Below are 54567 nucleotides of genomic sequence, written 5' to 3'. Positions count from 1 at the left end.
GGTTGGGGAGTGCGGCCTCCACATCAGCCGACAGCGCGGCGGTGCCGCCCAGCAGGATCGTCTGGCTGACGCCGACCTCGTCGACGAACGCCGCGACGGCCGGGTGCACCTGATCGGTGGGGGTCACCACGGTGGGGATGCGGTCGGCGGCGGTCCACGCGCCCACCGACACGCTGTCGGCCCACCCGGCGGTCGGGTTGTCGGCCGGCCCGCCGGCCCGCGCGACGGCCACGCGCACGCCGTCGCCGGCGAACGCCCCGGCCCCGAGCACCTCCCGGGCGACGGCGACGCTGGTCTCGACGCGTGAGGGGCCAGCGAGTCGCTCGACGGTGCCGGACTGCGCGAGCTCCGCCTCGACCTCCGCAGAGATGGCCGCGCTGCCGCCCAGCAGGTAGATCGTCCCGCCGGGGGCGAGGACCCGGTCGATCTCCGTCGCCGTGGCCGCGGGCAGCGACGTCGGGCTCGTGAACAGGAGCGGTCCGTCCCCGGTGAGCGCCGCGCCGGCGAGGGAGTCGGGGAACTCGTCGTCGCGCGACAGCACCACGACCTCGGCGTCGCCGTCGCCGAACCGCGCGGCCGACACGGCCACCGCGTAGGCCGTCGGGTCGGTGAAGTCCGCCCGCTCCGTGGTCGTCGGATCGCCGTCGAACCCGCCGGGCGCGAGCGGCGCCTCGCCGGCGGGCGGCCCGGCCGCCGTCGGCGCCCACAGGATGGCGCGGGTCACCTCGAACGCGTCGGCGTCGGTCACCGAGGTGAGATTGCCCCCGGCCGGGTCGGAGGTGTACAGGGTGTCCTCGGAGTCGTAGACGTACGCGAGCCGCTGGCCGTCGGGCGACCACACCGGGAGCTCGAGCTGCTGGGCGGTGCCGAGCGGGTTCACGAACCGGATGAGCTGGCCGTCGCGGTCGTACAGGCACACGCCGCGTTGCGCGTTGGTCGGGCCGCCGGCGTACCCCGGCCCCTCGATCTCGCACTCGTAGGCGAACCGGGTCGCGTCGGGTGACGCCGAGCCGATCCGCGAGGCGAACGTCCCGTTGGCGATCTCGACGCGGGTGTGGGTGCGCGCGGCGACGTTGACCCGGTAGAGGCTCGCCACGTTCGACCCGAAGATCTCCCCGTAGCCGTAGAGCGTGCCGTCTGACGCCCACTCGAGGTCCTCGGGGAAGCCCTCGGCCTCGAGGTCGATCGCGACGACCGTCCCCTGGTGGCCGTCGGTGAGCGACCACAGGTCGATCGAGTCCTGGCCGTTCGCGTAGGCGAACAGGTCCGGGTCGGTAGGCGACCAGGTGGGCGAGCCGACGAAGCCCTCGATCAGGGTCTGGGGACCCTGCTCCCCCTCGACGTCCATGATCCCGATGCCGCCGTCGGTCTCGACCAGCAGGCGACGGCCGTCGGGTGACACCGACGCGGTGTCGAGGTCTTGGAGCCGCATCGGCCCCTCGACGGCGCGGATGGCCCCGCCGGGCTCGTAGGCCACCATCAGGCTGTCGGTCTCGACGTACACCGTCCCGTTCCCACCGGGGAGCACGGCCCCGACGGGTGGGCTCGCGAGCGAGGTGGTCAGCAGCGCGACCGCGACGAGGGCGGTGAGGCGTCGGGCGGGTCGCAGGCGGGGGAGGTCCATGGCGCCTCACCGTAAGGACTCGTCCCGTGCGGCGGGGCGGCGTGCGCCGGCCCCGTTAGCGCATCGTTGGCGGAGGCGGAGGGATTCGAACCCTCGAGGGCTGTTACACCCAACGTCATTAGCAGTGACGCGCACTAGACCGGGCTATGCGACGCCTCCAGGGACCGGCAGTGTACGTGCGCCCCCCGCGGGTGCGCAGCCCCGGGGTAGCGTCTGGCCGCATGGACACCGAGGGGATCATCGCCGCCCACCGGCGGGCCGGACGGGACCTCGTGGTCGACGGCGTGCGGACGTTCGCCCTGGACCGCGGGGAGGGGCCGGCGGTCGTGTGCCTGCACGGGGTGCCGGTGTCGTCCTACGTGTACCGGAAGGTGGTCGCGGAGCTGGCCGCCCGGGGGCTGCGCGCGATCGCGCCGGACCTGCCGGGGCTGGGGTTCGCCGAGCGGCCAGGAGATCTCGACTACACCTGGACCGGGCTCGGGCGGTGGACCGCGCGGGCGATCGAGGCGCTGGTCGACGGCCCGGTGCACCTGGTCGTCCACGACATCGGGGGGCCGGTGGGGTTCGAGGCGATCACGCACCTCGGGGCCGCGGTGCGGTCGGTGACGCTGCTCAACACGATCACCGACGTGGGCTCGTTCACCCCTCCCCCGGTCATGCGGCCGTTCACCTGGCCGCTGCTCGACCGCGCCTGGTTGGGCGGGCAGACCGACTGGCTGTTCGTGCGGCTGATGCGCGCCCAGGGCGTGGCCGACCGGTCGGCGGCGACCGACGCGGAGCTCGCCGCCCACCGGCACCTGCTCATGCGCGACGACGGCGGCCGGGCGTTCCTCCGGATCATGCGGTCCTACGAGACGACGGCGGCCAAGTCCCGCCAGCACCTCGAGGCGATCCGCGGGGTCCCGCACCGCCAGGTGATCTGGGGGGACCGCGACCCGGCGCTGGCGTGGTCGCCGTTCGGTGAGACCGCGGTCGCCGTGGCCGACGTGGGATCCGCCACGAGGCTGCCGGCCAAGCACTTCTTGCAGGAGGACCAGGCGCCGGCCATCGCCGATCGCGTCGCGGACCTCGTGGCGCGGGCGGGCTGACGACATCGGTCCGGCCGCGGGCGTGCGAGGATCGGCGGCGATGCGCATCGCCGTCTTCAGCACCAAGCCGTACGACCGCACCTACCTCACCGCCACGAACGAGCGGATGGGCTCACCGCACCAGCTGACCTTCTACGAACCGCGGCTGACCCCCCAGACCGCCGCGCTCGCCGAGGGGCACGACACCGTCTGCGTGTTCGTGAACGACGAGGTGCACGCCGAGACCCTGGCCACGGTCGCCGAGCACGGCGTGCGACTGGTCCTCACCAGGTCGGCGGGGTTCAACCACATCGACGTGCCGCGGGCACGGGAGCTGGGCATGGAGGTGGCGCGGGTGCCCGCCTACTCCCCCTACGCGGTCGCCGAGCACGCCGTCGCCCTGCTCCTCGCGCTGAACCGCAAGCTGCACCGCGCGTACTCGCGGGTGCGGGACCAGAACTTCTCGCTGGCGGGGTTGGAGGGGTTCGACGTCCACAACAAGACCCTCGGGGTCGTCGGGACCGGGACGATCGGCACGGTCTTCACGCGGCTGATGCGCGGCTTCCACTGCGAGGTGCTGGCCTACGACCCCTACCCGAACGACGAGATCGTGCGACTGCGCGGGACCTACGTGGACCTCGACGAGCTGGTGTCCCGGTCGCAGATCGTGTCGCTGCACTGCCCCCTGACCGCCGACACCCACCACCTCTTCGACGCCGACCGGTTCGCGGAGATGCCCCAGGGCGCCTTGCTGGTCAACACCTCCAGGGGAGGCTTGGTGGACGCGAGCGCGGCGGTCGACGCCCTGCGGTCGGGCCACCTCGGGGGGCTGGCGATCGACGTCTACGAGGAGGAGGCCGACCTGTTCTTCGAGGACCGCTCCGAGCAGATCATCACCGACGACACCTTCGCCCGGCTGCTGAGCTTCCCGAACGTGCTGATCACCAGCCACCAGGCCTTCTTCACCCGCGAGGCGCTCGAGAACATCGCCGACACGACGCTGGCGAACGCGTCGGCGTTCGAGACGGGTGAGGGGGAGCTGCACCGGGTCGCGTGAGGCGGCGGCTCACGCCCGCGACGCCGGTCCCGCCATCGACCCACGGGCGCATCACGAGCCCTTCACCGTCCGACTGGGTCCCGCCATCGCCCCACGGGCGCATGACGAGCCCTCCACCGCCCGACTGGGTCCCGCCATCGCCCCACGGGCTCGCGACGAGCCCCTCCATCCCCGCCGGGTGGAGGCCGTTGGTCACACGCCTCTGGGCGCCCTCTACACTGCGCGGCCCAGGAGACGTGCCCGAGCGGACGAAGGGAACGGTCTTGAAAACCGTCGGGCCGGCAACGGTCCCGTGGGTTCGAATCCCACCGTCTCCGCAAGATACCCGCAGGTCAGCGCGCACTTTTGGTCCTTCCGTCGCGGTCGGAAACGGGGGCCGGTGAGGGGTCGAGGGCGCCGGCGGTACGCATCCGGTACGCGTCAGCATCGTCCCGCCCCGTCTCGGGGGTGCACCGCCACGCCCGGTCGAGGTCGTCCATGACCGTGTCGAGGTGCCCGTCGAAGAGGTGGCCGTAGACGTCGAAGGTCGTGGTGATGGTCGAGTGGCCGAGCTGGGCCTGGATCGACTTGGGGCCGGCGCCGGCGGCGATGAGCAGCGACGCGGCGGTGTGCCGCAACTCGTGGACCGTGAGGGTGTCGTCCAGGCCCGCAGCGGCCAGGGCTGGCTTCCACACCCGGTCGCGGAAGTCCGTGGCCGACCACGTCGCCCCGTAGGGGGTGGTGAAGATGAGAGTCTCGGCGTCGTCGTCGAGGTCGGCGAGCACCGCTTGGAGCTCGTCGCAGACGAAGGCGGGCAGCTGGACGCTGCGGACCCGATGGGTCTTGGGCGGCCCCCACACCTGGCGGCTGCCGATCTCGACGACGGACTCGGTGATGTGGAGCCGGCGCCGGTCGAGGTCGCAGCCGCGCCGCCGCACCGCGAGGGCCTCGCCCCAGCGGAGGCCGCCGTAGGCGAGGGTGAGGATGAGGGGCCGCACGTCCGGGCCGACCGCGTCGGCGAGGCGACGGACCTGGTCCTGGTCCAGGAACCGCCGGCGAGCGGGGCGCAGGCGGGGCAGCTCGACGCCGCGGGCGACGTTGTGGGTGAGGATCCGGCTGGCCACCGCGGCGTCCAGCATCGCGCCGAGCATCATGTGGCACTGCCGCACCCGTGACGCGGACAGCCCCTCGGCCTCGAGCTGGGACACGAAGGTCTCGACGGCGAGGCGGTCGAGCTTGGCGAGCGGGTACCCGCCGAGGTGGGCGGTGACCTTCCGGAGCAGCGACTCGTAGGTGTAGCGGGTCTTGGGCTTGAGGGCACGCTTGGAGTCGAGCCACTTCGGTGCCCACTCCGCGACCGTGGTGCGGCCGCGCTCGGGGTCGGTCCACTCCCCCTGCAGCATGCGGGCCTCGACGCTGACGAGGTGGCGTTCGGCGTCGAGCTTGCGCTTGAAGGTCTTGGACCGCTCACGCCCGGCCGGGTCTCGGTAGCGGGCGCGCCAGCGCACCGTGGTGGCGCCGCCGTCGCCGGTGCGCACCTGCTTGTCGATGAACCCCACTGGCTACCTCCGGGTGGCGCACTCCTCGAGCCAGGCCTGGACGTCGACCCAGCGGAACCGCAGATGCCGGCCGATCCGCAGCCCCACCGGCCCGTCGCCCTGGTACCGCCAGGCGTAGATGGTCCGGAGCGGGACGGCCAGGTAGTCCGCGAGCTCGGCCGCGGTCAGCAGGCGGTCACGGTCCTCGGCACCCATGATGCCCCCACTCCTCATCCGTACTGGTACAGACCAGTTGAGCACTGTGGATGACGGGGGTCAAGCAGATGCGTCGTCGGACGCTTTGGTGGGGCCGGTGGTGAGGGCGATCCGGTCGGCGAGGTACACCGCGGTGTGCTGGACGGCGGTGCCGGCGCTGTCGTACGTGGTCTCCACCTCGAGCACGGTCGTGGTCGCGGGGAGGCGAAAAAGCCGCTGCTCGTCGCGGGTGACGAGTCGGGCCCGCGTCGTGGTGCGCGGACCGGGTGGGGAGGGTGGGAACGCCGCGTGGATGCCCCGCTCGGGGTCGTGACGGGCCGGGCCGGGTGTGCGGATGGCCGCCTGCCACGTCGCGACCGGTTCGGCGTCCGCGAACACGATGACGCCGGTGCGCACGGTGTCGTCGAAGGCCTCTGGGCCGAGTCCCATCGGACGTGCGGTGGCGGGCAGACCGGCGTCCGTGATCGCAGCCACAATGACCGCGGGCGGGCCGGACGGGCCGTCCACGGGCACGGGGATCTGCTTGGGAGTCGCACGGACGAACGCCCCTCGACCGTGCTGGATGACCACGAGCCCTTCCTCGCGGAGGTGGTTCAGCGCCTGCCGCACGGTGCCCCGCGCCAACCCGTGTTCCGCGCAGAGCTCACGCTCGCTCGGCAGCTTCGCCCCGGCGGTCAGCTGGCCCGCGACGATCTTGTCCCGCAAGAGGTCTGCGAGCTGGCCGTACGCTGATGACCCCGCGACCTTGCGCGCCTGCGACTGTTCCACGTCCTACCGCTCGCCGATCACGTCCTCGCCCGCAGGCTACTGGCACCGCTCTCAGCCCCAAGCAGGCACGCGCCGACCGGACCCAGAGCCAACGCGGCAACCGCGCCGAAGGCGCGGGCGGCAGCGACAACCGCCCCTCATCGACACACCAGTTAGCCGCGCAGAGACCTATACGAGTTGCACCACCGCTTGCACGAAGCCATTCGAAGAGCTTGAGATCCAATCGCTAGGCGCGATTGAGATATGAAAACGTCCGCAAGGCTGACCTTGAGGGAGTGACAATCATAGCCAACTGACCACAGCACAAGCCGAAACGGTCATCAACGTCAAGCGATCGATCCATCAGGCGTTTCGAAAGGGCCGGCTCCCTTAGACTATAGCTCGTATGCATCCGGAAAGGGGGTTGCCTCCCTAAGCGGTATGGTCGTTAGACTTCGGTACTCCTTGAGTGAGATGTCGTCCAACTCCTCAAACCGAAGTGGCAATAAGTTAATTTCGCAAGCTGCGGCCGAGTCGTTCCACTGCACCCAAGTGTCCTGTAGCCAACTTATCGCCTCTTCGTTCCGGGTTCTAAGCAGTACAACTACGGCTGCATCATCAAGGTCGTCATGGTCGGCACCGGCGAGACAGAACTCCTCGACGCAGCCGTCGATGGCGGCGAAAATCTCTGGTTCGTGCTTCTTCACATCCAGCAAGCTCTGGATTAGCGGAATCTGCACTCCTTGCACAAACTTGCCGGCGAAGGCCGGCTGATAGAAGGACCTACCGACCCAAGGCCCAACCGACCAGCGTTGGGACTCATCATTGAAGGCCCGGATTGGTTGCCTCTCGACAAGCCAGCCCTTCTCACACGCAATGATCAGTCGAGAATCTGCCACCCACCAACCGCCAGGCAGGTCGGGAAGAAGAATTTGGTACTTGACGCGGCCCCGTTCGATGTTCCCTCGCCGGCCCGCAGGAATACGTGGTTCTCCATTCACCTCTTCGTCGCCGTTGACGACCGGGCAGAGGTGGACATATGGGTAACGCGGCCGTCTCGCATCTTCCTCGACTAGATCGCATGTTTGGGTAAGGATGAGCCCATAGGGCGGACGCTCAGCAGCAACAATTTCTCCCTCGCCCTCGAATGACTTCGTTAGATCAAGGACGCCGTGATGTGGCAGGCCCCAATAGGCAAACGGCGGACTTTCGACAACGTCGCCCTGCCGAAAGGTCTTCAGATGCTCTAGGAGTTCAGGTGGCCACTCCTCGCGACCATTCGGGATCTGCTCGTCTATCAACCCTCAATTCCTCCGCCGATTGCCCGCCGCTATCGCGTTTGGAATGTACGATGTAGCGTCATCCACTTCGTCATACTCGTCCTCGACGAGCGACGACGGTCTGTAGCGGGACTCGAAAAGAATCCAGTGCGTTAAACGACCCACTTCCTCTGGGCCGTCTTCACGTTCCAGGATTGATAAGTAGCTGTCATCTGAGCCTGGAGCGTTCTTGGTCCAGTCATCTGGAGTCCATCCCTTCGCGTTGAGCGCTGCAACCAAATTCTTCACTTCTAGCAGTCTCCGCACGGTTGCTGGATAGGGCTCCCGCTCGTGCTTGCGCCAAGCCTGAACTGTATTGTGCGAAAGGTCGACGATGCGCGCTGTGTCACGGACATTAAGTCCTAGCCCGCGCTTGACCTCGTCAAACGCGGCGACGGCCGTTGCTGCCCGGCCACCGGGCGTGGGCCGGTGCATTTCTCCTCGCGTCGGAAGCCAGCGTGCGAGGTTCGATTGCCATGGAAGGGTGACCGACGCGATGTCCGTGTCGGTCTCAGGCCTCATGTCAACACCGGACCCCGTAGGCACAAGTGCTGTTTCTTGAAGTAAGTAGTTGAAATTGCCAATTTCTTCGTGGTGAAGTGTTCGATCAATGCGATCAATTAGCAGATCAGTATCACGAAGAAGCCTCAGAGCAGAGCTGAAGGAAGTGCTACGTGTTAGCCTCGGATGCGTCCGAGTACGTGGACGACGCATCACCTTCACGGGGCGTCCCCCCCTCGCAGGCTGACGAGGAAATCGCGGTCGAGACTTTGGTGGAAGAGCGCCACCGCAATACTGTGCATGCTATCAAGTCGTTCAAATAGATCGACCATGGTGAGGCGAGAACCTGGTTGGGCGAAGACATCATGATCTAGTAGGTACACAGGCGTCTCGTCCTCGGCCAAGAGGCTTCCGTGTCGAAGCCGAACCCTCACATCGTTTGGAGCGAGGAACTCGATGATCTGCTCGGACTTCATCACGGAGGCACCTACTTCTGGATGCCTGACGGGCCCTAGATAGGCCGAGTCTATACGTCCGACCCAATCGCCGGGCGCCTCCACTTCCTCGACCGCAATCTCGTCAATATAGCGCAATCCCACTCGCGAGAGGACCTGCGGCGACAGAATCTTCATGACGCCTGCGCAGAGTTGTTCCAGCCGCCCCCTGAAGTGCGTCCACGACTGGTATGCCCGTGTCTCGAGGGAGAAGGCCTCCGGTGAGAGAGTCGCGACCCATGAGTCTTTGCCACGGATCTGCCAACTCCTAGTGGGGGCGCCGGCGGACATGGCGACGCCACGACCTATTTGCGGGGAGACCTGCAGTGAGTGCTCCTCGACCTCCTTTAGTTCTCCGAGAAAGTCCGCGACGTACTCATGGATGTCAATGACGCGTCGGCTGTCGAGGGCGGCAGCCAGATGCTCATGCCGGATCTGCGCGACGACGAGCGTGAGCGGCGACTCCTCAAGGTGGATGCTCTCGGGCGGGCCTAGATCAAGCGGTCGTACGGTCAAGCAAACCCTCCTCCTCTTGGCGGTCTGGCCCAAGTGTGGCACAACTTAACCGTCGCCGAGGCCGAATCTTGGGTGGGCGGGGGTCAGGTGGCGTGTGTATGCGGGCAGGATGGGAGCAGACTAGTCAAGGAGCCGGGGCATGCCGGCCGCCGAGCGTGGTCCCGGACTCACAACGCAGTTGATCGTGGGACATCGAGACCAGGGCGAGTTGATCAGCGTGGGAGCGCTCCAGCGCCCGTTCGAGGTAGGCTGTGGCACAGTGGGGGACGGGGCCAGGGTCTGCCACGGCGTACACATGGCTGCGGTCGCGATGGCGGCTCAACATGACGTAGGCCAGCTCGCGGTACGTGGCGTCGTGGACCAGGACGTGGGTGGTGTCCACGGTGCGGGCCCTGCGCGCGGTGGACGGTCGTGGCGTACCCGTGCTCGACGTGGTCGGTGACGTAGGCGGCGGGCAGCCAGCGTCCGGTGCCGTCGCTGTCGGTGATGAACAGCCCCGCGGTGGTGTCGAGGGGCACGACGCCGGTGGTGCCGTTGAGCAACCCCAGCTCGACGTCGTTGCGGCGGCACACCACCTCGTCCCCGACCCGATAGCCCGTGGCACCGAACGCCACCTCCGCTCCGAACAGCCGACCGCCGGCGTCCAGGTGGGCGCGGGCGGCCTGGTTGAGCGCGGCGACCTGCTCGATGGTGGCGGCCAGCAGCAGGCTCGACCGGCCGGCGTCGCGGTCACGCCACCACCCCTCCACCGCCGCGACTGCCGCGGCGTCGAGGTCCGCCGCGATGTGGCTGCGCCCGTCGGCGAGGAACCATGGGACTGCGGCGAGGTCTCCGTTCCGGATCGCGTCGACCGCGTCGCGCTCGGCGGGGTCGTGCTGGCGGCGGTTGCTGGTGAGGTGGATGCTGTCGGTGGTTTCGGCGAGGGCGCGGAACAGCCCGCCGGCGTCGATCTCGGGCAGCTGGCGGTGGTCGCCGACCAGGACCAGCTTGGCCCCGGCGGTGGTGGTGGCGGCGATGAGCGCGGCCAGCTTGCGGGTGCCGACCATGCCGGCCTCGTCGACGATGATCACGTCGGCGTGGTCGAGCGGGCGGGTGGCCAGGTCGCCGAGCAGCCGGTCGAGGGTGGTGGCGGGGACCTGGGTGCGGTCGCTGAGCTCCTTGGTCGCCCGTGCGGCGAGGGCGGTGCCGGTGACGGTGTGGCCCTCGTGGGTCCAGCCCTGCACGGCGGCGGCGAGTGCGGTGGTCTTGCCGCTCCCCGCGCGCCCGACGACGACGAGAACGCCGTCGCGGCTGGTCAAGAGCCGACGGACCATGGCCTGCTGCTCGGTCGACAGCGACCAGTCGGCGAGGACCGCCTCGGTGGTCTCTGCTGACGTCCCGATGGCCCTCGCTGCCGCGACGTGGCCCAGTGCCTGACGCTCAATCGCAACCAGGGCGGGAGTGGAGTACCGCGCCTCGGTCGGGTCGGCGGGGAGCCGGCCCTGTCGCGGCGCCGGTCCGGAGGGAAGGACGATGCCGAGCTCGCCGGCGACCCGCCGGATCCGCCATGCCAGGACGGCGGCGGGGTCGCGGACACCGCTCAGAGGCTCGGCCAGGAGCCGGTCAGCGAGCTGGGCGGGCGTGAGCGGGCTGTCGGCCAGGATCGTCTCCAGCTGGCCGCACAGCCCCGGCGCGGAGGCGACGCCGAACCCGACGTGACCGGCGAGGGCGGTGAGGACCTGGTGGACGCCACTGACCGATGTGGTGGGCGGGCTGCCGAGGCGCAGGACCGTCCCAGGGGCGTGGTCCAGCGTCGCGTCGGCGAGCTGCTCGATGTCGGCCACCGACGCGCCGCGGGGCAGGCGGTCGCACCACGCCTGCAGGACGTCTCGGCGGGTGAAGGTCGACTGGTGGGCGGTCAGCCCGTCGGCCGCGCCGAGGGCGGCGACGACGCCGTCCACGTCGATATCGTCGAGGCCGCGGCGGACCTCGACGTGCAACAGGGCGGTGAGATCCGCCGGGCCGAACCCCACGGCGACCGACCGGCGCCGCCACCGCTGCTGCAGCGTCGCGCCGTCCACCGGGCCGTCCTTGGCCCGCCGGGTCGCGAGCGTCACGGTCTGGGCGGCCTTGGCCGAGGTGTGGCCGCTCGCGGAGAGGTGCCGCAGGATCTGCGCGCGCCGCTGGGAGAAGTGCTCGACGACCGCTCGGGGGATCCCCGCGACGTCGGCGACCCCGTTGACGACCGGCTGCCAGGCCACGCCGAGCTCGGTGGTCAGCCGATGCCGCAGCGACGCCTGGTAGAGGTACCCGGCGGTCTTGGCGTGCCGGTACACCGACCGGCTGTCGATCGTCCGCCACCGCCCGTCGGGGGTGTGGGCGAGGTTGGCGACCAGGCAGTGGCTGTGCAGCAGCGGGTCGCCAGCGCGTGAGGTGCGGTGGCGGAACACCGCCGCGACCGCCCCGGTCACCGGCGTGAGCGTCCGGTCGGCACCGACGCGGGTCCGGAGGGCATGGCGTTCCAGGTAGCCCAGCGCATCGGCCACCGCCGCGTCGTGCGCGGCGCGGACCACGTCGCTGACCTCCCGCTCGCCCAGCCCCCACACCAGCGCGACGCTCTTCGGTGCCCGGAACGTCAGGTCGAAGCCGGGCACGGTCGCCTTGCGCCCCATCGTCCGCAGCGCCGCCCCCGTCGCCGGGTGCCTGCCGGCCAGCACCGCCTCCAGGTCCGCGGCATCCACCAACCCCTCGAGCCCCAACTCCGCCGCGGCGGCGCCGACCCAGCGACCCGGCGCCTCCCCGGCGCCGAGGTAGTCGTCCTCCACCCCCGAGGCCACCACCGACAGGTAGTAGGATCCGCCGTCGGCGGCGAGCTTGCCGATGTTCAACACGGCGCCACCGCCCCCGCGCAAACGCTTGCCAGTCTGTGAAGCCATCTCCTCGAGCGGCAGCAGCGGCGGAGACGAGAGGAAGCGTCGGCTCTGGGGACGGTCAAGACGATGCGATGGTCGTCCCTCTCACGCCATGTGGCGGTGGCGCTGCAGCTGCGGGACCGTCGAGGGCTGGACCGGCGGCGCGGCTGGAAGGGTCGCGGGTGGGTCGCTCCAGGCCCGGTCCGTGGTACGCATGCGGTACGCGTGCGGCCGCGAAACGTCCAGCAGCCCCGAGACGGCTCTTCGGCGAAATCGCAGGTCAGACACCGTTTTGGTGGCACCGCATGGCACGCGATGGCATCCCCTGGGACGACGGTATTGGCCTTGAAAACCGTCGGGCCGGCAACGGTCCCGTGGGTTCGATCCCACCGTCTCCGCCAGATGCCTGCAGGTCAGCGTGCACTTGGATCCCGTTCGTCGAGGTCGGGACGGGGTCGGTGAGGGTCCGGACGCGCCGGTGGGACGCGTCAGATCGTCCCGGCCCATCTCGGGGGTGCGCCGCCACGTCGCGGCCGCCGGTATCACAAGTGGTATCGTCGCGGCCATGGCGATGACCCTGCGGCTGGACGCGGCCGAGACCGAAGCCCTGCGGCGCCGCGCCGCCCGCGAGGGACGATCGATGCAAGAGGTCGCCCGAGAAGCGGTCCGCACCTACATCGAGCGCACCAGCCGCCGCGAGCTCCTGGACGAAGTGCTCGACGAGGAGCTGCCCCGCTACGCCGAGGCGCTACGCCGTCTCGACGAATGATCTACCTCGACGTCGACGACCTGTTCCACATCGCCCGACGCGTGCTCCACGCGTTGGAGGTCCGCGACGTCGGACTGCTCGAAGCGGCCACCGCCCGGCCAGACGCCACGGCATTCGGTGAGGACGCCTACCCCTCCGTCCACGACAAAGCAGCAGCGCTGCTCCACTCGATCGTTCGCAACCACGCCCTCGTCGACGGCAACAAGCGACTCGGTCTGGCGGCGGTCATCGCCTTCTACGGCATGAACGGGTACCGACTGACCTCCACCAACGACGAGGCCTACGAGCTCGTCATGGCCGTCGCACGTGGCGACGTGGATGACACCCCGACCATTGCGCACCGACTCGCCACGTCGACGCGCGAGCACGACTGATCGCCTGCAGCTCCGGCTCAGGAGGTTCTGGTGCGTCGCCCCCTTTCGAGCGCTGGTGATCGATCCGGTGGGCTGCGTGCCCTGATCAGCCCTGCATCCGCGGATCGTGCGTGGGATCGGGGTACGGCGGGGGGCAACCGCGCTCGACGGCGTCGGGGCGCAGCTCGACGTGCCACGGCTCGTTGGCGTAGATCCGGCACAGCCCGTGCGCCGCGCCGTGGCGGGCCACCCAGTCCATCGCGTCGAACGGCCCGATGTCGACGGCATCGCCCGACACGTGGGGGGAGGTCGTCGAGGTGGCCACCCAGCGGGCCGCCTCCTCCAGCGAGCCGTGCTCGGCGACCGCCTCGGCGAGCAGCTGGTCCTGGTGCTCCGCCGACCGCCAGCCGCTGTTGACGACGATGGCGATGCCGTCCTCGGCGGCGGCGACCGTGGCATCGCGCAACGCCGCGAGCAGCGCGGGGTCGAGGCCCGCCACGCCCGGGAGGTCCTCGTCGAACGCCGTGACGCCGTCCGGCAGCACGCCGTCGGCGCGGTCGACGACCCCGTCCGACCATCCGGGCGACGCGGGTCCAGCCGACGGGCCACCGGCCAACGCGGGCATCCCCGATGCGGTCGTCCCCGTCCATGCCGTCGCGACGACGAGCGCGCCGAGGGCCACGACGAGGCCGGCGCTGACGACGAGGAGGGCGAGGGTCCGGGAGATCCGCTCGGTGCGGGCAGGTGCGGGTGCGATCCGGTGCATGGGCCCAGTGGAGGGAACCCGGTGTTGCGAGCCCGTCTGGGCTTCTCCATACGCCCGCGATACGCGCGCGCTCGTAGCCTCGGGGCCATGCGCGTGCTGGTCGTCGAGGACGAGCCCTACATGGCCGAGGCGATCCGCGACGGCCTGCGGCTCGAGGCCATCGCGGCGGACATCGCCGCCGACGGCGACACCGCTCTGGCGCTGCTCGACGTGCACGCCTACGACATCGCCGTCCTCGACCGCGACATCCCCGGCCCCTCCGGTGACGAGGTCGCCGCCCACATCGTCGCGTCCGGCAGCGGCATGCCGATCCTGATGCTCACGGCGGCCGACCGGCTCGACGACAAGGCGTCGGGGTTCGAGCTCGGCGCCGACGACTACCTCACCAAGCCCTTCGAGCTGCGCGAGCTCGTGCTCCGGCTCCGCGCCCTCGACCGCCGGCGCGCCCAGCCCCGCCCGCCCGTGCGCGAGATCGCGGGGCTCCGCCTGGACCCGTTCCGCCGCGAGGTCTACCGCGACGGCCGCTACGTGGCGCTGACCCGCAAGCAGTTCGCCGTGCTCGAGGTCCTCGTCGCCGCCGAGGGCGGGGTCATCAGCGCCGAGGAGCTCCTCGAGCGGGCGTGGGACGCGCACGCCGACCCGTTCACCAACGCCGTGCGCATCACGATCTCAGCCCTCCGCAAGCGGCTCGGCGAACCCTGGCTGATCGCCACGGTCCCCGGCGTGGGGTACCGCATCGACGCCGACCCCCACGGGGAGGGGGAGGATCGGGGCCGTGGATAGGCCGCCCGGGCTCAGCGTCCGCCTCAAGCTGACCCTCAGCTACGCCGGCGTCGTCGTGCTGACCGGGGCGGCGCTGCTCGCGACGGTGTGGGTGTTCCTGCTCCGCTACGTCCCCGACCAGGCCACGCGGGGTCCCGGCCCGTACAGCCCGACCCGGTCGGACCTGTTGGAGGCCTTCGCCCCCCGGGCGGCGCAGGCGCTGGTGCTGCTGCTCGTCGTGGGACTGGTCGGCGGCTGGTTCCTCGCCGGGCAGGTGCTCGCGCCGCTGACGCGCATCACGAGCGCCACGCGGCGGGCCGCGGGCGGCTCGCTGTCGCACCGGATCCACCTGGAGGGCGGCCAGGACGAGTTCCGCGAGCTGGCCGACGCCTTCGACGCGATGCTGTCCCGCCTCGAGGCCCACGTCGCGGAGCAGCAGCGGTTCGCCGCCAACGCCTCCCACGAGCTGCGGACGCCCCTGGCGGTCACCCAGACCCTGCTCGACGTCGCCATCCAGGACCCGGACCACGACACCGGGGAGCTGCTGGCGCGCCTCCGGGTCGTCAACGACCGGGCGATCGACCTCACGGAGGCCCTGCTCGCGCTCAGCCGCGCCGACCGCGGACCCGTCGCCCGCGAGGTCGTCGACCTGTCCCTGGTCGCGGAGGAGGCGACCGAGGCGCTCCTCCCGCTCGCGGAGTCCCACGGCGTCACCATCGAGACCGTCGGGGAGGTGGCGCACGCGGCGGGATCGCGGGCGCTGCTCCTGCAGATGACCACGAACCTCCTGCACAACGCCGTCGTGCACAACCTGCCCGACGGCGGCACCGTGCAGGTCACCACCGCCACCGGCGACGGCACCGCGACCCTGCGCGTGGAGAACACCGGCGAGCGGGTCCTGCCGCACGTGGTACCCACGCTCACCGAGCCGTTCCAGCGCGGCGGCGGACGCGCCCGTCACGGTCACGCCGGCGTCGGCCTGGGCCTCGCCATCGTCGACCGCATCGCGCGGGCGCACGAGGGCCGGCTCACCCTCTGCCCGGGCCCCGCGGGCGGGTTGACCGTCACGGTGGCCCTCCCCGAGGTCACCTTCGACCTATCTTCAACAGAACGTTGACAACTGCCCGTTGATGGGGTCCACTTCCCCGATGGGAGCGGACGACGATGCGGTGGCAGCGGCACTGGACGTCGCGCGAGATGTCCTCCGAGCGGGGGGACCGGCCGAGCTCCCGCCGCGGCCGTGGCAGCACCCCGGGCAACCCGTCCCCGACGGGGACCTCGTGCGACTCGCCGCCTGGCGGTCCCGCGACCCCGACGTGCCCGCAGACGTCGTCGCCGCAGGGCTGGCGCTCCTCGGCCCGGCTCGCGCGGAGCTCGACCAGGTGGAAGCCGCCCTGCTCTTCGCGGCGCGGGGTGCGGCGATGACGTGGCGGCAGATCGCCGAGTCGCTGGGCCTCGACTCCCCCCAGGCGGCCCAGCAGCGGATGGCACGCGTCAGCGGGCGGCTCGGCGGGTCCCCGGTCGAGCCGGCGCCGTGATCCTCCGCGGCACGCCCGCGAGCCCCGGCATCGGCAGCGGACCGGTCCGGGTCATCCGCGACCTGGACGACTTCGGCACCTTCCGACGCGGCGACGTGCTCGTCTGCGCGACGACGTCACCGGCGTGGACGCCGTTGCTGACCCGCGCCGTGGCCGTCGTGACCGAGCGGGGAGGGATCCTCTCCCACGCCGCGATCGTGGCCCGCGAGCTCGGCGTCCCCGCCGTCACCGGGGTTGCCGACGCCATGGCGGTGCTGGCGGACGACCAGCGCGTCGTCGTCGACGGCAGCCTCGGGACGGTCACCGCCGACCAGGGCCCACGCCGGTGACGGCCCCCACCCCTCCCGCGCTCCGGGTCCTGCACGCCGTGCGGACGCTCGGGTTCGCCGGAGCGGATCGCATCGCCGCGCAGGTCGACCTCCCCGAGGAGCAGGTTCTGGGCCACCTGCTCGACGACCAGGCGGCGGGACACGTCGCCCGCTCGGCGTTCGCGGGCAGCGACGGCTGGTCGCTGACCGAGGAGGGGCGGCGGCACGGCGAGCGGATGCTGGCCGCGGAGCTCGACGCCGTCGACGCCCGCGACGTCGTCGAGGACGTCCACCGGGACTTCCTGCCCCTCAACGCCGAGGTGAGCCGGGCGTGCACCGCCTGGCAGCTCGCCGAGCTGGGGATCGGCGCCACCTCGCCCCCCATCGAGGCGACCGTGGCGACGCTGACCCGGGCCGCTGAGGCGTTGGCGGAGCTCGAGCGGCGGCTCACCTCGCACCTGCTGCGGTTCGCCGGCTACCACCGCCGCTTCGCCGACGCGCTCCGGCGCGCCGCCGACGATCCTGCCTGGATCACGGCCACCGATCGGGACTCCTGCCACCTGGTCTGGTTCCAGCTGCACGAGGACCTGATCGCGACCCTCGGGCTGACGCGCTGACCACGGTCAGCCGCGGGGGGCCGCGTCTTCGAGTATCCGCACCAGCAACCGGTCGAGCGGCTCGTCCGACCCCTCCAGGTACCAGGTCTCGAGACCGGTGAAGACGGGCCACAGGACGGCGGCGACCCGCGCCCGGTCGACGATGGGGTCCCGGCGAGCGGCGTCCGGGAGCGCATCCCAGACGTGCTGGACCAGCTGGTCCATGACCAGCAGCCCCGCTGCGCGGACCGCGGGCACCTCCACCATCAGGCGCACCCGCCGTCGAGCGAGGTCGAGGTCGGCCTCGAGGAGCTCGGGGCCCGACTCGCGCACGGCGTCGAGGAACGCCTCGCGCAGCTCCGTGCGGTCCAGGCGCGCCACGACGGCCTCGAGGAGGTGCTCGTCCTGCTCGTCGCTGAGGACCAGCCCCTCCTTGGTCCCGAAGTACCGGTAGACGGTCCGGGGCGAGACCTCCGCCGCGGCGGCGACCTGCTCGATCGTGACCGCGTCGAAGCCGTGCGCGTCGAAGAGGTCCATGGCGACGCCCTGGACGTGCCGCATCGTGGCGGCCTTCTTCTGCGCGCGCAGCCCTGCCATCCCATCCGTCCCATCGACGCGTAAGGTCCTGGCAGTCACTGCCAGAACTCGATACAGTCACTGCCATGAGGCAGCGACTGCCAGACACCCTACCCATCCGCGCGGAGGGGCTCGTCAAGCGCTTCGGCGACGTGACCGCGCTCGACGGCCTCGACCTCGAGGTGCGCCACGGCGAGGTCCACGGGTTCCTCGGCCCCAACGGCGCCGGCAAGTCCACGACCATCCGGGCGATCCTGGGCCACCTCCGTCTCGACCGTGGACGTGCGCAGGTCTTCGGGCTCGACCCGTGGACCGACGCGGTCACCATCCACGGGCGCCTGGCCTACGTCCCCGGCGACGTCGCCCTCTGGCCCTCGTTGACCGGCGGTGAGTGCATCGACCTGCTGGGCTCGTTGCAGGGCAGCCAGGACCGCGACCGCCGCGACGAGCTGGTCGACCGGTTCCGCCTGGACCCGACCCGCCGGACGCGCACGTACTCGAAGGGCAACCGGCAGAAGGTCGCGCTGGTGGCGGCGCTCGCCACCGATGCCGAGCTGCTGGTCCTCGACGAGCCCACGGCCGGCCTGGACCCGCTGATGGAGTCGGTGTTCCAGCAGTGCATCCGCGAGGCGGTCGCCGAGGGCCGGACCGTGCTGCTGTCCAGCCACATCCTCGGCGAGGTCGAGGCGCTCTGCGACCGGGTGACCATCCTGCGCGACGGCCGGGCGGTCCGGACCGGCACGCTGGCCGAGCTGGCCCAGGACGCCGGCACCACCGTGACGGTGATCACGCCGGAACCGATGCCCGGGCTCGCGGAGGTCGACGGCGTCGAGGTGCTCGAGTCCACACCGGGCGCGGACGGGGTCCGCACGGTCGCACGGGTCGGGGGCGCCTCGCTCGCCGGCGCCGTGTCGGTCATCGGCGGCGCGGCGCCCACGCACCTCGTCGTGGAGCCCCCGAGCCTCGACGAGCTCTTCCTGCAGCACTACAGCCAGGCCGCCGAGGGGGTCAGGCGATGAGCGCGGTCGCGCTCCGCCCGGACGCGGAGCGCCGCGGCGGCCCGTCGAGCGGCACGGCGGCCATGGTCCGCCTGCACCTGCGGACGTCCTGGCGCGGCCTCCTCGGCTGGCCGGTGGCGATCGCGGTCGCGCTGGGCGGGACCGCGGCCGGGGTGGGCGGGCTGTACGCCGAGGCCGAGGACCGGGCGGTGTACGCCGCGACGGTCGGGGACTCCCCGGCCACCGTGGCCTTCAACGGCGCGCCCCTGGACCTCGGGACGATCGGTGGCATCGCGGCGTTCGAAGGCGGCTTCTTCGCGCTGCTGCTCATCCCGATGATCGCCGTGCACCTGGCCATCGCCCACACCCGCCGGCCGGAGGAGGCGGGCCTCGCCGAGCTGGTGACCGCCGCAAGGGTGGGGAGGATGGCGCCCCTGCTGTCGGGAGCGGTCGTGGTCGGGCTCGCCCTGGCGCTCGCCGGTGCCCTCACCTGGGCCGGCATGGCCGCGGCCGGCGTGGCGGTGGAGGGGGCCGCGCTCTACAGCGCGGGGGTGCTGGGCCTCACCCTGGTCTTCGCGGCCGTCGGGCTGGTCGCCGCCGAGCTCGCCCAGACCGCGCGGAGCGCCTACCTCATCGGGGTGACCGTCGTCTCGGCCACCTTCGTCGCGCGCGCCGCCGTCGACGTCACCCTGCTGCCGGACGACGTCGTCGAGGGGTTGTGGGCGACGCCGATGGGGTGGATGTCGGCGATCCGGCCCTTCGGGGATCCGGCGGCGTGGCCGTTCGCGGCGCTCCTCGCGACGACGGCCGTGGCGCTGGGCGCGGCGATCTGGGTCCGGGGCCGCCGCGACCTCGGCGCCGGGGTCGTGGCCGAGCGACGCGGTCCAGCCCGCGGGGACGTCCGCACCGTCCGCGGGCTGGCCTGGCGGCTGCTGCGGACCGCCGCGATCGCGTGGGTGGTGGGCGCGACCGTGGCCGGGTCGGCGTTCGGCCTGCTGGCACGGGAGGTGCGGGTGCTGACCGAGTCGAACCCGGCGCTCGCCGAGGTGATCGGCGGGGCGGCGACGGACAACCTGATGGGCTTCGGGCTGGTGCTGGTCGCGCTGCTCGCGGCCGCGGCCGCGGCGCAGTCGATCGGCCGTCTGGTCCAGGAGGAGGGCGCCGGCCGAACCGGGCTGGTGCTCGCCACCGCGACGACCCGGATGCGCTGGTGGGCGGTCCTGGCCAGCCTGCCGACGGGCATCGCGCTGGTGGCACTCCTCAGCGGCGGTGCGGGTCTCGGCGTCGGCGCGTGGGTGTCCGACGGCGACGTGGCATCGGTCGGGACCGCCCTGTCCGCGGCGCTGTGGTACCTGCCGGCCCTCGCCGCCGTCGTGGGCCTGTCCGCGGTCGGCGCGACGGCCGGCGCCCGGTCGCTGCCCGTCGGCTGGGTCGTCGTCGGCTGGGCCACCGCGGTGGCGTTCCTCGGCGATGCGCTGGACCTGCCGCCCTGGGCGCGGGACCTGTCGGTGCGCGCCCACGTGGGCCTCGTGCCCGCCGCGGACGGGGCCCCCACCGCCGCGGCCCTGCTCGCCGCGCTCGGCGTCGGTCTGACGGCGGTGAGCGCGTGGCGGTTCGCGCGGCGGGACCGCCGGGCGGGCTGAGGTCGGGGGAGAGTCGCCCCCGCCGCCCAGGGGGGGACGGACGGCGAGGGCGACGGGCCCACCGTAGGCCGACGCACCGGCCGCCGTCCATGGGGTGACACCTGGTCACCAAGACGGATCTCCGCGTCGCGGGCCTCGCCGGGGCGTCCCCCGCGGGCGGGACCGGTGGTGGCACGCTGGGTGCCGACCGCGCCCACGGCGGGCGCAGCGACCGGTGAGGTGACGATGCGGATCGTGCTCGAGGAGCGCCTCGACGTCTGGGTGCGCGAGGGCCTGGTCAGCGCCGACCAGGCCGATCGGATCCGGGCGAGGGAGGGGCGGGCCGGCCGGGACGACGACCGGCGGTCCGTGCTCGCCGAGTCGATCGGCTACCTGGGCGCCGCGCTGACCGTGGTCGCCACCGGCCTCGTGCTCGGCGAGTGGTGGGACCGGATCGCACCGTGGGGTCGGCTGGTGCTGGCGCTCACGCTGACCGTCGCGGTGTTCGCAGCCGGGTGGGTGCTGCGGCACCGGGAGAGCGGCACCATCCGGCGCCTGACCAGCGTGCTCTGGTTCGCGACGGCCGTCGGCGTCGCCGCGAGCGCGGGGCTGGCCGCCGAGCAGGCCGACCTGGCCGACCGGGCGACGGCCCTGGTCGTCGCGGTCTGCACGACGGTGGCGGCGGCAGCGCTGCACCGCCGCCGCCCGGCACCGCTGCAGGTCGTCGCGCTGGCGGCCGGCGTCATCGGGGTCGCGATGACGGCCCTCGCCTACCCCGAGGCCTCCGTCGACGAGCTCTACACAGGCCTGCTCCTGTGGGCCGTCGGCGTCGCGTTCCTCCTCCTCGGCGCCGGCGGCTGGCTGATGCCGCCCCGGACCACGCAGGTGGTGGGCCTGCTGGCCATCGGCGTTGGCTGCCAGGTCGCCGCGTTCGGCGAGCCCGGCGCGGTCGGGCTCGTCCTCGCCCTCGTGTCCGCCGGGGCCCTCCTGTGGGTGGCGACCGCCATCGCCGACACGGTGCTGCTGAGCTTCGCCGTCGCCGGGGTCTTCGTCTTCGCACCCCAGGCCGTGTTCGAGTTCTTCGCCGACTCGATCGGCGCGCCCCTCGCCCTGCTCCTCGCCGGTCTGCTGCTGGTCGCCGCCGCCGTCGGGCTGGTCGTCCTCCGCCGCGAGATCACCGAGGTGGACCGGTGACCCGGCGGGGGTGGACGTTGGCGGGGGCCGTCGCGGTCGTGGTCGTCGTCGTGGGGATCGTCGCGGTCTTCGGCGTGCGGCCCTACCCCTCCCCGGCGACGGTCGCGGAGTCCCCCTCCCCCGCACCGACCGCCCGGCTGGCCTACGTGCGCTACGACGACGGGGCCTGCCTCCACGTCGTGGACGCCGACGGGGAAGACCGGGAGCTCGGGTGCGGGGCGACGTTCGAGGGTGAGCTGCTCGCCCTGTCCGCCGGCCGCGTCGGCGTCCGCTCCTACCGCACCCCGGACCCGGTCGTGGACGTGATCGACCTGGCGACCGGCGCGGTGCTCGCCACCGAGGAGGCCGACCCCGACGACCCGGCCGGCCTGCACCCCGAGCGCGGGGACGGGGCGGTGGCGAGGACGGGTGAGGGGGACGGCGTGGTGTGGGTGGAGGTGACCGACCCCGAGGGCGGGACGGCCCGGGTCCTCGAGCTCGACGCCCCGGACGATTACGGGCTGTACCAGGTCGGGTGGACCCCGGACGGGGACTGGCTCGTGGTCGTGGACTCCCTCAGCCGCGCGCTGGTCGTCCCGGCCGACGGCGGCGAGCCGCGGATCTGGGCCACCGAGGTGGGCGACGCGGTCGCCCTTCCGGCCAGCTGACCGGCCGCGCTACTCCATGACGAGCTCGCCGGCGGCGTCGACGACGAACCAGACGCCGCCGACGGCCTGGCCGTTGACGTCGCCGGGCGCGGCGTCCGCGGCGTAGCGGTACAGCGGCCAGTCGCCGGCGACGAGCTGCAGGGTCCCGTCCTCCCGCTCGGTGGTGGCGAACGTCCCCTCGTCCAGCCCCCCGCCGACGGCGAAGCCCTCCTCCACGATCACCGGCGGCCAGGTGGCCGCGCAGTCGCCGCTGCAGCTCGAGGTGCCCCCGGAGTCGTCGGTGAACCCGTACAGGGTCAGCCCGTCGGCGTCGACGAGCACCTCGCCGAGGTCGGTCTCGGCGGTCGTCACGACGGCGTCGCCACCCGCGGCCGCAGCTGGCGCCTCGGTCATGTCCGCAGCAGGGGCCCCAGCCCCGTCGGCCGCGTCGTCGTCCCCGCCGCCGCAGGCGGTCAGCAGCAGGGCGAGCGCCGCCGCAGCGGCGAGCCGGCGGCGCAGGGCGGTCGTGCGGTGTGCGGTCATCGTGTTCCCTCCGGGTCGGGTCCGGTCACCCGCCTGTACGCGCCGACCCGGCCGCGCGGTTCCCGGCCGGGCCGCGGTCTGCCACACTGCGACGGTGGACGACCTGATCCGCCGGTTCCGCGAGGGCGACCCGGATGCCGTCCGCGGCGTCTACCAGCGCCACGCGGGCGCGGTCACCACCGTGGTGCGGTCGATCGTGGGGGGCGATGCGGCGCTGTGCGCCGACGTGGTGCAGCAGACCTTCCTGAAGGCGTGGCGTGCCGCCCACACCGTCGACGCCGACCGCGACCTCGCCCCGTGGCTCCACGCGATCGCCCGACGAGCCGCCATCGACGCGGTGCGCCACGAGCGCCGGCCCACGATCGGCGGCCACGCACCGGAGGTCGACGTCCCCGTCGACCCGCCCTCCTTCGAGCGGACCTGGGAGGCCCACGAGGTGCGGCGCGCCCTCGACGACCTGCCGCCGGACGAGCGGGAGGTGCTGCGGCTGTCCCACCTCCTCGGCATGACCCACGCCGAGGTCGCGGCGCACCTCGGGATCCCCGTGGGCACCGTCAAGTCGCGGTCCCACCGCGGCCACCGCCGGCTGGCCGCGGCGCTCGCGCACCTGCAGGTCGGTGGGGACGACGCGAACCGATCAGCCGACGACGCCGTACCGCACGGTGGGGGTGCACCATGAGCACGCACGCGACACCCATGAGGACCTGCCGATGAGCCGGCCGGATCCCCCTGGGCTCACGTCGCGCCTCGCCGACCCCGACGTGTGGGTCGACGCGCCCGCGGGCGTGGAGGACGCGGTCGTCGCCGCGATCGCTGCCGAGGCCGCGGCGGCGCAGACCCCGCCGGAGGTCCGGCCGGGGCCGTGGCGGCCCACCCCCGCGGGGGTCGGGCTCGGGCTGGTCGCCGCCGTGGTCGTCCGGGCCGTGGCCGTCGGGCTCGGCGCCATCCGCCTGGAGGGACCCACGCCGGTCCCGCCCGCCGCCGCCCAGGTCGCGCTGCGGGCCGTCGACGAGGGGGCCGGCCGCGCCGACGTCGCGGTGCAGGAGCTGGCCAACGGCGCGCGCCTCGAGCTCGACGTCACCGGCCTCGCACCCGCGCCGGAGTCGCGGTGGTACGAGATGGCCATCCTCCGCGACGACGGCCCCCCGGTCAGCGCCGGGTCCTTCCACATGCGCGGGGGCGACGGCCGGGTCGTCCTGTGGTCCGGCGTCGCTCCCGCCGAGGGGCAGGAGGTCCGGGTCACCCTCGAGCCGGACGGGCCGGTGGTGCTCGCGGGGATCGTCACCGACGGCGACGGCTGATCTCCCCCTCCCCCTCCACCACGCGGTCTGCGATGCTGGCCCTGCGCGCCAGCGGTCGACCTGGCAGTCGGGTCGCCCGTCCCCCGGCGGGAGGCGCTGGAGAGGCCATCGCCATGCGGAACCGGGTCCTGATCCTGTCCACCCTCCTGCTCGCGGGGTCGTTGGCCCCCGCGCCGGCCGTCGCCCAGGACGAGGAGGGGGAGGGGGAGGCAGCTGAGCTGTTCGCGTCCGAGAACATGCGCTACGTCGACACGCTGGCCTACGAGCTCGCGTACCCCGACGTCGAAGCCCTGCCGCACGGCACCGACATCGAGTTCGCCGACCTGGTCGCCGGCGGCGAGGTCAGCGTCGAGCGGCTGGCCGGTCGCGGCCGTGTCCAGACCGCGGTGGAGGTGTCCCGGGCGTCGTTCGACAGCGCCGACGCGGTCGTGATCGCCACGGGCGGGGTGTTCGCCGACGCCCTGGCCGCAGCACCGCTGGCCACCTCGCTGGGCGCGCCGGTGCTGCTGTCGACCGCCGACGTCCTGTCCCCGGAGACCCTGGCGGAGGTCGAGCGGCTCGGTGCGTCGACCGCGATCCTCATGGGCGGGGTCGACGCGCTGTCCGCGGACGTGGCCGACGCCCTGGCCGACGCGGGCCTCGACGTCCGCCGCATCGGCGGGCCGAACCGCTTCGCCACCGCGGCGCTGATCACCGAGGAGGTCGGCGTCGACGGTGAGGTGCTGCTCGCCGAGGGGCAGCGCAGCGACCCCGATGAGGGGTGGCAGGCGGCGCTGGGCGCGTCCGCGCTCGGGGCCGTGCACCGCATCCCCCTGCTGCTGGTCACCGCCGACCGGCTGCCCGAGGAGACCGCGGCGCTGCTGGCCGACGACGTCGACGTGGTCCTGGCGGGCAGCGAGTCCGATGTCACACCGGACGTCGCCGAGCAGGTCGACGAGCGCACGGGCACGGTCACCCGCATCGGCGGCCCGACCGTCTACGCCACCTCAGCCGCCCTCACCGCCGAGTCGATCCGCCGCGGCGCCGACGGGCGCACCGTGTTCGTCGCGACCGGCGAGGTGTTCCCCGACGGGTTGGTATCCGGCGCGGCGGTCGGTGCCGCCGGTGGGGTGCTGTACCTGGTCGACGGCGACGACCTGGCGGGTTCGCCCGAGACGCGCGACGCCATCGCCGACGCCGCACCCCACCGCGTCACCATCAGCGGCGGGGTGGACGCCATCAGCGCCGTGGCCGGCGACGCGCTCGCCGACCTCGCCGCGGCCCAGGCCGAGCCGAGCCCGTACGCGATCGCGGGCACCTACATGAACGGCCTGCAGATCGTGGACATCGCCGACCCCGAGGACGCCGCCGTCGTCAGCACCTACGACTGCGGGGTCCTCCAGGGCGACGTCCAGATCTTCACCCGCGACGGACGGACCTACGCGACCTACACGTCCGAGGACACCACCTCGATCGTGTGGCGGTCCGACTGCGTCGCCGACGCGGTCGCCGCGGGGGACATCGCCTTCGCCGACGACGACGGCGATGGGGAACCGGACGACCTGTCCCCGGCGTACGGCACCTACATCGCCGACATCACCGACCCGCTCCGGCCCACCTACGGCGGGTTCATCGCCGTTCCCGAGGGCTCCCACAACGGCACCGTCCACCCGTCCGGCGAGTGGTTCTACAACTCCGACTCGGCGCTGATCACCGACGTGACGCCGCAGATCCAGATCTACGACCTGCGCGACCTCGACGACATCACCCGCGTCGGCACCGTCGACCTGCCGGTCCGCCCGGGCCTCGGGACGTCCTCCCACGACATCACCTTCAACGCCAACGGCACGCGGATGTACTCGGCTGCGCTGTCCCAGACGGTGATCTTCGACACCACGGACCCGGCGGCCCCGGTCGAGGTCTCGAGCTTCGTCGACCCCGCCATCAACGTCGAGCACCAGGCCGATCCGGTCACCGTGACCAACTCGGCGGGCGAGCAGCGCGAGCTGCTGATCGTCGAGGACGAGCTGGCCGGCGCGGCCGGCAACGGGTTCTGCCCGGGCGGTGGCATGCACGTCTACGACGTCACCGGCGACAACGAGCTGAACCCGGCCCTCAACAAGGTCGGCACGTACTTCATCCCGGAGTTCCGGCCGGCCGGCACCGGGTCGGGGCAGGGCGAGGCGATCACCTGCACCTCCCACGTGTTCCGCATCTACCCCGAGCAGCAGATCATCACGATCGCCTGGTACAACGCGGGGGTCTGGGTGCTCGACATCTCCGGCTTGGCGGACGCCGCCACCTCACCGGTGTCGCAGCCGATCGAGACGCTCGGGTACGCCTACTTCGAGGACTCCGACACGTGGTCGTTCAAGACCGACCGCTTCGACGAGGACGGGTCGTTCTACGGCTACGGCAACGACATCGCCCGCGGTCTCGACATCTTCCGCTTCGACGCGACGGCCGAGCCGGCGGACGCCGGCGCGTTCCAGGGCCGCTGGGTGGACCAGGCCACGGCCGTCGGGATCGCCCAGCGGACCGCGGCCGCCGCCGGGTTCACCCAGGCCGACGCGATCCTCCCCCGCTGCGTGATCCTCGGTGAGGCGTCCGCGCCCGGGACCTGACCGGCGCGCGCGTCGGCCCGCGCGCGCTCAGGCGGCGTCGGCGACCACCCGGGCACGGTCGGCGAGCGCCGCGAGCAGCGCGTCCACCTCCGCGGTCCACGGGCCCTCGCCGAGGCGCCCGTCGACGACGTGCTGGCCGCCTCGCGCGATGCGGACCGCCGGTCCGACGACGTCGGCCTCGTTGTGGCCGAGCACGTCGACCATGTGGGCTTGAGCCCGCCGGCCGCCGGAGCCGCCCGCCGCCGACATCATCCCCACCGGCAGGCGGTGGAGGGGCGAGTCCACGCCGCCGCGCGACAGCCAGTCGAGGGCGTTCTTCATCACCGCTGGGACCGACCAGTTGTACTCCGGGAACGCCAGGAGGAGGCCGTCGGCGTTGGCGACCGCCGCGTGCAGGCGCGCGACCGGCGCGGGCAGGCCCGTCGACTCGAGGTCGGCGTTGTAGAAGGGCAGGTCGTCCAGCGGCTCGATCCGCAGCTCGACCCCGGAGGGGGCGCGGTCGGCCGCGGTGCGCAGCAGGGCGGTGTTCACCGACGTCTGGCGCAGGCTGCCGGACAGGCCGACGAGTCGGACGGACACGGGGGTCACCTCGAGGCGCGGCGGATGGTTTGGATCCACACTACCCAGGGGGTCCCCAGTCGATGCCGGGTCGGTCAGTCCCGGCTGCCGCCGGCGCGGGCCATGCGTCCCGCGATGGCCCGGTACGCCGGGGTGGCCATGTGCCGCAGCACCACGAAGCCGCGGTAGAAGCGCGGGACGGTCCGTTCGGTGGCGCCGCTGCGGATGGCCTCCTCGATCGCCTCGGCCACGTCCTCGGGCTTGCCGACGAGCGGGCGGAGCGGACCGCGCTTGACCTGGGTCTGCGGGAAGCCCTCGGTTTCGATGTACCCGGGGTTCAGCTGGCAGACGGTCACGTCACGGCGGCGCCAGGACAGCGAGAGCGCCTCGCTCAACCCCACCGTCCCGAACTTGCTGGCGGCGTACGCGGCCGGACCGATGCCGACCTTGCCAGCCACCGAGCCGACGTTGATGACCCGGGCCGGGGCGCTCTCGGCGAGCAGGTCGGTGAACGCGGCGAGGCACCGCACGGTGCCCAGCAGGTTCACGTCCAGGGTCCGGAGGGCGTCGTCCAGATCTTCGCGCCCCTCGAACGCGCCGCCACCGACCCCGGCGTTGTTGACCAGCACGTGGCAGGCGCCGTGCTCCCGTCGGACCGCAGTCGCGAGCTGGTCCACCGACGCCATGTCCGTCACGTCCGCGACGTGGGCCTCGATGCGCGGATGCTCGGCCGCCAACCGCTCGAGGCGCTCACCGCGGCGGGCGACGGCCACCACGGTCATGCCGGCGTCGGCCAGGCGACGGGCGGTGGCCCGCCCGATGCCGCTCGAGGCGCCGGTCACCACGGCCACCTTGCCGGCGGGGTCGAAGGGTTCGGTCGTCATGGCGGGTCACCGTAGTCGACCGCCCGCGACCCAGCCGAAGACCTATTGACAACTTGAGTTGTCCAATGAGATCCTGCGCCCGGCACCCACGAGCAGAGGAGCGAGACATGGAGTTCCGCGACGACCCCGAGTCCCCCGGCACCCTCGACCTCGGGGCGTTCTCCATCTCCCTGACCGTCGCCGACCTCGAGGTCTCCCGCGACTTCTACGCCGCCCTGGGCTTCGTCGTGACGGGCGGCGGCCTGGATGACAACTACCTGATCCTCCGCAACGGCCACGCGGTCATCGGGCTCTTCAGCGGGATGTTCGACCGCAACATCCTGACCTTCAACCCGGGCCTGTCCCCATCCGTCGGCCAGCTCGAGTCCTTCACGGACGTGCGCGAGATCCAGGCGCACCTGCGCGAGCAGGGCATCGAGCTGACCGAGACCGCCGACCCCGACAGCACCGGCCCGGCCCACATCACGCTGGTCGACCCCGACGGCAACCCGATCCTCATCGACCAGTTCCTCTAGGCCCGTCCACGTGGGCGATCCCTCCACCGCGGTCCTCGACGACCCCGACCTGGTCCTCGGCGCGCTGCACCCGCTGCGGCGCCGCCTGCTGGCGCACCTCGACGAGCCCGACTCGGCGGTCGGCCTGGCCCGCGCGCTGGGCCTGCCGCGGCAGAAGGTGAACTACCACCTGCGGGCCCTCGAGGACCTGGGGCTGGTCACCGAGGTCGAGCGTCGCCCGCGCCGCGGGGTGACCGAGCGGATCGTCGCCCGGCGCCACGACGTCGTGCTCGTGGACCCCGTCGTGCTGGCCCCCGGCACCGACGCGGGCGACCGCCGCAGCCTGGCGGCAGCCATCGCGGCGGGGATCGACGTGGTGCGCCGCGCGGCCGCGATCTCGCGAGCTGCCGTGGCACGAGGGCAGCGGGCCGCGTCGCTGACCGTCGACGGGGAGGTCCGGATCGCCGACCCGGCGGCCCTGCGGGCTCTCGCCAGCGACCTCGCCGACCTGCTCGCACGCCACGACCGGCCGGACGTCGACGGTGCCATGCGGTTCACCGTGACGACCGTCGCCCTGCCCGCACCCCCGACGACCCCCGCAGGAGCGATCGATGGCCGATGAGGTCGAGATGACGTTCGAGACGGCGATCCCCGCCGGCCTCGACGCGGTGTGGGCGCTGCTCACCACGGGCGAGGGGCGCCGCCTGGTTCGCACCCGAGGCGGAGGTCGACCTCAGACCCGGCGGGCGCACGACGGTGAGCTGGGGAGGGGAGGACCGCATCGACGGCGTGGTCGAGGAGGTCGAGCCCCTCCGGCGGCTGCGGATCCGCTACGTCCACGACGGCGAGCCGATCGGGGTGGAGGAGTGGCTCGTCAGCCACGACGACGGCGTCACCCACGTCCGCCTCATCCAGTCCCTACCGGACGACGGTTCGGGGTGGGACGGCTGGTACGGGGACCTCGCCCGCGGCTGGCGGCTGTTCCTGGCCGCCCTCGGCCACGCCGCCTGCGCGGCGGTCGCACCCGCCCGACAGGCCCTGCCGCGCTACGTCCCCGCCCCCGCGGGACGTCAGGCGACGTGGGACTCGGTGCTCGCCCGCCTCGGCCTCGACGCACCCGCCGTGGGCGCGGACGTCGAGGTGGAGGGGTGGGGGCCCGCCGTGGTCGCGTTCGCGGAGGCGCCGGACGGGCTGCTGCTCACGTCGCCGGCCCGGACCCTGCTCTGCGACCTCGAGGGAGCGGGTGACGGTCTGGTCCTGTACCTGCAGGCGGCCACGCACGGACCGGACTCCGCGGAGGAGCAGGCGTGGCGCGAGGCGATCCTCGACCGCGCGGCGGGTAGCTGACCACCCCGATCAGGGGTCGATCAGGGGGTGAGGTGCACCTCGGCGACATCCTGGTGCGCCGCTCCCCCCGGGCGGGTCCTGCTCGCCGTGAGGGTGACGCTGTCCGCGGTCCACGCGACGTCGGGGCCGGCGTAGGCGGTGGCGACGGCCCGGGTGAGCGGGCCGGTCCCAGGCACCGAGCGCGGGATGCGGGCGAGGGTGAGGTGGCCCCTGAAGGGCCGTGACTCGTCAGCGGGGGCGAGGGGACGGCAGGCGGCCCGCACCGTCCCCGCGAGGTCGTCCAGCGCCGGGGTGTGCGCCACCGGCAGCCAGACGATCCCCGCACGCCCCCCGGGTGTCCCGGCTGCGGCCTGGAGGCGGACCTCGACCGGCGCGGACCCGGCGACCGCGTCCCGGACGCTCCCGACGACGGAGTCGACCAGGCCGTCGTCCACCTCCCCCAGGAACGCGAGGGTCAGGTGCCAGGTGGCCGGGTCGGTCCAGCGGAGGTCGGGCCACCGCTCGCGCAGCGGGGCGACCGCGACCTCCACGTCCACCCGCACCCGCTCCGGCACCCCGATCGCCCAGAACAGCCGCATGGCCCCACCCTCGCACGGGGTGGCACGGATCGACTCCACATCCCCACGAATCGACTCCGGCCGCGCCCCGCTCCTCCCACGGATCGACTCCACGAACGCACACATCGACTCCGGTCCGTCGCACGTAAGCGTCCTGAGCTGCGACGACGTCCACAGATGTGCAGCGGTCGCTCCCCCACGACCCGCCGCGGAGTCGATCCGTGGATTGGGTCCCACCACCCGCGCCGCCCCACGACACGCCACGGAGTCGATCCGTGGGGGGCGGCGCTAGGCTCACCGACGTGGCCCACCCGAGCTCGCTCAGCGCCGTCACCCTGGCCGTGACGGACATGGGGCGGTCCGTGGCGTTCTACTCAGCGCTCGGGTTCGAGATCCGCTACGGCGGGCCGGACGCGGCCTTCACGTCCTTCACCGTCGGCGGGGCCTACCTCAACCTCCAGCTCGTCGACACGAACCCCGGCACAGGCTGGGGTCGGTCGATCTGGTACGTCGACGACGTGGACGCGATGCACCGCCGGGCTCTCGACGCGGGGATCACCCCGGACTTCCCCCCGCGGGACGCCGAGTGGGGCGAGCGGTACACCCACGTCACGGACCCCGACGGCCACGAGCTCTCCCTCGCCCGTCCGCTGTGAGCACCGCTAGGAGCCCCCGGGGGTCAGCCCTCGGATGCCCGCCACGGCACGGCGGCTGAGGTCGCCGAGGGTGGGCGGCGGCTCGTCCGGGGGTTCGCCGACGGGATCCGCCTTCTCGATCTCGGCGTTCAGCTCGGCACCCAGCAGCAGCGCGAGGGCGATGAGGAACACCCACAGCAGGATGGCGAGCGGCGCGGCCAGGGGGGCGTAGACGGTGTCCGCGCTGAACGCCTGCGCGGTGTAGACGCGCAGGAGGACGCTGGCCGCGAGCCCGAGGGTCGTCGCCAGCGCCGCGCCCGGCAGCTCTCGCCGGAACGGGGTCCGCCACGGCGTCGCGTAGTGGTACAGGGTGGCGATGAGGAGGGTGATGACCAGCAGCGAGAGCGGCCAGTAGGCCAGCCGCCACACCGTGCCGAGCGCCATGTCGATGCCGAGGCGCTCCTCGATGATCGTCCCCAGGCGCGGACCGGCGACCACCACGGGGATCAGCACCACGCCCAGCACCAGCCCGACGATCGTGAACACGAGGCCGAGCACCCGTGCCATCCACGAGGGGCGGGCCTCCTCGAGGTCGTAGGCGATCGTGATCGCGTGGATGAGCACGCGCAGGACGCGGCTGGCCGTGAACACCGCCACCAGGAAGGAGAACGACAGCACCGACGTGGCGCCGTCGTCGACGACCGCGTCCAGGGTCGGGGTGACCGCCCGCTCGACGGTGGCCGCGGTGAAGACCTGGCCGGCCAGCTCCTCGATCCGCCCCACCAGCTGGGTGCGGACGTCCTCACCGACCGCCCGCCCGATGACCCCGGCCGCCGACACCACCGTCAGGAGCAGGGGTGGGAGGCTGAGCAGCACCCAGAAGGCCACCTCCGCGGCCAGCCCGACGACCCGGTCCTCCGCCGAGTCCCGCACCGTCGCCACGGCCAGGTCCACACCCGCCCGCCCACGGGGTGGCAGGCGGTCCACCAGGCGGTCCAGGGGCGCGAGCATCCGCCGCAACCGTAGCGGCCGCTCCCGGGGGCCAGCCGTCCAGGATCGACGAGGTGTGGGCGTGGGAACAACTGTCGACGGGAGCAGCGGTCGCAGCCCGCTGCCGTGACGTGTGAGGGAGACGACTGGATGACCACCACCGACGAGGACGCGGGGGCTGTCGGCGCGACGCAGGACGCCGAGCCGGACGCGGTCGAGCACCGCAGCGACGTGCCCGAACGCGGCGAGCGCCTGCAGGTCCGCTCGGACGAGGAGATCTTCGACAGCTTCGACCGGACGGTCGAGGAGGGTGCCGACCGGCTGAACCGCTCGCTCCCGGGGCTGCTCGCGACCGGGACGATGGCCGGCCTCGACGTGGGCCTCGGCGTCCTCGCCCTGCTGTTCGTCGAGCACGAGACCGGATCCGTCGTCCTCGGCGGGCTGGCGTTCACCCTCGGCTTCCTCGCGCTCGCGCTCGGCCGCGGCGAGCTGTTCACCGAGAACTTCCTCGTCCCGGTCACCACGGTGATCACGCGGAAGGCGAGCCTGCGCCAGCTCGGTCGGCTGTGGGGCGTGACGTACGCCATGAACCTCGTCGGCGGGTGGCTGATCGCGGCCCTGATCGTGCTCGCCTACCCGGCGCTGCACGAGACCGCCGTCACGCGCGGGGAGGACATCATGGGTCGCGCGCTGACCCTCGAGTCCTTCGTGCTCGCCGTCCTCGCCGGTGCCGCGATCACGCTGATGACGTGGATGCAGCGCAACGCGGAGACGGAGTTCGGCGCGCTGCTGGCCGTGATCGCGTTCGGCTTCCTGCTCGCGACGGCGCACATGAACCACGTCATCGTGATCTCGATCAAGATGTTCGCCGCGCTCCAGGTGGGCGGCACCGAGTACGGCTACATGGACTGGTTCCAGCTCTCGTCCTACTCGGTGCTCGGCAACATGATCGGCGGGCTGGGGCTCGTCACCGTGCTGCGGCTCGTGCAGGTCGGGGGCGCCCACATCCGGCGTCGCCAGCGGACGCCGCTCACGCTGCGCACCAACTCCGGGGGGCGACGCCGCATCCGTCCGTGACCCGGCGGTGACCCGGGCGTGGCCCGCGTCCCCGCCCGGGGGTTGAATGGGGCGGCCCACCCCGCGAGGAACAGGAGCAGCGATGGGCCGTCTCGACGAGGTCGACCTCGACCTGCGCCTGTCGCGCGCGGAGCAGGACACCGAGCTCGACCGGGCGTGGAGTCGCCTGGCCCTCCTCCGCCTGCGGCTGGGCGGGCAGCTGGGCCACGACGTCGGGCCCCCCGTCACGGTCGTGATGGAGGGGTGGGACGCCTCCGGCAAGGGCGGCTGCATCAAGCGCCTCGTCCACCCGATCGACCCCCGCCACGTCCGCGTGGTGCAGTTCGCCGCACCCACGCCGGACGAGAAGCGCCACCACTTCCTGTGGCGCTTCTGGCCGCACCTCCCCGGCTGGGGCGGCATGGCCGTGTTCGACCGGTCCTGGTACGGCCGGGTGCTGGTGGAGCGGGTCGAGGGGTTCGCATCGGTCGCCGAGTGGGAGCGCGCCTACGGTGAGATCGAGGCCTTCGAGAAGACCCTGGTCGAGGACGGCATGATCCTCGTCAAGATCTGGCTGCACACCTCCGCCCAAGAGCAGGCGGCCCGGTTCGAACGCCGGGCCGGCGATCCGCTGAAGCGCTGGAAGCTGACCGAGGAGGACTGGCGCAACCGGGACAAGCGCCGTGACTACGTCCAGGCGGTCGAGGACATGGTCGCGCGCACCTCGAGCGTCGCCCCGTGGCACCTGATCGCCGCCGAGTCCAAGCGCTACGCCCGGGTGGCGGTGATCGACACCGTCATCGCCGAGATCGAGGCGGGGCTCACCCGCCTCGGCCTCGAGCTGCCCGCCTGATCGCGTCGGTCCGGTTGCCGCCTCCGGCCCGTGGGGAAGAGCCAGGACCGCCGGCGGCGATGCCGGCGACGCCCACCACGGAGGAACCTGACATGTTCATGCGCACACGACTGCCCGCGGCCCTGCTCGTGCTCCTGCTCTCCCTCGGCGCGGTCGCCTGCGACGGCGACGACGCGGAGCTCGAGGAGGGCACCCAGGAGATCGAGGAGGGCGTCGAGGACGCCGGTGACGCGGTCGAGGAGGGTGCCGACGACGTCGAGGCCGAGGTCGAGGACGAGGGGTAGGCACCGGACAGGGCCCTCCTGTCCGGGGGTTCACCTGTCCGGAGGGCCGAGCGTGAGGTGCGCGGGATGCGGACAAGGTTCTCATCACAGACGACTAGTCCAAGGAGGACTTCTCATGCGTTCCCGTATCTCAGCCGTGGCCCTCGCTGCGCTGCTCGCCCTTGGCGGCGTCGCCTGCAGCGACGACGGTGCTGACACGACCGATCCCGCAGGCGCCGTCGAGGAAGAGGCCCCCGCGGCCGAGGAGGCACCTGCCGGCGACATCACCGCCACCGACCCGGCGGTCGCCCCCACCGAGTAGTCCCACCCCCAGTTCGACGCCCCGCCCCACCGGCGGGGCGTCGCCATGTCCGGAGTCGTCCTGTCAGGTTTCGCTGTTGACTTATATAAGTGGTTCCTAATATGTTCGTGGTTCGCACCCAACGACCCATGAGGAGACCACCGTGCTGGACCTGACCCCGCTGCTCGGTCCGAGCGACCGCAGCCTGAGCACCCGCGACGTCGACGGCTCGCCGGCCAAGGTGCTGCGCGCGAGCCGCACGTACGACACGTCCGTCGAGGACCTCTGGGACTGCCTGACCAACCCGGACCGGCTGCCGCGCTGGTTCATGCCGATCTCCGGCGAGCTCCGCCCGGGCGGCCGCTACCAGCTCGAGGGCAACGCCGGCGGGGAGATCCGGACCTGCGACGCGCCGAGGCACCTGGCGGTCACCTGGGAGATCGGCGGCGTCCCCAGCTGGGTGGACGTCCGGCTGTCGCCCGACGGGGACGGCGCCCGCCTGGACCTCGAGCACGTCGCCCACGTCCCCGAGGACATGTGGGCGGAGTACGGCCCCGGCGCCACGGGGATCGGCTGGGACCTCGCGTTCATGGGTCTCGCCAACCACGTCACGACCGGCGAGGCCATCGACCCGGACGTGATCGAGACCTGGCACACCACCGAGGAGGGACGAGGCACGATCGCCGCCTTCGCCGACGCGTGGCGCGACGCCGCGATCGACGACGGGGAGGACCCCGCCGAGGCGGCCCGATCGGCGGCGAACTGCCAGGCGTTCTACACCGGGCAGCCCGCAGTCGACGGCTGAATGGGCGCGTTCGAGGTCCTCGCGGACCCCGTCCGGCGCCGCATCCTCGAGGTGCTGGCGGACGGCGAGCACCCGTCCGGCGCCGTCGCCGACGTGGTCACCGCCGAGTTCGGGATCTCCCAACCAGCGGTGTCCCAGCACCTCAAGGTGCTGCGCGAGAACGGCTTCGCCCGCGTCAGGGCCGACGGCTCCCGCCGGCTCTACGCGCTCGACCCCTCCCCACTCCGCGAGGTCGACGCCTGGCTCGGGGGCTTCCGCGCCTTCTGGTCCCAGCGCCTCGATGCCCTCGCGACCGAGGTCGCCCGCGGCCATCGTGCCCGCGAGGGGGGATCGGACCCCGGCTAGGCCACATACCCTCGACGCATGTTCGAGCGACCCATCTGGTGGGACGGTGACGACGTCGTCGTCATCGACCAGACCCGCCTCCCGCACCAGGCCACGACCGTCCGGTGGCGCACCCTCGAGGACGCCGCCACCGGCATCGCCGACATGCAGGTCCGCGGCGCGCCGCTGATCGGCGTGGCCGCGGCCCACGGCATGGCCCTGGCCCTGGCGGCGGACCCCGACGCGGTGGCGGCGTCCGCCGACCGCCTGGTAGCCACCCGCCCGACGGCGGTGAACCTCCGCTGGGCGCTCGACCGCGTCAGGGCGGAGGTCGCCGACCTTCCCGTCGACGCCCGCGGCGCAGCCGCCCGCCGCCTGGCCGAGCAGATGGCCGACGACGACGTCAGGGCCTGCCGGTCGATCGGCGAGGCGGGCCTCGACCTCATCGAGGCACACCACCAGCGGACCGGACGTCCGGTGCAGGTCATGACCCACTGCAACGCCGGCTGGCTGGCCTGCGTCGAGTGGGGCACCGCGACCGCGCCGGTGTACCTGGCCCACCAGGCCGGCATCCCCGTCCACGTGTGGGTGTCCGAGACCCGACCGCGGAACCAGGGCGCGTCGCTGACCGCCTGGGAGCTCGGCCACCGCGGCGTCCCCCACACCGTCGTGGTCGACAACGCGGCGGGGCACCTCCTGCGGACCGGGGCGGTCGACCTCGTCGTGGTCGGGGCGGACCGCGTCGCCGCCAACGGGGACGTGGCCAACAAGGTCGGGACGTACCTGAAGGCCCTCGCGGCGCGCGACTGCGGCATCGGGTTCCACGGCGCCGCGCCGACCTCGACCTACGACGCGGCCTGCCCCGACGGCGACGCGATCCCGATCGAGGAGCGCGACCCGGACGAGGTGCTGACGTTCGGCGGGACCCGCGTCGCCCCGGAGGGGTCACCCGCGCGCAACTGGGGGTTCGACGTCACCCCGGCGCGCCTGGTCGACTCCTACCTCACCGACCGGGGCGCGCTGACCGCCGACGAGCTGCCCGCCGCGATGCAGGCGACGCCGGAGCCCGCGTGACCGCGGACCTGCCCGTCCACCGGGCCGCGCTGCTCGACGCCGCGCGCCGCCTGGACGACGCCGGCCTGAACGTGAACGCATCCGGCAACCTGAGCGTCCGCGTGGGGCCGCACGTGCTGGTGACGCCCTCCGGCATCCCCCCTGCGGTGATGGCCGAGGCCGACATGGTGCTGCTCGACGCCGACGGCGAGGTCGTCGAGGGGGACCGCACCCCCACCAGCGAGTGGCGGCTCCACGCCGCGCTGATGGCCGCCCGGCCGGAGGTGGGGGCGATCGTCCACACCCACTCCCCCGAGGCCACTGCAGCAGCGACGCTGCGCGCGGCCGTCCCCGCCGTCCACTACGTCGCCGCGCGCTTCGGCGGCCGGGGCGGTCTCGCGTGCGCGGACTACGCCACCTACGGGTCGGCTGAGCTGGCCGGGAACGTCGCGGCGGCGCTCGGCGGGGACCGGACGGCGTGCCTCATGGCCAACCACGGCGCGGTCGCCGTGGCCGGCGGCCTCGACGCGGCGCTCGCCCTCGCCCTCGACGTCGAGTGGTTCTGCGGCGTGCACCGCCGGGCCCGCGCGCTCGGCGACCCGGTCGCGCTGGACGACGAGGAGATCGCACGGGTCGCGACGCGCTTCGCCGCGTACGGCCAGCCGGTCCACTCGCGCTGACCGGCCGCGACGTACCCTGCCCCCGCGATGTCAACGCCAGAGAGCCGCGTGCGCCTCCCGGGCCGGCAGGCGACCCCCGCGCGGGTCCTGACCCGCCGGGTCCTGGCCGCCCTCGTGCTCGTGGCCGTCGTCACGGCGCTGGTCCTCATCGACCCCGACGGCTACAGCGACGTGTCGGACGGGGACGTGGGCGCCATCGACGCCCTGTACTACGCGACGGTGGCGGTGACGACGACGGGGTACGGCGACATCGCTCCTGTCTCGAGCACCGCGCGGCTCGTCACCGCGCTGGTCGTGACACCCATCCGCGTGACGTTCCTCATCCTGCTGGTGGGCACGACCGTCGAGGTGCTCACCGACCGGTGGCGCGAGGGCGTGCGGAGACGTCGGTGGAGGGAACGCGTGAACGAGCACTTCATCATCTGCGGGTTCGGCACCAAGGGCCGTGCCGCGGCCGAGGCGCTGGTCGGCCAGGGCCACGAGCGCGACGCGATCGTCGTGGTCGAGGTCGCCGATCACGCGGTCAGGGCGGCCCAGGCGTGCGGGTACGCCGTCGTGACCGGTGACGCCACCCGGTCCGAGGTCCTGCTCGACGCCGGCGTGGACCGCGCCCGCGGGGTGGTGGTGTCGCTCGACGCCGACGACTCGGCGGTCCTCACCGTCCTGACCATCCGGGACCTCAACCCCGACGTCACGATCTCGGCGTCGGCGAAGGAGGACGAGAACACGCGCCTGCTGACCCGGTCGGGCGCGGACAGCGTGGTGACCGCGGACGAGGCCACGGGTCGGTTGCTCGGGACGGCGATCACCCACCCGAGCCACGTCGCCCTGATCGAGGACCTGATCAGCGCCGGGGAGGGCATCGAGATGGTCGAGGAGATCCACGACCCGGACGCCACGGGTGCCGGCGTGACCCTCGGCGTCGTCCGGGACGGTGAGGTCGTGCCCCTCACCGGCGGCGAGGTCGAGGTGCGGCCGGGCGACCGGGTGGTGCGCGTCCGCATGGCCGATCCGGAGGCGTAGGGCCAGCACCCGCCGGCGGGCTCAGCCCTCGAGCGGCATCGACCCGTCCGTGGCGTGCAGCTCGGAGTGGACGGTGAGCAGCTGCTCGGCGATGGGCTTCGACACGGGGTTCAGGATGTCGAGGCCCGCCAGGTGGCGGGTGACCGGGCCACCGGCGCGGTCGTAGCTGCGGACCTTGGCGAGCACCGCCGCGGCGGCCACGTCGATGCGGGCGTGCTGGGCGAGGTGCTCCTCCCAGTCCGCGACGGTGAAGAACTCGGTGATCCGGTGCGGCCGGTCGGCGTCGCGGTACAGCGACCAGCGGTGCGCGCCGGTGCGGAAGCGCATGCGGCGGAGCTCGCGCATGTCGGCGAGGAGGTCCTCGATGTCGTCGGGGTCGACCTCGATGGTCGTGGCGACCAGGACCGGGGTGCCGGCGACCTGCTCGGCGTGGCGCGGGATGGCGAAGTCCTCGGGCGGCGCCGGCTCGGCGATGTCGCCGAGGACCGGCAGGTCGAGGCGGAACGCGACAACCCCGAGCACGGCGGTGCCGGCGCACAGGACGGCGACCGAACGCCCCGAGCCGATGCCCTCGGCGATGGCGCCCGCCGTGAAGGCGCCGATGGGCTGGAGCCCCACGGCCAGCAGGTACAGGCTGACGACCCGGCCCCTGATCCACCGCGGCGCCAGTGTCTGGATCGAGGCGTTCAGGGTGATCAGCGTCCAGGTCCAGGCCACCCCGCTGAGGGCGAGGCCGACGCCGGCGACGAGCGGGCCGGGCGCCAGCCCGAAGACGACCCCGCCGATGCCGAACGCGGTGACCGCCCCCGGCAGCATGTGTCGTCCCAGCCGCAACCGGGCGCGCTCCCGACCCACGACGCCGGCGAGCGCCCCCAGCCCGAACACCCCGTACAGCAGGCCGAACCCGGTCGCGCCGAGCGCGAGGTCGTCCGAGACGACGGTCGGCAGGAGCGTCTGCACGCTGCTCGCGGTCAGCACGAACGCGCCGGTGACGGCGATCAGCACCCGGATCGGCTGGGTGAAGCGCACGTAGCGCATCCCGAGGGCCGCGGCCCGCCAGAGGTGACCGCGCGAATCGTCCTCGGCCGGCTGTCGCGGGAAGCTGAGCAGCACGCCGATGACGAGGGTGAACGTGGCGGCGTTCAGGCCGAACGACGTCGCGGTCAACCCCGCACCGACCAGCAGCCCGCCGAGGGAGGGCCCGACCGCGCGGGCGACGTTGAAGGCGGCGGAGTTCAGCGTGATGGCCTGCGCCCGGAGCGGGGCGGGGACCAGGTCGGGGACCAGGGTCTGCTGGGCCGGGAGGGTGATCGCGCTGCCCACGCCGAGGCCGAAGGTCAGGGACAGCAGCAGGGCGGGCGTGATCGCGTCGGTCCAGGCCAGGACGGCCATCGCGGCGGTCGACAGGCCGCTGACCGCGCTGCCGGTGATCATCAGGTTGCGGCGGTCGAAGGCGTCAGCGAGGGCCCCGGCCGGGATCGTCAGCAGCAGTCGCGGCAGGGTCAGGGCGGACGTCACGAGGCTGACCATGAACGGGGAGCCGGTGAGCTCGTTCATCAGCCACGGCCCGGCGGTCAGCTGCAGGAACGTGCCGAGGTTGCTGACGACCGACGCGCTCCAGACCGTCCGGTAGGCCGCCTCCCCGAGCGGGGCGAAGGTGGGGACGGGCGCGGGCCGGGCCGTGGTCCCCATCGCGGGACCGCCCGTCTGCTCACCCCTGTGCCCGGCCACCCCGAGACGGTAGCCGGTCGGGCGACGCCGGGGCCGCCGCGGGGTCGGCTACGGCACCTGCCCGGGCGCGGCCCCGTCGGGCGGCGGCCACGACAGGTCGGAGGACCGCGCGACCCACGATCGGCCCACGGCCCGACCGACGGCGTGCATCGCCACGGGTGCGGTGAACATCTGCAGCGCAGCGGCGAGGAGGAGCCGCACGGTGGCCGACGCGTCGCCGAGCTCGATGGCCGCCCCGACGAGCATGAGCACGAGGCCGAGCACGGCGGGCTTGGTGGCGGCGTGCATCCGGCCGTACACCTCGGGCAGCCGGAACAGCCCCGCCGCGGCGAGCAGGGCCAGGCACGACCCGGTCAGGATCAGCAGGGCGGCGAGGACCATCATCGCGGCCGGTCCGAGGTCAGCAGGCGGGCAGCCAGGATGGACCCGATGAAGGTGATCAGCACGCCGACGACCAGCACGTCGAGGAAGGCGGTCAACCCCTCCCGCGCGGAGTAGATCGCCGCCCCGCCCACGACGACGGCGAGCAGCAGGTCGAGCGCCACGATGCGGTCCTGCAGGTGGCGGCAGGTGCCGATCTTGACGACGCAGACCACCGCCGCCAGCACCTGCAGGCCGAGCGCGATGCCGGTGACGACGTCGAACACCGTCGAGCTGTCCATCAGCGGACCTCCTCCGCCGGCAGGTCGGCCCGCTCCGGCGCGAACGCGGCGATCGCGCGCTCCTCGAGCGCCGCGATGGAGGCGCGGGCGGCCTGCTCCTCGGCGGCCTGGATGACGTGGACGTGCAGGGTGCGGCCGTCCTCCTCGACGTCCACCGTCAGCGTCCCGGGGGTGAGCGAGATCGAGTGGGCGATGATCGTCCGGACGGCGTGGCCGCGCTCGGACAGCTGCACGGTGATGAACGTGCCGTGCACGTCGCGCGCGCCCGGTGACACGACCAGGCGGGCGACCGAGGCGGTCGACACGACGAGGTCGCGGACGAACATCACCACGAACCACGCGGCGCGGGCGGGCCGGAACACCAGGTCGCGCTCGGGGAGGGGGTTCGGGACGATCGTCACGACCGCGATGGCGGCGATCAGCCCGGCGCCGGCGGTGCCGGCGCTCAGGTCGCCCCACAGGGCCACCCACATCGCGGTGAGCAGGACGACGGCGACGACGCGGCGCACTACTGCCCGTCCTCCTCGACCACGACGTCGTCGCCGGTCGGCACGAGCAGGTGCTCGGCCGCGACGGTCGACGCGCGGGTGATGGGCCCGGCCGCCACGACGACGAACACCGTGGCGAGGAGGACGCCGACAGTGGCGCTCGTCATCAGGCCCGTGCCGCGCTGCGACGGCGCGGGTGGGGGGTCCTCGGGCGGTCGGCCGAGGAAGGCGCCGTTCCACACCTTCGCCATCGAGACGATCGTGAGCAGGCTCGCCACGAGGCGGGCCGCCACGACCCACCACAGGTCCGGGGCGAGGCCCGCCTGGACCAGCGACAGCTTCGCGATGAACCCCGACAGCGGCGGGATCCCGCCGAGGCTGAGCGCGAACGGGATGAACAGCGCTGCGGTCACCGGCGCGGTCGAGATCAGCCCGCCGACGCCGGCGAGCGACGAGGTGCCCGCGCGCTTGGTCACCAGGCCCGCCACCAGGAACAGCGCGGTCTTCGTCGGGATGTGGTGGACCATGTAGAGGATGGCCCCGGCCAGTCCTGCGACGCTGAAGATCCCGAGGCCCATGATCATGAAGCCGACCTGGCTGATGATGTGGAAGCTGAGGATGCGCTTGATGTCGTCCTGTGCCAGCGCGCCCAGCACGCCGATGATCATCGTGAGGCCCGCGACCCACAGGAGGAGGGCGTCGGGGGGGCCGCCCGCCATGCCGAAGACCTGCCCCTGGGTCCGGATGAGGGCGTAGACCCCGATCTTCGTCAGCAGGCCGGCGAAGACCGCCGTGATCGCCGTGGGCGCGGTGGGGTAGCTGTCGGGGAGCCAGTTGAAGAGCGGGAAGACGGCGGCCTTGATGCCGAAGACGACGACGAGCAGGAGCCGCAGCGCCGTGTTGAGGTAGTCCGGCAGCTCGGCCAGCCGCTCGGCGGCGACGTTCATGTCGACCGTGCCCGTGGCCGCGTAGATGAAGGCGACGGCGAGCAGCAGCAGCGTCGAGCCGATGAGGTTGATGACCACGTAGCTGATGCCGGGGCGGATCAGCCCACGGCCGGTGGCCAGCAGCAGCAGGACGTAGCTCGCGGCCAGCGTGATCTCGAAGGCCACGAACAGGTTGAACAGGTCGCCGGTCAGGAACGACAGGGCGATGCCGGCCGACAGCACCTGGTAGAGCGGGTGGAAGAACCGGCGTTCCTCGGAGTCCTCCAGCTGGCCCATCGCGAAGACGAGGACGGCGAGGAGCGTGGCGGCGGCGACCACCACCAGGATGGCGGCGAGGGGGTCGCCGACGAGCGTGATCCCGAGACCGCCGGGCCACCCGCCGATGCGTGCGCGTGCGACGCCGCCGTCGTGGACCTGGACGAGCAGCGCGATGGCCAGCGCGAGCTGACCGGCCGACGTCAGGACCGAGACGACCTGCTGGACGTCGATCCGGGATCGGAGGGCCAGCAGCACCGCCGCGCCGAGCAGCGGCACGACGACGAGGAGGGGCGGCAGCGCCGTGACGCTCACGTCTCGCCGACCTCCTGGTGCTGGCGCTGCTCCTCCTCGTCGCGCATCCGCGCCACGCGTCGATCCTCGATGTCGTCCTCCACCCGGTCCTCTCCGGTGAGCTTCGCGTCGCGCCAGGCGAGCGCGAGCAGGAACGCGAGCATCGCGAACGTGATCACGATGGCGGTCAGCGCGAACGCCTGCGGCAACGGGTCGCTGATCGGGTCCTCGGCACCGACCAGCGGGGGGTTCCCCGCCGGTCCCCCGGCGACCAGCAGGACGAGGTTCGCGGCCTGGCCGAGCAGGGCGACCCCGATCACGATCCGCGTGAGGGTGCGCTGGAGCAGCTGGGCGACGCCGAGGGCCGCCAGGACCCCGGCGAGGATCGCCGCCTCGATGATCACGTGGGCTCCTCCGAGATGTCGGGGGTGTCCTCGGAGACCGCCTCGTCACCGAACGCCTCGAGGATCGCGCCGGCCATGCCGACCACGACCAGGGCGACGCCGATGTCGAAGACGAACGCCGAGGTCAGCTTCACGTGGTGGAAGAACGGGACGTCGAACTCGACGAACGGCTGGTCGAGGACGCCACCGCTGATGGCGAGGGGCCAGAGGGCGACGAGGGCCGCCGTGCCCAGCCCGACGGCCAGCAGCACGGTCGGGCGGACCCACAGGAGCCGCATGGCGTCGGCGGTGCTGCGCGCCTGGGCCCGGAGCACCACGGCGGCGGTCAGGGTCAGCCCCGCGACGAACCCCCCGCCGGGGCGGTTGTGCCCGGCCATCAGCAGGTACAGGGCGAACAGCACCAGCGGGTGCACCAGCACCCGGTCGCCGTCGCGCAGCAGCGCGGACCTCATCGACCCACCTCCCCCTCGACCGTGGACGCGCCCATGGGTTCAGCGCCGCCACCGGGGGTCTCCTCGGGGGTCGCGCGGTCCTCGAGCTCGTCGGCGGTCAGGTCCTGTCCCTCGCGCCACGCCGACAGGCCGACGAGCAGCGCGACGCCGACCGCGGCGACGACCAGCACGGTGATCTCGCCCAGGGTGTCCAGGCCGCGGATGTCGGTCAGGATCACGTTCACGACGTTCTTGCCGCCGCCGTCGGGCTCGGCGATGGCCATCAGCTCGGCCGCCGGCGGGGTCGCGGTCCGCGCCGCGCCGGCGACGAGGGTGAAGGTCGTGACCATCGCGCCGACGCAGGTGGCGACGATCCACCGCACCGACCGGCTGATGGCCGCCGGTTGGGGCCCGAAGCGCTGCGGCAGGTCGCGGAGGGCCAGCACGAACAGGAGGAGGCTCAGGGTCTCGACGATCAGCTGGGTCAGCGCGAGGTCCGGCGCCCCCCAGCGGACGAACACCAGCGCGACGCCGAACCCGACCGCGCCGAGGGACAGGACCGCGGCGAACCGCTGATCCGTGCGCTCGGTGACGATCGCGGCGCCGGCGATGGCGAGCACCAGCATGGTGTCACCGATCGAGAGGGGGCTGCCGCGGACTGCACCCTCCTCCACCGCGGCGGCGACCAGCGGGATCCCCGGCACGACGACGAGCACCGTGAACAGGGTGGTGAGGTACACCGGCAGCGATCCGCTCTGGGTGACCGACGACAGCCGGCGGGCGCTCGAGGTGAGCAGGTCGTGGCCGCGGGTGAACGTCCCGGCAGGTGCCGGCGGCCACAGCCGGGGTGCGTGGCGGACGCCGAGCCACCGCTCCACCGCGAGACCTCCGCCGATCGCCAGCGCGGACAGCCCGAGCGCGACCGTGAAGCCGTGCCACAGGTAGAGGTGCGGCGTCTCCGACACCTCGGCGATCACGCCGAGCGCCGCCCCGACCGGCCGGTCCTGCACGCCGGGGAACCAGCCGACGACCAGGCTGATCGCGCCAAGCGCGGCGGCCGGCCAGGACAGGAGCGCCAGCCGCCAGCCGGCGACCGCGGGGCGGTCCACCCCGTGGTCCGCGGCGGGCGCCGACGACCCCAGGCCCGCGCGCACCAGCCGGAGGGTGTAGGCCACGGTGAACCCCGAGCCGACGGCCACCGCGACCGCCATCCAGGTGCCCAGCGCGTCCTGGTGGAGGAGGCCGGCGAGGACCTCCTCCTTCGCGACGAAGCCCGCGAGCAGCGGGATGCCGGCGAGCGAGGCGCCGCACAGGACGACCGCGACGCCGAGCACCGGGAACCGCCGCCACACGCCGGCCATCTCGGGCAGCTGGCGCGTGCCGGTGGCGACGTCGACGGCGCCGACGGTCATGAACAGCCCGGCCTTCGCGACGGCGTGGGCGAGGACCAGGGCCAGCGCGCCGAGCAGGGCCTCCTCGCCGCCGATCCCGATCGCGGTCACGAGCAGGCCGAGCTGGCTCACCGTGGACCACGCCAGCAGCTGCTTCGCGTCGTCCGCCTGCAGCGCGCGCCAGCCGGCGGTGAGCAGCGTGACGCTGCCGAACGCCACCACCAGCGGGGTCCAGGTGTCGGTGCCCTCGAGCACCGGGCTCATCCTGAGCAGCAGGTACACGCCGGCCTTCACCATCGTGGCGGAGTGCAGGTAGGCGCTGACCGGCGTCGGTGCGGCCATCGCCCCCGGCAACCAGGTCGCGAAGGGCACCTGCGCGGACTTCGTCGCCGCGCCGAGGACGACCAGGACCACCGCCAGCTCGACGACGCCGCCGGGGCCGGGCGCCGCCTCGGCGAGCCCGGTCAGGGTCCACTCGCCCGTCGCCTGCCCGAGCGCGACCAGGCCGGCCAGCATCGCGAGCCCGCCGGCGGCGGTCGTGATCAGGGCCTGCCGGGCGGCGTCCCGCGCGGCCTGGGAGTGGTGGCTCTGGCCGATCAGGCCGAACGACGCGATCGAGGTGAGCTCCCAGCCCACGTACAGCGTCAGGATGTCGTCGGCCACGACCAGCAGCTGCATCGCGCCGGCGAACGCGACCAGCCCGCCGAGGAGCGGTCCCATCTTCGAGCTCCAGCCGGTGTACCCGGCGCCGAAGAGGACCACGAGGATCCCGATGCCGGCGATCAGGCCCACCATGACCAGTGCGAGGGCGTCCACCTGCAACCCGAGGGACAGGTCGAGGAGGTCCACCCACTGGATGGAGGCCGCCACCCGATCGCCGTCCAGGACCTGCGGGGCGAGGCGGACGACGACGCCGAGGGCGATCAGGTGCGGGACGAGCGCGAGCGCGACCGAGGTGCGGGGTGCGCGGGTGCCGGTCGCGGCGGAGGCGATCGCGAAGACCGCGTAGGGCACCAGCAGCAGGGCGAACAGGTCCATCCGGTGTCAGACCTGCCGGCGGAGGGCCGACTCGACGTCCTCGGGGCTCAGCCCCAGGGCCACCGCGATGGTGGCCACCGACTGGCCGCCGCGGAACATGGCCTGGGCGGCGTCGACCGGGTCGCGCGGGGTGACCGTGCGGGGCCCCTCGGCGTCCGCGCTCAACCGGACGGTGACCTCGCCGGCCAGCGGCACGTCGACCGCCTCGACCCAGCCGTGGAGGTCGTAGCTGAACCCGCCGAGGGCCCGCTGGACCACCGGGCCGAAGCGCCAGCCGTCGTCGGTCCGCTCGATGGGGGCGAGCAGTCCGGGCCTGTCCTCCTCCTCCGCGACGGTCGCGAGCGCCGGGGGCAGCACCGCCCGCGCAGCGGAGTGCGCCGCGACGGGGCGCAGCCGGTGGCGGTCCTCCACCTCCCGGAGGACGCCGGTGACCGCGTCACCGGGCGCTCCGGCGTCCCGCATCGCCTTCATGAACACCAGCGCCGCGACGCCGACCAGCGGCACGAGCACCTGCATCCCGTGGCTGCCCCCCATCGACGGGGCGACGGGGTGGTGCACGGTGACCCTCGTCCCGAGCACCGTGCGGGACTCCCCGACCGCCCAGAGCTTCAGGAGCTCGTAGCCCACGTCGAGGAGGGCGGAGATGTTCAGCAGGGTGATGATCGGGCGCGTCCAGCGTGGGTCATCGGCATGGGGCATCGGGGCGAGGGGCTGTCCCATGGCGGCCATCCTGCCCTTTCGGCCAGGGGTCACACCAGTGCCGACCTCGCGCGTCATGGGGCCACACCCTGCCCGCCCCCTGCCTCGCCGGCACACCCGATTCCGGGTAGGCCGCCGGTTGCCGACTAGGCTCGCCGCCGCAGATCACACACCGTCGAGCCGAGGAGGGCGCAGTGCACGAGGTCCAGGGAGTGGTGGCGAGGGGCGAGGGTCAGCCCGTGAGCCTCGAGACGATCCTGGTGCCCGATCCGGAGCGGGGAGAGGCGCTCGTGCGCGTCCAGGCCTGCGGCGTCTGCCACACCGACCTCCACTACCGCGAGGGTGGGATCACCGACGAGTTCCCGTTCCTCCTCGGCCACGAGGCCGCCGGGGTCGTCGAGGCGGTCGGCGACGGCGTCACCGACGTCGAGCCCGGCGACGTCGTGGTGCTCAACTGGCGGGCCGTCTGCGGCCAGTGCCGTGCCTGCAAGCGCGGCCAGCCGCACCTGTGCTTCGACACCCACAACGCCCACCAGCCCATGACGCTCGCCGACGGCACCGCGCTGACCCCCGCGCTCGGGATCGGGGCGTTCGCCGAGAAGACGCTCGTGGCCGCGGGCCAGTGCACCAAGGTGGACCCGGCCATCTCGCCGGCCGCCGCGGGCCTGCTCGGGTGCGGCGTCATGGCCGGCTTCGGGGCTGCGGTCAACACCGGCGGTGTCACCCGCGGGCAGTCCGTGGCCGTGATCGGCTGCGGCGGTGTGGGCGACGGGGCGATCGCCGGCGCGGCGCTGGTCGGCGCCTCCCCGATCATCGCCGTCGACACCGACCCGCGGAAGCTCGAGTGGGCCGAGACGATGGGCGCGACGCACACCGTGGACGCCCGGGGGTCCGACACCGTGGAGGCGATCCGCGAGCTGACCGGCGGGTTCGGCGCCGACGTCGTCATCGACGCCGTGGGCCGGCCCGAGACCTTCACCCAGGCGTTCTACGCGCGCGACCTGGCCGGGACCGCGGTGCTGGTGGGGGTGCCGACGCCGGACATGCGCCTCGAGCTGCCGCTGATCGACGTCTTCAGCCGCGGCGGCGCGGTGAGGTCGTCCTGGTACGGCGACTGCCTGCCCGAGCGGGACTTCCCGATGCTCGTCGACCTGGCCCTGCAGGGCCGCTTCCCGCTCGAGTCGTTCGTGACCGAGGAGATCGGCATCGGCGACGTCGAGTCCGCCTTCGAGAAGATGCACCGCGGCGAGGTGCTCCGCTCGGTGGTGGTGCTCTGATGGGTGCGCGCATCGACCACACGACGACGTCCGGGACCTTCAGCCTGGACGGCGAGACCTTCGACGTCGACAACAACGTCTGGGTGCTCGGCGACGACGAGGAGTGCCTGGTCGTCGACGCCCCGCACGACGTCGCCGCGATCCTCGAGGTCGTCGGCGACCGGCGGGTCACCGCGATCGTGTGCACCCACGCCCACGACGACCACGTCGCGGTCGCGCCTGCGCTGGCCGAGCGCACGGGCGCGCCGATCCTGCTGCACCCCGACGACCGGGTCCTGTGGGACCAGACCCACCCCGACCGGGCCCCGGACGGTGACCTGGCCGACGGGCAGGAGCTGGTCGTGGCGGGGGTGTCGGTCCAGGTGCTCCACACCCCCGGGCACGCCCCCGGCGCGGTGTGCCTGCACGTCCCCGAGCTGGGGGTCGTGTTCAGCGGCGACACCCTGTTCCAGGGCGGGCCGGGTGCGACCGGGCGGTCCTTCAGCGACTTCCCGACCATCCTCGCGTCGATCCGCGGTCGCCTGTTCGAGCTGGGCGACGACACCCGGGTCCTCACCGGGCACGGCGACGAGACCCGGATCGGCGACGAGCGCCCGGCCTATGACGACTGGGTGGCGCGAGGCAGTTGAGCCGCCCGGTGTCGAAGGCCCGCCGGGTGCCGGTCGGGTCGTGGCTGGTGCTCGCCGGCGTCGTCGCGGTCGCGCTGAACCTGCGGACCGCGATCACCGTCGTCGGGCCCCTCATCCCCACGATCCGCGAGGACACCGGCGCGTCGAACGTCGCGCTCGGCCTGGTCGGGACCCTGCCGGTCCTCTCCTTCGGCCTGTGCTCGCCCCTGGCCGCCTGGGTGGGTCGCCGGGCGGGGATCGGGCGGTCCCTGGCGGGGTCGATGGTGCTGCTGTCCGCGGCGATCGTGCTGCGCTCGCTCGGCACCGTCGCCTGGCTGATGGTCGGCACCGCGCTGCTCGGGATCGCGATCACCGTCGGGAACGTGCTGCTGCCGTCGCTGATCAAGGCGCGGTTCGCCGCCCGCACCAGCCAGCTGACCAGCGCCTACACCGGACTGATGGTGATCGCCGCGACCATCAGCGCGGGGGTGGCCGTCCCGGTGGCGCGGGCCACGTCGTGGGAGCTCTCCGCCGGCCTGTGGGCCGTCCCGGCCCTGCTCGGCGCCGGCGTGGTCATCGCCTCCCTGGTCATCGAGGGCCGTCTCGTGCCGGCCACGGCGGGTGGTCCCACCTCCCCCTCCCCCGCCGGGTTGTCCGCCCGCCAGCTGTACACCAACCCGCTGGCCTGGCGGGTCGCGCTGTTCATGGGCCTGCAGTCGACGATGTTCTACGTCGTGATCGCCTGGCTGCCGGACATCATGATCGCGAAGGGCATGGCCGAGGTGACCGCCGGCGCCATGGTGTCGCTGCTGAACGTCGCCAGCCTGTTCGGCGTCTTCGTGGTCCCGCTCCTGCACGTCGGCCGTCCCGACCAGCGGCGCAGCACCGCGGTCGGGGTCGGGTGCTTCGTCGTCGGGTCCGCGCTGCTGCTGGTGCCGGGGACCGCCGTCGCCACGGTCGCCGTGGTCGTGCTCGGGGTCGGGTGCGGCGCGACCATCGCCCTGGCCCTGTCGTTCTTCTCCCTGCGCACGGCCGGCGCGGCGGACGCGGCCGGGCTGTCCGGGATGGCCCAGACCGTCGGGTACCTGCTGGCCGCCGCCGGCCCGGTCACCTGGGGGGCGGTGCGCGACGCCACCGGCACCTGGACCGTGCCGACCGTCATGCTCCTGGTCGTCGCGGTGCTCACGGCGGTCACGGGTATGGCCTCGGCGCGCGGGTGGGTCCTCGAGCGCCCCACCTCGGCGTAGCGCTCCCCCGTGGGCGTGCCGCCGCCGTGGATGGATTCGACATCTTGGGGGAGGGACAGGGCGCCCACGGCGGATGGAATCGACATCCCCAGGAGGTGCTCAGGGACGGCCTGTCCCGGGTTCTCGCGGTTCATGCCACCCGTGAACTGACCAGGGACGTGCGAGCACGCGGTCACGGTGTCGAATCCCTCCACGGAGGGACCCACGACGGTGTCGAATCCATCCACTCCGGTCGCCCGACGCCGAACCGCACGCACGACAGACCGACTTGACGGTCTGTAAGTTGCTCGCCTAGCGTCGTCGCGTGCCCTCCTCGCGTGCTGCGACCTCGTCCGGTCCCCCTGCCAGCGGTCGCCGCACCCAGGTGGCCCGTGCGGCGGAGACCCGCGAGCGCATCCTGGACGCGACCGTGGCGTGCCTGATCGAGGACGGGTACGCGGGGACCTCGACGAACGCCGTGCAACGGCGGGCCGGCGTGTCGCGGGGGGCGCTGATGCACCACTACCCCTCCAAGCAGGACCTCCTCCTCGACGCAGTCGCCCACCTGAGCGCCCAGCGGGGCGTGTGGGTGGCGGAGCGGGCTGCCGCGCTCGACGAGGGCACGGACCGGGTGGCCGCCGGGATCGGGCTGCTGTGGCATGCGATGACCGGTCCGCTCTTCGCCGCGGCGACCGAGCTGTGGATCGCCGGTCGCACCGACGAGGACCTGCGCCGCGCCCTGGTCGACGCCGAGCGCCGGCTCGGCGCCGCCGCCCGCGACCTGCTCGCCGACGTGCTGGGCGCCGACGACGCCGACGACCCCTCGTTCCGGACCGCCCTCGACTACGTCCTCCAGGTCTTCCGCGGGGCGTCGCTGACCGCCGTCCTGCGCGACGACGCCCGCTGGGAGCGGGATCTCGTCGCGACCACCACCGAGGTCTTCCGCCGACTCCACACAACCGGGTCCACCCCACCTCCACAGGAGACGACATGAGCATCGACTGGCTGCCCCGCACCGGCTTCACCGCCGAGCACGACATGTTCCGCGACACCGTCCGGCGGTTCATGGAGACCGAGGTCGCCCCGCACGCCGAGGAGTGGGCCGAGGCCGGCCAGGTCAGCCGCGAGGTGTGGCTGAAGGCCGGGGCGACCGGCCTCTTGTGCATGGCGGTCCCCGAGGAGCACGGCGGCGCCGGCGTGGCGGACTTCCGCTACAACGCGATCGTCAACGCCGAGCAGGTCCGGGTCGGGGCGAGCGGCCCCGGCTTCAGCGTCCACACCGACATCAACCTCCCCTACCTGATGGCCTACGGCAGCGACGCGCAGAAGGCGGCGTACCTGCCGAAGATGGTCACCGGCGAGTGCATCACCGCGATCGCGATGTCCGAGCCGGGCACCGGGTCGGACCTGTCCAACATCCAGACCAAGGCCGTCCGCGACGGCGACGACTACGTGGTCAACGGGTCGAAGATCTTCATCTCCAACGGCCAGATGGCGGACCTGGTCATCGCCGTGGTGCGCACGTCGGAGGACCCGCACAAGGGCCTGTCGCTCCTGCTCGTCGATGCCGACACCCCCGGCTTCCAGCGCGGCCGGAACCTCGACAAGATGGGCATGAAGGCCCAGGACACCTCCGAGCTGTTCTTCGACGACTGCCGGGTGCCGGCGGCCAACCTGCTGGGCCAGGAGGGGATGGGCTTCCTGTACCTGGTCGGCAACCTGCCCCAGGAGCGGCTGTCCATTGCCACCAACGCGGTCGCCGCCGCCGAGGCGGCCTTCGAGATGACGCACGACTACATCACCTCCCGCACCGCCTTCGGCCGTCCGATCGGGTCGTTCCAGAACAGCCGGTTCGTGATGGCCGAGCTGCGGACGGAGATCGAGCTGGCCCGCACGTTCATCGACCGCTGCCTGGACCTCCACGCGTCCGGGGAGCTGTCCGTCGAGCACGCGGCGATGGCGAAGTGGTGGACGACCGAGATGCAGCTGAAGGTGATCGACCGGTGCCTGCAGCTGCACGGCGGCTACGGGTTCATGAACGAGTACCCGATCGCGAAGGCCTTCGTCGACTCGCGCGCCCAGACGATCTACGGCGGCACCACGGAGATCATGAAGGAGATCGTGGGCCGCTCCATGGGCCTCTGAACCGCCGGCCTGGCCAGGATGGAGTAGTCACATCGGGCCACCGATCTGATGTGACACCAGTCCACTCCTGGGGTGTTTCATGACGGTGTGAACGTCCGCGGCTACGCACTGACCACCGGTCTCCTCAGCGCGACCGTCGTGCTGTCGGTGCGGTCGGACGTCGAGCTGCTCGTGGTCGAGCTCGTGCTGGTCGGCGTCGCCACCGCGGCCATGGCCCGCGGGATCCGCCGGCGGCGTCCGCCGCGGCCGTCGTCGTGGTGGTGCCTGCTCGCCGGCCCCTGGGCCGTGCTGATCGGCGCGATCGCGGTGGAGGTCGCCGTCGCCCTCGACGCCCCTGCCGTCGCGGTGGAGTCGACAATCCTCCTCGAGGTCGCCGGCTACGTCCTCCTCGCCCGCGGCATGCACGGGCTGGTGGCGCCGGACGCCGAGCCGGCGACCCGCGGGGACCGCGTCGACGCCGCGGTGATGCTGCTCGCCGTCGGGTTGCTGGGGTGGGCGGTGATCAGCCCGACGTTCCCCCACGGCGGCGTGGCGGGGGTCATCGAGCGGGTCGGCGAGGTCGCCCAGATGGTGTTGTCCGCGTCGTGCCTGCTGCTCGCGATCGTGATCGTCGTCGTCGGCCGTCGCGGCCGTCCCGCCGGGGTCCTCCTCCTCGGCGCCGGGGTCGCCCTCGCCGTCGAGCAGTTCGCGCTGCCGTTCGTGCAGCGGCTGGTCGAGGTCCCCAACATCGACGACGCCGCGCTGCTGGTGGGGCTGGTCCTGCTGGCCGGCGCGGCGACGCACCCCAGGATGGCGGCCATCGTCCCCGAGGGCGGCACCTCCGCCACCCGCGCCCGGAGCCGGGTGCTCGCCCTGGTCCTGTCCCTCGCCGCCCCTCCGGCGCTCGCGGTCGCCGACCGCCTGAGCGGCGGGATGGTCTCCCAGAGCTGGCTGCTCGCGGCGTGGTGCCTCCTGACCGTGGTGGTCGTGCACCGGCTGTTGGTGCTCGACCGGGAGCGCGAGGCGATGCTCGCCACGATGTCGCACCGGGCCCGCTACGACGACCTGACCGGCGTGCTGAACCGCCGCGGGCTGTCCGAGGAGCTGCCCGGCGTCTTCGACGGCGCCGACCGCCACAGCAGGCACGTCGCGGTGCTGTACCTCGACCTGGACGGCTTCAAGCCGGTCAACGACGCCCACGGCCACGCAGCCGGCGACCAGGTGCTGCTCACCATCGCCCGCCGGCTCCGCGAGCGCGCCGGCGACCGGGCGCTCGTCGCACGGGTCGGCGGCGACGAGTTCGTCGTGGTCCACCCCGACGTCGAGGGTCGGGCGGAGCTCGCGGAGCGGATCACCCGGGTCCGCCAGGCCGTCGCGGACCCGATCGAGCTTCCCGACGGCGACGTGCGGATCGGCTGCAGCATCGGCGTCGACCACCGCCCGCCGCGCGCCCACGGCTGGGCGAGCGCCGTCGAGCGGGCGGACGAGGCGATGTACGCCGCGAAGCGGGACACCGCCGTCGACGCGGTCGCTCAGCCGGCCGCGGTCAAGCGCTCCTTGCCCATGTAGCCGACCAGCGCCTCGGGCACGGCGACCGAGCCGTCGGCCCGCTGGTGGGTCTCGAGCACCGCGATGATGGTGCGCCCGACCGCGCACGCGGTCCCGTTGAGGGTGTGGACGACCTCCGTGCCGTCCTCCACGCGGTAGCGGGCCTGCAAGCGGCGGGCCTGGTAGTCGGTGCAGTTCGAGGCGCTGGTGAGCTCGCGGTACCGCTGCTGCCCCGGCAGCCAGACCTCCTGGTCGTACTTCCGCGCCGCGGAGTCGCCCAGGTCGCCGACGGCGATGTCGACCACCCGCCCGTGGAGGTCCAGACCGGACAGGATCTCGGTCTGGATGTCGCGCAGGCGCACGTGCTCGTCCCAGCTCTCCTCGGGCCGCACCCAGCTGAACATCTCGACCTTGTCGAACTGGTGCACCCGGAAGATGCCCTGGGTGTCCTTGCCGTAGGTCCCCGCCTCACGCCGGAAGCAGGTCGAGAACCCGCCGTAGCGCAGCGGCAGCTGGTCGGCCTCGAAGATCTCGTCGAGGTGCATCCCGGCGAGGGGGACCTCCGCGGTGCCGACGAGGTACAGGTCGTCCTCGGGGACGGTGTAGATCTGGTCGGCACTGCCGGGCAGGAACGCGGTGCCGAACAGGGCCTCCTGACGGGTCAGGACCGGGGGGATGACCGGCAGGAACCCATGCCCGGCGATGATGTCCATCGCGTAGCGGACCAGCGCGAACTCGAGCATGACCGCGTCGCCGAGCAGGAACGCGAAGCGGCTGCCCGAGATCTTCACCGCCCGCTCGATGTCGATGATCCCGAGCTGCTCGCCGATCGCCACGTGGTCGCGGGGCTCGAAGTCGAACGTCGGCTTGGTCCCGAACTGGCTGAGCTCGACCGCGTCGCTGTCCTCGCGGCCGTCCGGCGCGTCCGGGTGGGGGACGTTCGGGATGGTCAGGAGGATCCGGTGCTGCTCGGCGTCGAGGCGCTCCTGATCGGACTCGAGCGCGGCGATCCGGTCGCTGTCGGTCGTCGACTCGGCGATCCGCCCAGGCCGCTCCTCCGCCGACGCCGGCCCGATCCGCTTGCCGAACTGCTTCGGGGCCGCGCGCCGCGCCGGCG

General features: G+C 73.0%; 59 protein-coding genes, 2 tRNA genes and 1 pseudogene (1 of these 62 only partly in view). 36 read left to right on the top strand and 26 right to left on the bottom strand.

The features are described from left to right. Together ACEQ2X_RS11885 and ACEQ2X_RS11880 are read right to left on the bottom strand one after the other, a co-directional pair. A protein-coding gene (locus ACEQ2X_RS11885) for a cell wall-binding repeat-containing protein (RefSeq protein WP_370326026.1) crosses the window boundary here: on the bottom strand, nt 1–1624 show its 5' portion. The gene continues 323 nt to the left of window position 1, outside the view; the window shows 1624 of its 1947 coding nt (coding positions 1–1624); its start codon is at nt 1622–1624; its stop codon lies beyond the left edge, outside the window. Nucleotides 1625–1691: 67 nt separating this feature from the next. After that, nucleotides 1692–1783, bottom strand: a tRNA-Ser gene (locus ACEQ2X_RS11880). 62 nt (nt 1784–1845) lie between these two features. On the opposite strand from ACEQ2X_RS11880, the gene ACEQ2X_RS11875 reads away from it, so the two are divergent. From ACEQ2X_RS11875 to ACEQ2X_RS11865, 3 genes are all read left to right on the top strand, one after another. Further along, nucleotides 1846–2712, top strand: a complete 867-nt coding sequence (locus ACEQ2X_RS11875; RefSeq protein ID WP_370326025.1) for an alpha/beta fold hydrolase — start codon at nt 1846–1848, stop codon at nt 2710–2712. A 40-nt stretch (nt 2713–2752) separates the two neighbouring features. Continuing rightward, nucleotides 2753–3748: a 2-hydroxyacid dehydrogenase gene (locus tag ACEQ2X_RS11870; protein WP_370326024.1), complete on the top strand. Its 996-nt coding sequence runs from the start codon at nt 2753–2755 to the stop codon at nt 3746–3748. Between the two features lie 230 nt (nt 3749–3978). Further along, nucleotides 3979–4065, top strand: a tRNA-Ser gene (locus ACEQ2X_RS11865). A gap of 15 nt (nt 4066–4080) precedes the next feature. Here the strand turns inward: ACEQ2X_RS11865 and ACEQ2X_RS11860 are convergent. From ACEQ2X_RS11860 to mobF, 7 genes are all read right to left on the bottom strand, one after another. Continuing rightward, on the bottom strand, nt 4081–5286 hold the full coding sequence (locus tag ACEQ2X_RS11860) for a tyrosine-type recombinase/integrase (protein ID WP_370326023.1): 1206 nt from the start codon (nt 5284–5286) through the stop codon (nt 4081–4083). Nucleotides 5287–5289: 3 nt separating this feature from the next. Continuing rightward, the gene (locus ACEQ2X_RS11855) at nt 5290–5481 is read right to left on the bottom strand and encodes a helix-turn-helix transcriptional regulator (protein WP_370326022.1); all 192 of its coding nucleotides are present in this window, start codon (nt 5479–5481) and stop codon (nt 5290–5292) included. 60 nt (nt 5482–5541) lie between these two features. Continuing rightward, complete coding sequence (locus tag ACEQ2X_RS11850; protein WP_370326021.1) at nt 5542–6249, bottom strand: GntR family transcriptional regulator; 708 nt, start codon at nt 6247–6249, stop codon at nt 5542–5544. A gap of 374 nt (nt 6250–6623) precedes the next feature. Beyond that, nucleotides 6624–7529 (bottom strand): hypothetical protein, encoded by a 906-nt coding sequence (locus tag ACEQ2X_RS11845; protein ID WP_370326020.1) that lies wholly within the window; start codon nt 7527–7529, stop codon nt 6624–6626. Nucleotides 7530–7532: 3 nt separating this feature from the next. After that, entirely contained in the window at nt 7533–8069 is a 537-nt protein-coding gene (locus tag ACEQ2X_RS11840; protein WP_370326019.1) for a hypothetical protein, read from the bottom strand. A 197-nt stretch (nt 8070–8266) separates the two neighbouring features. Then, nucleotides 8267–9058, bottom strand: coding sequence for a TIGR04255 family protein (locus tag ACEQ2X_RS11835; RefSeq protein WP_370326018.1), 792 nt, complete (start codon nt 9056–9058; stop codon nt 8267–8269). 212 nt (nt 9059–9270) lie between these two features. Continuing rightward, nucleotides 9271–11973: a MobF family relaxase gene (gene mobF / locus ACEQ2X_RS11830; protein WP_370326017.1), complete on the bottom strand. Its 2703-nt coding sequence runs from the start codon at nt 11971–11973 to the stop codon at nt 9271–9273. Nucleotides 11974–12520: 547 nt separating this feature from the next. Between mobF and ACEQ2X_RS11825 the strand changes: the two genes are divergently transcribed. Both ACEQ2X_RS11825 and ACEQ2X_RS11820 read left to right on the top strand, forming a co-directional pair. Further along, nucleotides 12521–12718 (top strand): ribbon-helix-helix protein, CopG family, encoded by a 198-nt coding sequence (locus tag ACEQ2X_RS11825; protein ID WP_370326061.1) that lies wholly within the window; start codon nt 12521–12523, stop codon nt 12716–12718. Beyond that, nucleotides 12715–13092 carry a type II toxin-antitoxin system death-on-curing family toxin gene (locus ACEQ2X_RS11820; RefSeq protein ID WP_370326016.1) on the top strand — a complete coding sequence of 126 codons (378 nt, stop codon included), beginning with the start codon at nt 12715–12717 and terminating at the stop codon, nt 13090–13092. The genes ACEQ2X_RS11825 and ACEQ2X_RS11820 overlap by 4 nt, the downstream gene beginning before the upstream one ends. Nucleotides 13093–13177: 85 nt before the next feature. On the opposite strand, the gene ACEQ2X_RS11815 is transcribed toward ACEQ2X_RS11820, so the two are convergent. Beyond that, nucleotides 13178–13837 carry a M15 family metallopeptidase gene (locus ACEQ2X_RS11815; protein WP_370326015.1) on the bottom strand — a complete coding sequence of 220 codons (660 nt, stop codon included), beginning with the start codon at nt 13835–13837 and terminating at the stop codon, nt 13178–13180. 87 nt (nt 13838–13924) lie between these two features. On the opposite strand from ACEQ2X_RS11815, the gene ACEQ2X_RS11810 reads away from it, so the two are divergent. From ACEQ2X_RS11810 to ACEQ2X_RS11790, 5 genes are read left to right on the top strand one after another with little or no spacing between them, the layout of a single operon-like run. Next, entirely contained in the window at nt 13925–14620 is a 696-nt protein-coding gene (locus ACEQ2X_RS11810) for a response regulator transcription factor (RefSeq protein ID WP_370326014.1), read from the top strand. Continuing rightward, complete coding sequence (locus tag ACEQ2X_RS11805; protein ID WP_370326013.1) at nt 14613–15716, top strand: sensor histidine kinase; 1104 nt, start codon at nt 14613–14615, stop codon at nt 15714–15716. The genes ACEQ2X_RS11810 and ACEQ2X_RS11805 overlap by 8 nt, the downstream gene beginning before the upstream one ends. Nucleotides 15717–15747: 31 nt before the next feature. Then, a complete protein-coding gene (locus ACEQ2X_RS11800) occupies nt 15748–16137 on the top strand; it encodes a hypothetical protein (RefSeq protein ID WP_370326012.1) in 390 nt (129 codons plus the stop codon). Further along, nucleotides 16134–16466 (top strand): PEP-utilizing enzyme, encoded by a 333-nt coding sequence (locus ACEQ2X_RS11795; RefSeq protein WP_370326011.1) that lies wholly within the window; start codon nt 16134–16136, stop codon nt 16464–16466. The genes ACEQ2X_RS11800 and ACEQ2X_RS11795 overlap by 4 nt, the downstream gene beginning before the upstream one ends. Continuing rightward, nucleotides 16463–17062, top strand: a complete 600-nt coding sequence (locus ACEQ2X_RS11790) for a hypothetical protein (RefSeq protein ID WP_370326010.1) — start codon at nt 16463–16465, stop codon at nt 17060–17062. Before ACEQ2X_RS11795 ends, ACEQ2X_RS11790 begins: the two co-directional genes overlap by 4 nt. A 6-nt stretch (nt 17063–17068) precedes the next feature. Here the strand turns inward: ACEQ2X_RS11790 and ACEQ2X_RS11785 are convergent, their stop codons facing one another. Beyond that, entirely contained in the window at nt 17069–17638 is a 570-nt protein-coding gene (locus ACEQ2X_RS11785) for a TetR/AcrR family transcriptional regulator (RefSeq protein ID WP_370326009.1), read from the bottom strand. Nucleotides 17639–17703: 65 nt separating this feature from the next. Between ACEQ2X_RS11785 and ACEQ2X_RS11780 the strand changes: the two genes are divergently transcribed. From ACEQ2X_RS11780 to ACEQ2X_RS11765, 4 genes are all read left to right on the top strand, one after another. Beyond that, nucleotides 17704–18636, top strand: coding sequence for an ATP-binding cassette domain-containing protein (locus tag ACEQ2X_RS11780; protein ID WP_370326008.1), 933 nt, complete (start codon nt 17704–17706; stop codon nt 18634–18636). Then, nucleotides 18633–20258, top strand: a complete 1626-nt coding sequence (locus ACEQ2X_RS11775) for an ABC transporter permease (protein ID WP_370326007.1) — start codon at nt 18633–18635, stop codon at nt 20256–20258. Before ACEQ2X_RS11780 ends, ACEQ2X_RS11775 begins: the two co-directional genes overlap by 4 nt. A gap of 180 nt (nt 20259–20438) precedes the next feature. After that, on the top strand, nt 20439–21431 hold the full coding sequence (locus tag ACEQ2X_RS11770) for a DUF2157 domain-containing protein (protein ID WP_370326006.1): 993 nt from the start codon (nt 20439–20441) through the stop codon (nt 21429–21431). Beyond that, entirely contained in the window at nt 21428–22078 is a 651-nt protein-coding gene (locus ACEQ2X_RS11765) for a hypothetical protein (protein WP_370326005.1), read from the top strand. Before ACEQ2X_RS11770 ends, ACEQ2X_RS11765 begins: the two co-directional genes overlap by 4 nt. 9 nt (nt 22079–22087) lie before the next feature. On the opposite strand, the gene ACEQ2X_RS11760 is transcribed toward ACEQ2X_RS11765, so the two are convergent. Continuing rightward, nucleotides 22088–22600, bottom strand: a complete 513-nt coding sequence (locus tag ACEQ2X_RS11760; protein WP_370326004.1) for a hypothetical protein — start codon at nt 22598–22600, stop codon at nt 22088–22090. 94 nt (nt 22601–22694) lie between these two features. Between ACEQ2X_RS11760 and ACEQ2X_RS11755 the strand changes: the two genes are divergently transcribed. The 3 genes from ACEQ2X_RS11755 to ACEQ2X_RS11745 all read left to right on the top strand — a co-directional run bounded on the left by ACEQ2X_RS11755 (nt 22695) and on the right by ACEQ2X_RS11745 (nt 26504). Continuing rightward, complete coding sequence (locus ACEQ2X_RS11755) at nt 22695–23279, top strand: RNA polymerase sigma factor (protein ID WP_370326003.1); 585 nt, start codon at nt 22695–22697, stop codon at nt 23277–23279. A gap of 31 nt (nt 23280–23310) precedes the next feature. Further along, nucleotides 23311–23901 carry an anti-sigma factor gene (locus ACEQ2X_RS11750; protein ID WP_370326002.1) on the top strand — a complete coding sequence of 197 codons (591 nt, stop codon included), beginning with the start codon at nt 23311–23313 and terminating at the stop codon, nt 23899–23901. A gap of 113 nt (nt 23902–24014) precedes the next feature. Then, nucleotides 24015–26504 carry a cell wall-binding repeat-containing protein gene (locus tag ACEQ2X_RS11745; RefSeq protein WP_370326001.1) on the top strand — a complete coding sequence of 830 codons (2490 nt, stop codon included), beginning with the start codon at nt 24015–24017 and terminating at the stop codon, nt 26502–26504. A 27-nt stretch (nt 26505–26531) separates the two neighbouring features. On the opposite strand, the gene ACEQ2X_RS11740 is transcribed toward ACEQ2X_RS11745, so the two are convergent. Both ACEQ2X_RS11740 and ACEQ2X_RS11735 read right to left on the bottom strand, forming a co-directional pair. Further along, complete coding sequence (locus tag ACEQ2X_RS11740) at nt 26532–27083, bottom strand: NADPH-dependent FMN reductase (protein ID WP_370326000.1); 552 nt, start codon at nt 27081–27083, stop codon at nt 26532–26534. A gap of 74 nt (nt 27084–27157) precedes the next feature. Continuing rightward, nucleotides 27158–27946 (bottom strand): SDR family NAD(P)-dependent oxidoreductase, encoded by a 789-nt coding sequence (locus tag ACEQ2X_RS11735; RefSeq protein WP_370325999.1) that lies wholly within the window; start codon nt 27944–27946, stop codon nt 27158–27160. A gap of 107 nt (nt 27947–28053) precedes the next feature. Here ACEQ2X_RS11735 and ACEQ2X_RS11730 point away from each other — a divergent pair, with 107 nt between their 5' ends. The 3 genes and pseudogenes from ACEQ2X_RS11730 to ACEQ2X_RS11720 all read left to right on the top strand — a co-directional run. Further along, entirely contained in the window at nt 28054–28461 is a 408-nt protein-coding gene (locus ACEQ2X_RS11730) for a VOC family protein (protein WP_370325998.1), read from the top strand. Nucleotides 28462–28471: 10 nt separating this feature from the next. Further along, on the top strand, nt 28472–29062 hold the full coding sequence (locus tag ACEQ2X_RS11725; protein ID WP_370325997.1) for an ArsR/SmtB family transcription factor: 591 nt from the start codon (nt 28472–28474) through the stop codon (nt 29060–29062). 89 nt (nt 29063–29151) lie between these two features. Further along, nucleotides 29152–29787 (top strand): annotated as a pseudogene (locus tag ACEQ2X_RS11720) (SRPBCC domain-containing protein); the annotation flags it as partial. 20 nt (nt 29788–29807) lie between these two features. Here ACEQ2X_RS11720 and thpR read toward each other — a convergent pair. Beyond that, nucleotides 29808–30365 (bottom strand): RNA 2',3'-cyclic phosphodiesterase, encoded by a 558-nt coding sequence (gene thpR / locus ACEQ2X_RS11715; protein WP_370325996.1) that lies wholly within the window; start codon nt 30363–30365, stop codon nt 29808–29810. A 329-nt stretch (nt 30366–30694) separates the two neighbouring features. Here thpR and ACEQ2X_RS11710 point away from each other — a divergent pair, with 329 nt between their 5' ends. After that, nucleotides 30695–31000: a VOC family protein gene (locus tag ACEQ2X_RS11710; protein ID WP_370326060.1), complete on the top strand. Its 306-nt coding sequence runs from the start codon at nt 30695–30697 to the stop codon at nt 30998–31000. A 6-nt stretch (nt 31001–31006) separates the two neighbouring features. Here the strand turns inward: ACEQ2X_RS11710 and ACEQ2X_RS11705 are convergent, their stop codons facing one another. Then, the gene (locus ACEQ2X_RS11705; protein WP_370325995.1) at nt 31007–31990 is read right to left on the bottom strand and encodes a YihY/virulence factor BrkB family protein; all 984 of its coding nucleotides are present in this window, start codon (nt 31988–31990) and stop codon (nt 31007–31009) included. Nucleotides 31991–32119: 129 nt separating this feature from the next. On the opposite strand from ACEQ2X_RS11705, the gene ACEQ2X_RS11700 reads away from it, so the two are divergent. From ACEQ2X_RS11700 to ACEQ2X_RS11660, 9 genes are all read left to right on the top strand, one after another. Then, a complete protein-coding gene (locus ACEQ2X_RS11700) occupies nt 32120–33046 on the top strand; it encodes a formate/nitrite transporter family protein (protein ID WP_370325994.1) in 927 nt (308 codons plus the stop codon). Between the two features lie 82 nt (nt 33047–33128). Further along, on the top strand, nt 33129–33878 hold the full coding sequence (locus tag ACEQ2X_RS11695; protein ID WP_370325992.1) for a polyphosphate kinase 2 family protein: 750 nt from the start codon (nt 33129–33131) through the stop codon (nt 33876–33878). Between the two features lie 98 nt (nt 33879–33976). Beyond that, nucleotides 33977–34162 carry a hypothetical protein gene (locus tag ACEQ2X_RS11690; protein ID WP_370325991.1) on the top strand — a complete coding sequence of 62 codons (186 nt, stop codon included), beginning with the start codon at nt 33977–33979 and terminating at the stop codon, nt 34160–34162. Between the two features lie 115 nt (nt 34163–34277). Next, complete coding sequence (locus ACEQ2X_RS11685) at nt 34278–34463, top strand: hypothetical protein (protein WP_370325990.1); 186 nt, start codon at nt 34278–34280, stop codon at nt 34461–34463. 142 nt (nt 34464–34605) lie between these two features. After that, nucleotides 34606–35247, top strand: a complete 642-nt coding sequence (locus ACEQ2X_RS11680; protein WP_370325989.1) for an SRPBCC family protein — start codon at nt 34606–34608, stop codon at nt 35245–35247. Then, a complete protein-coding gene (locus ACEQ2X_RS11675) occupies nt 35248–35592 on the top strand; it encodes an ArsR/SmtB family transcription factor (protein ID WP_370325988.1) in 345 nt (114 codons plus the stop codon). Nucleotides 35593–35610: 18 nt separating this feature from the next. After that, complete coding sequence (gene mtnA, locus ACEQ2X_RS11670; RefSeq protein WP_370325987.1) at nt 35611–36645, top strand: S-methyl-5-thioribose-1-phosphate isomerase; 1035 nt, start codon at nt 35611–35613, stop codon at nt 36643–36645. Continuing rightward, nucleotides 36642–37304: a class II aldolase/adducin family protein gene (locus ACEQ2X_RS11665; RefSeq protein ID WP_370325986.1), complete on the top strand. Its 663-nt coding sequence runs from the start codon at nt 36642–36644 to the stop codon at nt 37302–37304. The genes mtnA and ACEQ2X_RS11665 overlap by 4 nt, the downstream gene beginning before the upstream one ends. A gap of 27 nt (nt 37305–37331) precedes the next feature. Beyond that, a complete protein-coding gene (locus ACEQ2X_RS11660) occupies nt 37332–38327 on the top strand; it encodes a TrkA family potassium uptake protein (protein ID WP_370325985.1) in 996 nt (331 codons plus the stop codon). 21 nt (nt 38328–38348) lie between these two features. On the opposite strand, the gene ACEQ2X_RS11655 is transcribed toward ACEQ2X_RS11660, so the two are convergent. The 9 genes from ACEQ2X_RS11655 to ACEQ2X_RS11615 are packed head-to-tail and all read right to left on the bottom strand — an operon-like array spanning nt 38349 to nt 46688. Next, nucleotides 38349–40058, bottom strand: coding sequence for an MFS transporter (locus tag ACEQ2X_RS11655; RefSeq protein ID WP_370325984.1), 1710 nt, complete (start codon nt 40056–40058; stop codon nt 38349–38351). 48 nt (nt 40059–40106) lie between these two features. After that, entirely contained in the window at nt 40107–40442 is a 336-nt protein-coding gene (gene mnhG, locus ACEQ2X_RS11650; RefSeq protein WP_370325983.1) for a monovalent cation/H(+) antiporter subunit G, read from the bottom strand. Then, entirely contained in the window at nt 40439–40720 is a 282-nt protein-coding gene (locus tag ACEQ2X_RS11645; protein WP_370325982.1) for a monovalent cation/H+ antiporter complex subunit F, read from the bottom strand. The genes mnhG and ACEQ2X_RS11645 overlap by 4 nt, the downstream gene beginning before the upstream one ends. Further along, the gene (locus ACEQ2X_RS11640; protein ID WP_370325981.1) at nt 40720–41229 is read right to left on the bottom strand and encodes a Na+/H+ antiporter subunit E; all 510 of its coding nucleotides are present in this window, start codon (nt 41227–41229) and stop codon (nt 40720–40722) included. The genes ACEQ2X_RS11645 and ACEQ2X_RS11640 overlap by 1 nt, the downstream gene beginning before the upstream one ends. Continuing rightward, entirely contained in the window at nt 41229–42725 is a 1497-nt protein-coding gene (locus ACEQ2X_RS11635) for a proton-conducting transporter membrane subunit (RefSeq protein ID WP_370325980.1), read from the bottom strand. Before ACEQ2X_RS11635 ends, ACEQ2X_RS11640 begins: the two co-directional genes overlap by 1 nt. Continuing rightward, nucleotides 42722–43108, bottom strand: a complete 387-nt coding sequence (locus tag ACEQ2X_RS11630) for an NADH-quinone oxidoreductase subunit K (protein WP_370325979.1) — start codon at nt 43106–43108, stop codon at nt 42722–42724. The genes ACEQ2X_RS11635 and ACEQ2X_RS11630 overlap by 4 nt, the downstream gene beginning before the upstream one ends. Further along, nucleotides 43105–43560, bottom strand: coding sequence for an MnhB domain-containing protein (locus ACEQ2X_RS11625; protein ID WP_370325978.1), 456 nt, complete (start codon nt 43558–43560; stop codon nt 43105–43107). Before ACEQ2X_RS11625 ends, ACEQ2X_RS11630 begins: the two co-directional genes overlap by 4 nt. Next, on the bottom strand, nt 43557–45968 hold the full coding sequence (mbhE, locus tag ACEQ2X_RS11620; protein WP_370325977.1) for a hydrogen gas-evolving membrane-bound hydrogenase subunit E: 2412 nt from the start codon (nt 45966–45968) through the stop codon (nt 43557–43559). Before mbhE ends, ACEQ2X_RS11625 begins: the two co-directional genes overlap by 4 nt. 6 nt (nt 45969–45974) lie before the next feature. Then, nucleotides 45975–46688 (bottom strand): hypothetical protein, encoded by a 714-nt coding sequence (locus ACEQ2X_RS11615; RefSeq protein WP_370325976.1) that lies wholly within the window; start codon nt 46686–46688, stop codon nt 45975–45977. Between the two features lie 173 nt (nt 46689–46861). Between ACEQ2X_RS11615 and ACEQ2X_RS11610 the strand changes: the two genes are divergently transcribed. The 6 genes from ACEQ2X_RS11610 to ACEQ2X_RS11585 all read left to right on the top strand — a co-directional run bounded on the left by ACEQ2X_RS11610 (nt 46862) and on the right by ACEQ2X_RS11585 (nt 53471). Beyond that, nucleotides 46862–47944, top strand: a complete 1083-nt coding sequence (locus tag ACEQ2X_RS11610) for an S-(hydroxymethyl)mycothiol dehydrogenase (RefSeq protein WP_370325975.1) — start codon at nt 46862–46864, stop codon at nt 47942–47944. Beyond that, a complete protein-coding gene (locus tag ACEQ2X_RS11605) occupies nt 47944–48573 on the top strand; it encodes an MBL fold metallo-hydrolase (RefSeq protein ID WP_370325974.1) in 630 nt (209 codons plus the stop codon). The genes ACEQ2X_RS11610 and ACEQ2X_RS11605 overlap by 1 nt, the downstream gene beginning before the upstream one ends. 8 nt (nt 48574–48581) lie before the next feature. Beyond that, nucleotides 48582–49799 (top strand): MFS transporter, encoded by a 1218-nt coding sequence (locus ACEQ2X_RS11600; protein ID WP_370325973.1) that lies wholly within the window; start codon nt 48582–48584, stop codon nt 49797–49799. 304 nt (nt 49800–50103) lie between these two features. Continuing rightward, complete coding sequence (locus ACEQ2X_RS11595) at nt 50104–50772, top strand: TetR/AcrR family transcriptional regulator (protein WP_370325972.1); 669 nt, start codon at nt 50104–50106, stop codon at nt 50770–50772. Between the two features lie 11 nt (nt 50773–50783). Continuing rightward, nucleotides 50784–51923: an acyl-CoA dehydrogenase family protein gene (locus ACEQ2X_RS11590; protein ID WP_370326059.1), complete on the top strand. Its 1140-nt coding sequence runs from the start codon at nt 50784–50786 to the stop codon at nt 51921–51923. 72 nt (nt 51924–51995) lie between these two features. Next, nucleotides 51996–53471 (top strand): diguanylate cyclase domain-containing protein, encoded by a 1476-nt coding sequence (locus tag ACEQ2X_RS11585; RefSeq protein WP_370325971.1) that lies wholly within the window; start codon nt 51996–51998, stop codon nt 53469–53471. Here ACEQ2X_RS11585 and serS read toward each other — a convergent pair. Then, the coding region (serS, locus tag ACEQ2X_RS11580; RefSeq protein WP_370325970.1) for a serine--tRNA ligase at nt 53435–54567 on the bottom strand (1133 nt) is incomplete at its 5' end. The two genes, ACEQ2X_RS11585 and serS, sit on opposite strands and share 37 nt — an antisense overlap.

Origin of the sequence: Euzebya sp. (assembly GCF_964222135.1) — a bacterium.
Classification (GTDB): domain Bacteria; phylum Actinomycetota; class Nitriliruptoria; order Euzebyales; family Euzebyaceae; genus Euzebya.
This window is presented reverse-complemented; position numbering and strand designations above follow the sequence as displayed.

Bases quoted from the DNA above. Each gene is read 5' to 3' on its own strand.
- mtnA (WP_370325987.1), top strand. From the start codon at position 35,611: ATGTTCGAGCGACCCATCTGGTGGGACGGTGACGACGTCGTCGTCATC.
- mnhG (WP_370325983.1), bottom strand. From the start codon at position 40,442: ATGATGGTCCTCGCCGCCCTGCTGATCCTGACCGGGTCGTGCCTGGCC.
- ACEQ2X_RS11800 (WP_370326012.1), top strand. From the start codon at position 15,748: ATGGGAGCGGACGACGATGCGGTGGCAGCGGCACTGGACGTCGCGCGA.
- ACEQ2X_RS11815 (WP_370326015.1), bottom strand. From the start codon at position 13,837: ATGCACCGGATCGCACCCGCACCTGCCCGCACCGAGCGGATCTCCCGG.
- ACEQ2X_RS11820 (WP_370326016.1), top strand. From the start codon at position 12,715: ATGATCTACCTCGACGTCGACGACCTGTTCCACATCGCCCGACGCGTG.
- ACEQ2X_RS11855 (WP_370326022.1), bottom strand. From the start codon at position 5,481: ATGGGTGCCGAGGACCGTGACCGCCTGCTGACCGCGGCCGAGCTCGCG.
- ACEQ2X_RS11710 (WP_370326060.1), top strand. From the start codon at position 30,695: ATGGGGCGGTCCGTGGCGTTCTACTCAGCGCTCGGGTTCGAGATCCGC.
- ACEQ2X_RS11605 (WP_370325974.1), top strand. From the start codon at position 47,944: ATGGGTGCGCGCATCGACCACACGACGACGTCCGGGACCTTCAGCCTG.
- ACEQ2X_RS11875 (WP_370326025.1), top strand. From the start codon at position 1,846: ATGGACACCGAGGGGATCATCGCCGCCCACCGGCGGGCCGGACGGGAC.
- ACEQ2X_RS11660 (WP_370325985.1), top strand. From the start codon at position 37,332: ATGTCAACGCCAGAGAGCCGCGTGCGCCTCCCGGGCCGGCAGGCGACC.
- ACEQ2X_RS11615 (WP_370325976.1), bottom strand. From the start codon at position 46,688: ATGGGACAGCCCCTCGCCCCGATGCCCCATGCCGATGACCCACGCTGG.
- ACEQ2X_RS11730 (WP_370325998.1), top strand. From the start codon at position 28,054: ATGGAGTTCCGCGACGACCCCGAGTCCCCCGGCACCCTCGACCTCGGG.
- ACEQ2X_RS11700 (WP_370325994.1), top strand. From the start codon at position 32,120: ATGACCACCACCGACGAGGACGCGGGGGCTGTCGGCGCGACGCAGGAC.
- thpR (WP_370325996.1), bottom strand. From the start codon at position 30,365: ATGCGGCTGTTCTGGGCGATCGGGGTGCCGGAGCGGGTGCGGGTGGAC.
- mobF (WP_370326017.1), bottom strand. From the start codon at position 11,973: ATGGCTTCACAGACTGGCAAGCGTTTGCGCGGGGGCGGTGGCGCCGTG.
- ACEQ2X_RS11775 (WP_370326007.1), top strand. From the start codon at position 18,633: ATGAGCGCGGTCGCGCTCCGCCCGGACGCGGAGCGCCGCGGCGGCCCG.
- ACEQ2X_RS11735 (WP_370325999.1), bottom strand. From the start codon at position 27,946: ATGACGACCGAACCCTTCGACCCCGCCGGCAAGGTGGCCGTGGTGACC.
- ACEQ2X_RS11840 (WP_370326019.1), bottom strand. From the start codon at position 8,069: ATGAGGCCTGAGACCGACACGGACATCGCGTCGGTCACCCTTCCATGG.
- ACEQ2X_RS11695 (WP_370325992.1), top strand. From the start codon at position 33,129: ATGGGCCGTCTCGACGAGGTCGACCTCGACCTGCGCCTGTCGCGCGCG.
- mbhE (WP_370325977.1), bottom strand. From the start codon at position 45,968: ATGGACCTGTTCGCCCTGCTGCTGGTGCCCTACGCGGTCTTCGCGATC.
- ACEQ2X_RS11745 (WP_370326001.1), top strand. From the start codon at position 24,015: ATGCGGAACCGGGTCCTGATCCTGTCCACCCTCCTGCTCGCGGGGTCG.
- ACEQ2X_RS11825 (WP_370326061.1), top strand. From the start codon at position 12,521: ATGACCCTGCGGCTGGACGCGGCCGAGACCGAAGCCCTGCGGCGCCGC.
- ACEQ2X_RS11760 (WP_370326004.1), bottom strand. From the start codon at position 22,600: ATGACCGCACACCGCACGACCGCCCTGCGCCGCCGGCTCGCCGCTGCG.
- ACEQ2X_RS11810 (WP_370326014.1), top strand. From the start codon at position 13,925: ATGCGCGTGCTGGTCGTCGAGGACGAGCCCTACATGGCCGAGGCGATC.
- ACEQ2X_RS11690 (WP_370325991.1), top strand. From the start codon at position 33,977: ATGCGCACACGACTGCCCGCGGCCCTGCTCGTGCTCCTGCTCTCCCTC.
- ACEQ2X_RS11645 (WP_370325982.1), bottom strand. From the start codon at position 40,720: ATGGACAGCTCGACGGTGTTCGACGTCGTCACCGGCATCGCGCTCGGC.
- ACEQ2X_RS11780 (WP_370326008.1), top strand. From the start codon at position 17,704: ATGAGGCAGCGACTGCCAGACACCCTACCCATCCGCGCGGAGGGGCTC.
- ACEQ2X_RS11625 (WP_370325978.1), bottom strand. From the start codon at position 43,560: ATGAGGTCCGCGCTGCTGCGCGACGGCGACCGGGTGCTGGTGCACCCG.
- ACEQ2X_RS11685 (WP_370325990.1), top strand. From the start codon at position 34,278: ATGCGTTCCCGTATCTCAGCCGTGGCCCTCGCTGCGCTGCTCGCCCTT.
- ACEQ2X_RS11675 (WP_370325988.1), top strand. From the start codon at position 35,248: ATGGGCGCGTTCGAGGTCCTCGCGGACCCCGTCCGGCGCCGCATCCTC.
- ACEQ2X_RS11750 (WP_370326002.1), top strand. From the start codon at position 23,311: ATGAGCCGGCCGGATCCCCCTGGGCTCACGTCGCGCCTCGCCGACCCC.
- ACEQ2X_RS11870 (WP_370326024.1), top strand. From the start codon at position 2,753: ATGCGCATCGCCGTCTTCAGCACCAAGCCGTACGACCGCACCTACCTC.
- ACEQ2X_RS11785 (WP_370326009.1), bottom strand. From the start codon at position 17,638: ATGGCAGGGCTGCGCGCGCAGAAGAAGGCCGCCACGATGCGGCACGTC.
- ACEQ2X_RS11705 (WP_370325995.1), bottom strand. From the start codon at position 31,990: ATGCTCGCGCCCCTGGACCGCCTGGTGGACCGCCTGCCACCCCGTGGG.